The organism is Acidovorax sp. ACV01 (assembly GCF_014851495.1).
Classification (GTDB): domain Bacteria; phylum Pseudomonadota; class Gammaproteobacteria; order Burkholderiales; family Burkholderiaceae_C; genus Acidovorax; species Acidovorax radicis.
On the sequence record NZ_JACUZT010000004.1, the window covers coordinates 282,653 to 338,870 of the forward strand.

A 56,218-nucleotide genomic window follows, 5' to 3' on the forward strand; every position below is an offset into this window, starting at 1 on the left:
GGTGCGCACGCCGCCGCCCACGGTGAGGGGAATGAACACCTGGCTGGCCACCGCCTCGATGATGTGCAGGATCAGGTCGCGGCCATCGCTGGTGGCGGTGATGTCCAGAAATGTGAGTTCGTCGGCGCCCTGGGCGTTGTAGCGCGCAGCGATCTCGACGGGGTCGCCCGCGTCGCGCAGTTCGACAAAATTGACGCCCTTGACCACGCGGCCTCCGGTGACGTCGAGGCAGGGGATGATGCGTTTGGCGAGCATGTCGGTCAGTCAGCGATTCGTTGATGGGGCGCTGCCGAGGCCAGCAGACGCCGTGGAACTGGCTCCGCCAGGCCACTGGCGTCGTCCCCCTGGGGGGAAGCGGCACAGCCGCTCAGGGGGTCACCCGTTCAGTTCGTCAGCCCGCGCTTGCGCAGCTGCAAAGTCCAGGTCGCCACTGTAGATGGCGCGGCCGCAGATCACACCTTCAACGCCCTCGCCTTCCACCGCGCACAGCTGCTCGATGTCGGCCATGTTGGACAGACCGCCCGAGGCGATGACGGGGATGCTCAGCGCCTGCGCCAGCTTCACCGTGGCATCGATGTTGATGCCCGACAGCATGCCGTCGCGGCCGATGTCGGTGTAGATGATGGATTCGACGCCCCAGTCCTCGAACTTCTTGGCGAGGTCCACCACTTCGTGGCCGGTGAGCTTGCTCCAGCCGTCGGTGGCGACCTTGCCATCCTTGGCATCCAGGCCCACGATGATGTGGCCGCCAAAGGCACTGCACGCGTCCTTCAGGAATCCGGGGTTCTTGACCGCGGCCGTGCCGATGATCACGTAGCGCAGGCCGCCGTCGATGTACTTCTCGATGGTGTCCAGGTCACGAATGCCGCCACCGAGCTGCACGGGGATATCGTCGCCCACCTCTTGGAGGATGGACTTGATGGCGCTGTAGTTCTTGGGCACGCCCGCGAACGCGCCGTTCAGGTCCACCAGGTGCAGGCGGCGCGCGCCGGCATCCACCCACTTGCGCGCCATGGCGGCCGGGTCTTCGCCAAAGGTGGTGGATTGGTCCATATCGCCTTGTTTGAGGCGAACGCAGTGGCCGTCCTTGAGGTCGATGGCGGGGATGAGCAGCATGGTGGTGAAGTTCGGGAGGAAAAGGGCGAGGCAGGGCTCGGCCCGAACGGGTGGATGTTAAGAGATCAGGGGTTCCAGTGCAGAAAGTTGCGGTACAGGGCCAGGCCGTGCTCCGCACTTTTCTCCGGGTGAAACTGGGTGGCAAAAATATTATCGCGTGCAATGGCGGCTGCGAACAAACCGCCGTAGTCCGTTTGACCTGCGCAATGGACGGAATTCTGCGGCACAGCATAGAAACTGTGCACAAAGTAGAAGTAACTGTTGTCGGGCACCCCGACCCACACCGGGTGCACGGCACCTGCATAGGGCATCTGCCGCACCTGGTTCCAGCCCATCTGGGGCACCTTGAAGCGGCTGCCGTCGGGCTGGGTGCGGCCTGCCAGGTCGAACTTGCGCACATCGCCGGGGATCAGGCCCAGGCCCGGGGTGTCCCCCTCGGCGCTGTGGTCCAGCAGCATCTGCATGCCCACGCACACGCCGAACATCGGCTTATTGGCCGCGGCTTCCAGCACCGATTCCTGCAGGCCCGATTCGCGCAGCTCGCGCATGCAGTCGGGCATGGCGCCCTGCCCTGGCAGCACGATGCGCTGCGCCGCGCGCACGTCTTCGGGGCGCTGGGTGACGACCACGGTCCAGCCGGTGCCCTCGGCGGCGGCCTGCACAGCCTGCGACACCGAGCGCAGGTTGCCCATGCCGTAGTCCACGACGGCGACGGTTTTTGCTTCCATATTCATAGCTGCTAGCGCTTATCCATCAAGCGCTAGCGCTTGATTTGATTCAAAAAACTCACAAGGAACCCTTGGTGGACGGGATGACGCCTACCGAGCGCGGGTCGCGCTCCAGCGCCGCGCGCAGCGTGCGCCCGAACGCCTTGAAGATGGTTTCGCACTGATGGTGGGCGTTGATGCCCTTGAGGTTGTCGATGTGCAGCGTGACGCCCGCATGGTTCACGAAGCCCTGGAAGAACTCGTACACCAGCTGCGTATCGAGCTGGCCGATGCTGCCGGCCGTGAACTTCACGTCGATGTGCAGCCCCGGGCGGCCCGAGAAATCGACCACCACGCGCGACAGCGCTTCGTCGAGCGGCACGTAGGCGTGGCCGTAGCGGCGGATGCCCTTCTTGTCGCCCACGGCGCGCGCAAAGGCCTGGCCCAGCGTGATGCCCACGTCTTCGACCGTGTGGTGGCCGTCGATGTGCAGGTCGCCTTCGCAGTCGATGTCGAGGTCGATCAGCCCGTGGCGGGCGATCTGGTCGAGCATGTGGTCGAAAAAGCCGATGCCGGTGTGCAGCTTGGCCTGGCCCGTGCCGTCGAGGTTGATGCGCACGCGGATGCGCGTCTCGGCGGTGTTGCGGCTGACTTCGGCGATGCGGTCGGCCATCGGATCGGGCGTGGCGCCGGACGGATTGGAGGTTACGAGTGCGGAGGAAGTCATAGGGAAGCTTGCAGGGCGGCCAGCATCTGCGCATTGTCATCGGCGTTGCCCACCGTGAGACGCAGGCAGTTGGCCAGCATGGGGTGCATTGTAGAAACGTTCTTGACCAGGACCTTGCGGTTTTTCATCCCGTCATAGGCCTTGGCGGAATCCGCCACACGGATGAGGATCATGTTGGCCTCGCTGTCCCAGCATTTTTCGATGCCGGGCATCTGGCGCAGGGCCTCCAGGACCTTCGTGCGCTCGGCGCGGATCTCGGCAGCTTGCGCGGCAAACACCTCGGCGTGTTCCAGGGCGAACAGCGCGGCCTCGCAGTTGAGCACGCTCACGTTGTAGGGCGGGCGCACCTTGTCGATCTCGCTCACAAAGGCCGCAGGCCCGATGAGGTAGCCCAGGCGCACGCCCGCCAGGCCAAACTTACTGAGCGTGCGCATCAGCAGCACGTGGGCGTTGCGCGCGGGCTCGGCCCGCATGCGGTCGATGAAGGTGCGGCTGGCGAACGGCTGGTAGGCCTCGTCCATGACCACGATGCCGCCCTGCGCGCCCGCGGCGTCGATGATGCGCTGCACCGCGCCCTCGTCCCACAGCGTGGCCGTGGGGTTGTTGGGGTAGGCGATGTAGGTGATGGCGGGGTTGTGCTGCGCGATGGCAGCCAGCATGGCGGGCTCGTCCAGCTCGAAATCAGCGGTGAGCGGCACGCCGACAAAGTCCAGGCCCTGCAGCTGCGCCGACAGCGGGTACATCACAAAGCCCGGCATGGGCGCGAGCATGGTGGCGCGCTGGCCCGTGCCGGGTTGCGCGCAGGCCAGGGCCAGCAAGGTGATGAGTTCGTCCGAGCCGTTGCCCAGCACGATGCCGTAGCCCTCGGGCAGGCCGGCGTATTGGGCCAGCGCCGCCTTCAGGTCCAGCAGGCGGTCGCCGGGGTAGCGGTTGAGCGCCACCGCGCCCAGGCGCTGGCCCAGCGCGGCCTGCAGATGCGCGGGCAGGCGGAACGGGTTCTCCATGGCGTCCATCTTGAGCATGCCGGTGGAAGGCTGCACGCCGTACGCGTGCATGGCGCGCACGTCGGGACGGATACGGGCCAGGGCTTGGAGAGGAGACGACGCAGGAGTAGTCATTCGGTAGTGTCCAGTTCGTTGGGGGTGACAAGAAAAGGGTTGATGGGCCGCACCGCGTCCATCGGCTCGCCATGCGGCAGCGCCTCGGTCAACAGGTAGCGGCAGCCTTGCTGGTGGGCGGACGAGAGGATGAGCGCATCCCAGTAGCCCAGGCGGTAGCGGTCCTGCAGGTCCCAGGCACCGTCGACGGTGTACGAGTCGAGGTGCGGCGGCAGCCACACGCGCAGGCGGCGCACCTGGGCGCGCACCTGCTGCAGCACCTGCGGGCCGTCAAAGCGCTGGATCGCCTGGTTGTACAGCTCGTTGAGCACCTGCGAGCTGATGCGGCCGCTGCGCGTCTGCCAGCAAAAGCTCATCCACTCGCGGGCGCGCGCCTGGCGCTCGGCATCGCGGTCATCCACGCTGGCGAGCAGGATCTCGGTGTCGACAAAGATGGGAACGGTGCTCATGGGCTCTCTACCGTTCAGCGCAGAAACAAGGTTTCGCGGGGCACATACGGCCCGGTGGATGCGCCCCAGGATTCAAAGCCCAGCGCCTCGCGCATCGCCTGGGCGTAGGCGTCTTCCTGGCGCATCTTTTCGGCCAGCCATTCACCGAGCAGGCGGGACACGCTGCTGCCGCGCTTGGCGGCCTCCACGCGCACCCATTCGGCAACGGTGTCGTCCATGGTCACGGTGACGTTTTTCATGCCACTGATATTACACGAACTTCGTGTTCCACGAAGTTCGTGTAGTTTATTTTGATTTATACCTGTGACTACGCCGCCTGCCGCTGGCTCTGCAGCATCTGCGTGGCCATGTCGCCCACGGTGCGCAGCGCCTGCAGGTGGGCGGGCGACCAGTCGCCCCCCACCCCGATGCGCAGGCAGTTGCGAAAGCGCCCGCTGGTGCTGAACACCGTGCCCGGCGCGATCAGGATCTGCCGGGCCAGGCAGGCCTCGTGCAACTGCACCGAATCGAGCGCGCGCGGCAGCTCCAGCCACATCAGCAAGCCGCCGGGCGGGTCGCTCACCCGGGTGCCCTGCGGAAAGTGTGATGCGATCACGCGCCGCGCCTCGTCCATGCGCGCCGCGATGCCTGCGCGCAGCTGGCGCATGGCGGCGGCGTGGCCCGCCTGCGTGATGAGGTCGGCCAGCGCCAGCTCCAGCACGGCCGACTGGCCGCCCGCCTGCAGGTCCTTGATGCCGCGCACCTTCTCGCTCCAGCGCCCGGCCTCCAGCCAGCCCAGGCGCAGGCCCGGCGCCAGCGTCTTCGAAAACGAATCGCACAGCATCACGTGGCCCGTGGTGTCGTACGACTTGACGGTGCGGCGCATCTCGTCGACCTCGACCAGGTCGTTGTAGATCGCGTCCTCGATCACCGCCATGTCGTGCCGCGCCGCCATCTGCGCCAGGCGCTTGCGCTCGGCCTGCGGCATGCAGCTGCCCAGCGGGTTGCTGAGCGTGGGGACGATCATCACGGCCTTGACCGGCTGGGTGTCCAGCGCCAGCTGCAGCGCATCGAGCGACAAACCGTGGCGCGGATGCGTGGGGATCTCCAGCGCGCGCAGGTGCAGGCCCTGCAGCACCTCCAGAAACGAAAAATGCGTGGGCGACTCCAGCGCCACCACGTCGCCCGGTTGCGTCACGGCACGCAGGCACAGCGCGATGGAGTCCATGCAGCCGCCGGTGATCACGATGTTCTCGGGGTCGAGGCTGCACCCCATGCCGACGGCATAGCGGGCCAGGGCGCGGCGGGCATCCTCGTGCCCCGCCGACGTGGGGTAGGTGCACAGCAGATTGCGATGGCGCTGCGCGGCGCGCACCACGGCGCGGCGCACGCGGTCGGGGTTGAACAGCTCGAAGCCTGGCGTGCCGCTGCTGAACGAGATCATGTCCTCGGGCTGGTTGCGCCCCAGGATGCGCTGGCCCAGCCAGTCCACCGCCACCTCGCGCGGGCGGCGCATGGGGCGCGGCGTGCTGGGCTCGGGCAGGCTCACCGGCCGCGCCGCCACGAAGAAGCCCGAGCGCGGGCGCGCGGTGATCAGGCGCGCATCTTCGAGCCAGTGGTAGGCCTGTACCACCGTGGTCTGCGCCACGCCGTGCTGGCGGGCCAGCTCGCGCACCGACGGAAGTTTTTCGCCGCGCGCCAGCGTGCCGTTGCGGATCAGCTGCGCGAGCTGCTCGGCGATCTGGAGGTAGAGCGGGGGTGCGTCGTCGGTGGAGGCCATGGCTGCATTCTGTACTGGCAGCCGCAAAAAAAGCCAGTACAGAGCAGGTGCACCCCGCACAGTACAGATGGCCAGTACAGCCCATCTGTACTGGCTCAGGTCGTGCGAGCCTGTCCGTGGCGCCGCGCGCCGCCTGGCCGCACAGTGAAGGCATGAACACGCTGCACACCCCCACCCCGCCGTCGCCCACGCTGCCGAGCCAGCTTGCGGTGCCCCTCACCCTGCAATGGAAACGCCAGCCGCTTCCGCCGCTGCAGGCCGTCCAGGTGCTGGACTTCCGCGCGGGCGACATCGCCCTGCTCGAAGTCGAGCAAGGCCGCGTCTGGGTGACCTGCGACGGCCTGCTGGAAGACTATTTTCTGGAGGCCGGCCAGCGCCTGTCGTTCGCGGGCCCCGTGCGGCTGCGGGTGAGCGCCGAGGGGCACCGCCCTGCGCGGCTGAACTGGGCGCAGCACCGGGCACCCGAAGGCGCCGCGCACCCGCCTGCACCCGTGGCGGCACCACAGCCGATGGCGGTGGTGCCGCGCACCGCCCCATCAGGCGCGGCGCTGCCCCTGAACGCCGTCAGCGCGGCTTGAGCGGGGTCTTCAGGCGCATCTCGGCCGCCTGCGCATGGGCCTGCAGGCCCTCGCCGTAGGCCAGCTCGGCAGCAATCGTGCCCAGCACCTGGGCACCGGCTTCGCTCACTTCGATGATGCTGCTGCGCTTCTGGAAGTCGTACACGCCCAGCGGCGACGAGAAGCGCGCCGTGCCGCTGGTGGGCAGCACGTGGTTGGGGCCTGCGCAGTAGTCGCCCAGGCTTTCGGAGGTGTAGGCCCCCAGGAAGATCGCGCCCGCGTGGCGCAGCAGCGGCTCCCAGCGGTGTGGGTCGGTGCTGCTCACTTCCAGGTGTTCCGGTGCGATGCGGTTGCTGATTGCGCAGGCTTCTTCCATGTCCTTCGTCAGGATCAGTGCGCCCCGGCCGGTGAGGCTCTTGGCGATGATTTCGGCGCGGGGCATGGTGGGCAGCAGGCGGTCGATCTCGCGCTGCACGGCGTCGAGGTAGGCGGCATCGGGGCACAGCAGGATGCTCTGGGCCAGCTCGTCATGCTCGGCCTGGCTGAAGAGGTCCATCGCCACCCAGTCAGGGGGCGTGGTGCCATCGGCCAGCACTAGGATTTCGCTCGGGCCCGCGATCATGTCGATGCCCACGGTGCCGAACACGCGCTTCTTGGCGCTGGCCACGTAGGCGTTGCCGGGGCCGGTGATCTTGTCCACCTTGGGCACGGTGGCCGTGCCGTAGGCCAGCGCGGCCACGGCCTGGGCGCCGCCAATGGTGAAGGCGCGGGTGACGCCCGCCACATAGGCGGCGGCCAGCACCAGCTCATTGCGCTCGCCCTTCGTTGACGTGCCCTCGCCCGTTCCGCCTGTGGCCACGCTGCCGCGCACCGGCGTGGGCACGACCATGATGATTTCCTGCACTCCCGCTACGTGGGCCGGGATGGCGTTCATCAGCAGGCTCGACGGGTAGGCGGCCTTGCCGCCGGGCACGTAGATGCCCACGCGGTCCAGCGGCGTGACCTTCTGGCCCAGCAAGGTGCCGTCCTCGTCGCGGTAGCTCCAGCTTTCGCCGGAGGCCTTTTTCTGCGCTTCGTGGTAGCTGCGCACGCGCTGGGCGGCGGCCTGCAGCGCGTCGCGCTGGGCCTGCGGGATGGCGTCGAACGCGGCCTTGAAGTCGGCCTGCGTCAACTCCAGCGCCGCCATGTTCGGTGCCGAAAGGCCGTCAAAGCGGGCGGTGTACTCCAGCACCGCCGCGTCGCCGCGCTTTTGCACGTCGGCCAGGATGTCGGCCACGCGCTGCTCGATGGCCGCGTCGGTGTCGGCAGACCAATGCAGGCGGGCTGCAAAATCAGCCTCAAAAGTGGCCGCAGCGGTGGACAGACGGGCGGGAGCAGCTACCAAAGTCATAGTGCGTTCTAAAGTTGGGTTCAGTTCTTCGGGGCAGGTATGGCCGAGGCGAACGCATCAATGATGCGGCGCAGCGGCGCCTGCTTGAGCTTGAGCGCGGCCTGGTTCACGACGAGGTAGGAGCTGATGTCCATGATGCGCTCGACCTCGACCAGGTGGTTGGCCTTGAGCGTGTTGCCGGTGGAGACCAGGTCCACGATGGCATCAGCCAAGCCCGTGAGCGGCGCGAGTTCCATGCTGCCGTAGAGTTTGACCATGTCCACGTGCACGCCCTTGGTCGCAAAGAAATCGCGGGCGATGCTGGTGTACTTGGTGGCGACCTTCAGGCGTGCTCCCTGCTTCACGGCGCGCTCGTAGTCGAAGTCGTTGCGCACGGCCACGCTCACACGGCACTTGGCGATCTGCAGGTCCAGCGGCTGGTACAGGCCCTGGCCGCCGTGTTCGATGAGGGTGTCCTTGCCGGTCACGCCGATGTCGGCGCCACCGTACTCCACGTAGGTCGGCACGTCAGTGGCGCGCACCAGCACCACGCGCACGTTGGGCTGGTTGGTGGGCAGGATGAGCTTGCGCGACTTTTCGGGGTCTTCCAGCACCTCGATGCCGGCGGCGGCCAGCAGGGGCAGGGTTTCGTCGAAGATGCGGCCCTTGGAAAGCGCCAAGGTGATCATGTTGCTGCTCATGCTTTTACTCGCTCGATGTCGGCGCCGATGCCGCGCAGTTTGGCTTCCATGCAGTCGTAGCCACGGTCCAGGTGGTAGATGCGGTCCACCACGGTTTCGCCGTCGGCCACCAGGCCGGCAATGACCAGGCTGGCCGAGGCGCGCAGGTCGGTGGCCATCACGGTGGCGCCCGACAGGCGGGGGGCACCCTCGATCACGGCCACCTTGCCATCGGTCTGTATCTTGGCACCCAGGCGCACCAGCTCGTTGACGTGCATGAAGCGGTTTTCAAAAATCGTCTCGGTCACCGTGGCCGTGCCCTGCGCGATGCAGTTGAGTGACATGAACTGCGCCTGCATGTCGGTGGGGAAACCGGGGTACTCCGTGGTGCGAAAGCCCTGGGCCTTGAGCGTGGCGCCGCCGGCGCTTTGAACGCGAATGCCGCCGTCCACCGCATGCACGGTGGCACCGGCCTCGCGCAGCTTTTCAATGACAGCGTCGAGGTGGTCGGCGCGGCCATGGCGCAGCACCACATCACCGCCCGTGGCCGCCACGGCGCACAAAAAGGTACCCGCCTCGATGCGGTCGGCCACCACGCGGTGGGTGCAGCCGTGCAGCTTTTCGACGCCCTGGATGCGGATGCGGCTGGTGCCATGGCCTTCGATCTTCGCGCCCATGGCGATCAGCATCTCGGCCAGATCCGAAATCTCGGGCTCTTGCGCGGCGTTTTCGAGCACCGTCTCGCCCTCGGCCAGTGCGGCGGCCATGAGGAAGTTCTCGGTGCCCGTCACCGTGACCATGTCGGTGGTGATGCGGGTGCCTTTCAGGCGCGTCCACCCTGCGGGCAGCTTGGCGATCATGTAGCCGTGTTCGACCACGATCTCGGCGCCCATGGCCGTCAGGCCCTTGATGTGCTGGTCCACCGGCCGCGAACCGATGGCGCAACCGCCGGGCAGCGAAACCGTGGCCTCGCCAAAGCGCGCCAGCAGCGGGCCCAGCGCCAGCACCGAGGCGCGCATGGTCTTGACCAGCTCGTACGGCGCCTCGGGCGTGTTCAAGCCGCTGGCGTCAATGCACACCGTACCGTCATCGGCGCGCTCGGCCGCCACGCCCATGTTGCGAATGAGCTTGAGCATGGTGCTCACATCCTGCAGCTGGGGCACGTTGAGCAGGGTCACGGGTTCGGCCGTGAGCAGCGCGGCACACAACTCCGGCAAGGCGGCGTTCTTGGCGCCAGACACCAGCACCTCGCCTTGCAAGGTGCGTCCGCCGCGAATGAGGAGTTTGTCCATCTCTAACCACCAGAAATATGAATGAAAATGGCCCCTAGCGCTTATCTATTAAGCGCCAGTAGCTATCAATAAATGAGTAATCAGGCAATCTGCATCACTGCGCCTGCGCCGCCCATTCGGCGGGGGTGAAGGTCTTCATCGACAGCGCGTGAACCTCATCCGTGTGCATTTTCGCGCCCAGCGTGGCGTACACGCGCTGGTGGCGCTGGATGGCGCGCTTGCCTTCGAACTCGGCCGAGACGATGGTGGCGTACCAATGGCGCCCATCGCCCTCCAGCGTGATGTGTTCGCAGGCCAGGCCGGCGGCGATGATGTCTTTGAGTTGGTCAGCAGTCATGTCAATTCCGAATTTTGTAGCCGGTGCGCAGCAGGTGCACGGCGAGAAAGCTCACGGCCAACCAGGCGATGCCCACGATACCGAGGCTGAGCCAGGGCGAGGTATCGCTCTGGCCAAAGAAGCCATAGCGGAACCCGTCAATCATGTAGAAAAACGGGTTGAGGTGGCTCACGGTCTGCCAGAACGGTGGCAGCGACTGGATGGAATAGAACACGCCCGAGAGGAACGTCATGGGCACCACCACGAAGTTCTGGAACGCGGCGAGCTGGTCAAACTTGTCGGCCCACAGCCCTGCAATCAGCCCTAGCGTGGCCAGCAGGCCCGCCCCCAGCACCGCAAACGCCAGGATCCACAGCGGCGCCGCAAACTCTGGCCGCGCAAAGGCCAGCGTGACCACAAACACCCCCAGACCCACCACCAGCCCGCGCACCATGGACGAGCCCACATAGGCCACAAACCACGCCCAGTGCGACAGGGGCGTAAGCAGCACAAACACCAGACTGCCCATGATCTTGCTCTGGATCAGGCTCGACGAGCTGTTGGCAAACGCGTTCTGCAGCACGCTCATCATCACGAGGCCTGGCACCAGGAAGGCGGTGTAGCTGATGCGGTCGTACACCTTCACATGGTCTTCGAGCACATGGCCGAAGATCAGCAGGTACAGCACGGCGGTGAGCACGGGCGCGGCCACGGTCTGGAAACTGACCTTCCAGAAACGGAGCACTTCCTTGTAAAAAAGAGTCTGCCAGCCGGTCATCGTTGTGCCCCCCCGCTCGACACTGCCGTGTCCTCGCTGCCCCCCAAGGGGGCCGCGCCCTGCTTGGGGCGGCCCGGCGCGGCGGCGGACGCCACCTCCGACATGGGAATGTTGGAGGCCGAGGTGCCAGACATCACCTGCAGGAACACGTCCTCCAGGTCAGGCCGGCGAATCTCCATGTCATGCACGTCCACGCCCGCTACACGCAGCGCGGCCAGGTGGCTTTCGATCTCGGCGGCGTCGTGCGCGGGCAGCTGCACGATGCGGCCCGTGACCCGCGCCACGCCGGCCAGTGCGGGCGGCAAGGCAGCATCTGTCTTGAACTGCAGGATGCTGCCTGAGGCCGCCTGCAGCAGCTCGCTCGTGCGGTTCAGGGCCACGATGCGGCCCGACTTGAGCATTGCGATGCGGCCACACAAGGCCTCGGCTTCTTCCAGGTAGTGCGTGGTCAGCAGCACGGTGTGGCCTTCCTTGTTCAGGCGCGCCACAAAGTGCCAGAGCGTCTGGCGCAGCTCCACGTCCACACCGGCCGTGGGTTCGTCGAGCACGATGATGGGTGGCTTGTGCACCAGCGCCTGCGCCACCAGCACGCGGCGCTTCATGCCGCCCGAGAGCTGGCGCATGTTGGCGTTGGCCTTGTCGGTGAGACCCAGGTTCTCCAGCAGCTCGTCGATCCAGGCGTCGTTGTTTTTGACGCCGAAGTAGCCCGACTGGATGCGCAGCGATTCGCGCACGTTGAAGAAGGGGTCGAACACCAGCTCCTGGGGCACCACGCCAAGCTTGCGGCGCGCCTCGGCAAAATCGGCCTGCACGTCACTGCCCTGCACCAGCACACGGCCGCCGCTGGCGCGCGCCAAGCCTGCAAGGATGCTGATGAGGGTGGTTTTGCCGGCACCGTTGGGGCCGAGGAGCCCGAAGAACTCGCCCTCCTCAATGTCCAGGTTGACCTGGTTCAGTGCCTGAAAAGGGCCTTTGGGCGTGGCAAAGGTCTTGGAGATGGCTTGGAAGGAGACTGCGGGCATGAAGCCCCTGATTTTACGGCCTTGCCCCGAACTGCGTTGGGGTGGGGGAGTTGCCCAGGGCGTGTCGCCAATGCGGAGGCCGAAGGGCCGACCCGCCAGGGCACAAAAAAATGCCAACAGCGTCAGGACACGGGCGTGAGCAAGGTGCCCACGCCATACAAACCCGCCATGCCACGCAGCGCCGTGGGCAGGCCCTGCACGGCAAAGGTCTTGCCCACCGACAACGCCTCGCGCCGGCATTCCAGCAGCACTGCCAGCGCCGAACTGTCAAACACCGCCATCGCGCTCGCATCCACCACCACACCACTTTCGCGGTGCACCCGCAGCCCCTGCAAAAGCATCTGCAGGCAGGCCGTGGCCTGGCGGTGGGTAAGTTCAGCGGGAAGTACCAGCATGGACAAGGCTCAGCCCTTGGCGGTATTGGCCTTGTTGCGTGCAGCCAGGGTCTCGATCAGCCCATCGATGCCCTTGGCATTGATCTCCTGGGCAAACTGGCCCCGGTAGGTCTCCACCAGCCAGACACCCAGCACGTTCAGGTTGTAGATCTTCCAGCCCGCGCCATCGCCAGGCGTCTTTTCGAGGCGGTAGTCCAGCTGGATGGGATCGCCCCGGCCCACGATTTCGGTGCGCACGAGCACGTCCTTGTCTTCCGGCGCAGCGCGCAGGGGCTTGACCTGGATGCTTTGATCGTTGACCTGTGCGAGCGCACCCGCATAGGTGCGCACCAGCAGGATCTTGAACTCGTCCTGCAGGCGCTTTTGCTGCTCGGGCGTGGCCTGGCGCCAGCCCGGCCCCACGGCAGCGGCGGTCATGCGGCGGAAGTTGACGTTGGGCATCACGGTCTTGTCCACCAGTGCGATCACCTTGGTCAGATCGCCGCCCTGAATGGCTTTGTCGGACTTCACAGTGTTGAGCACGTCGGTGGACAGGCGCTTGATCATTGCGTCCGGCGCCTCGTCCGCCGCCAGCGCGGACAGCGGCATGCCCAGAGACACCGCAGCGGCAGTGCACAGAGCCAGGTGGCCCAGGGAACGTCGGTTCATCATGTCCTCTATCCTCTACTTTCTCGTTCAGTCATGGGGCGCCATCCGGCATGCCCGTGTTTCATTGTGGCGGTCGCGGCTGCGGTGTATGCGTCGCTGAGATTGCGGATTGCAAGCAAGTGCAACATGAGCGCCCGCGCCCTGCCCGTCATCGGCGGGCAGACGCCCCTGCAAACCTCTCAACGGGGAGGCTCTTGCGGCAACACGCCATCGTTGGCGTTCTTGTCGTCCGCGCCATTGCCGTTCTGCGGCTCGCCCGCCTGGCTGCGCACCTGCAGGAAAACGTCCCGCGTGAAGCTGTACTTGTCCAGCGCGGCGCTGTCCAGCACGGAACCTGCCCGCAGGAGGTTGGCGCGCGTGTCCACCACACGCAGTGCGTACAGCGTGTTGCGGGCCGAGACCGGGTCCACATAGCTCACCACATTGCCCTTCATATCGACAGGCAGTGCAAAGGTGTCGCGCACCGTGGACGGCCCAAGGACCGGCAACACCAGATAGGGCCCCGTGCCCACGCCCCATCGACCCAGCGTGAGGCCGAAGTCCTGCTTGTAGCGGTCTATGCCCAGCTCGCTGGCGATGTCCAGCACCCCCCCGATGCCCATGAAGGTATTGACATTGACGCGCATGAACGTGGAGGCAGCCGCTTCCGCGCGCAGCTGCAGCACGTTGTTCACAAACGACCAGACATCGCCGATGTTGGCAAAAAAGTTGCTCACACCCGTGCGCACGGGTGCGGGGGCGATGTCCTGGTAGGCAATCGCCACGGGCTTGAGCACCATGGCATCGACCTGCTCGTTGAAGTTGGTCATGCCACGGTTGTAGGACTCCAGCGGATCACGCGGATCGGGGTTGGCCACGGTGGCGCAGCCCGAAAGCAGCGCCCCAGCCAGCAGCAGCGCGAGGCCACCCAGCACACGTGGCAAAACCTGCTGCGGCCCGGAGCCCTCCCCGGCCAAGGTTGTTTTTTTAAAGTTCTTCATTTCTTGTCACCTGCCCCTGCGGGCTTACCGCCGTCTTCGGCTTTGCTGTAGAGAAACTGTCCAATGAGGTTTTCAAGCACCACAGCCGACTGGGTCGAGGTGACCATGTCGCCCGCAGCAAGGTTCTTCTCGTCTGCCCCGGCCTCGATACCGATGTACTGCTCACCCAGCAGGCCGCTCGTGAGGATCTTGAGGGAACTGTCCTTGGGGAAAGCGTAGCGGTTTTCCATCGCCAGCGTCACCCGTGCCTGGTAGGTCTTGTCGTCGAACGTGATGGACTCCACGCGCCCCACCACCACGCCGGCACCGCGCACCGCAGCCTGGGGCTTGAGCCCACCGATGTTGTCAAAGCGCGCCGTGATGCGATAGCCGGACTGGAAATTCAGGCTCAGCAGGTTGGCCGATTGGAGTGCCAGAAACACCAGCGCCACGGCCCCCAGCATGACGAACAGCCCTACCCAGAGATCGTTTTTGGAGCGTTGCATTGTTTGATTCCTCTTCACTGCCAGCATCGCCAGCCTCAGATACTGAACATCAGGGCCGTCAGGACGAAGTCCAGCCCCAGCACCGCCAGGCAGGCCATCACCACGGTGCGGGTGGTTGCGCGCGACACCCCCTCGGGGGTGGGCTTGGCGGTGAAGCCCTGCAGCAGCGCCACGAACGTGACCGCAACACCGAACACCACGCTCTTGAGCACACCATTGCCCACGTCTTTCCACACATCAACGCCACCCTGCGTCTGGCTCCAGAAAGCGCCGGGGTCGATGCCGATCATGAGCACGCCCACGCTCCAGCCCCCAATCACCCCCACCGCGCTGAAGACCGCAGCCAGTAGGGGCATGGCGATCACCCCGGCCCAGAAGCGGGGCGCCAAAATGCGCTGGACCGGGTCCACCGCCATCATTTCCATCGCGCTGAGCTGCTCGCCAGCGCGCATCAAACCAATTTCTGCCGTCAGCGACGTGCCCGCCCGCCCCGCAAACAGCAGGGCCGTGACCACGGGGCCGAGCTCTCGCACCAGCGACAACGTGACCAGCAACCCCAGGGCTTCCGAGGAGCCATAGCGCTGCAGGGTGTAGTACCCCTGCAGACCCAGCACCAGCCCTACAAACAGACCGGACACCGCAATGATGGCCAGCGAGTAGTTGCCCAGAAAATGCACCTGATCACTCACCAGCGAAGGCCGCCGGAAGGTAGCCCCCACCAGCCGCACCAGTCGCACAAAAAGCCGCGCACCCATGCCGACGTCGGCCAACTTTTGGCGCACCGCAAAACCGACATCGGAGGGGTTGTACCAGCTCACCGTGCACGCCCTCCCGCAGGCCCGAAGTCCTGCGCCTCGTCCGGGCCGGGATAGTGGAAGGGCACCGGCCCCGTAGGCAAGGCATTCACAAACTGGTGCACCAGAGGGTCGGTGCTGGCACGCACCTCATCCGGCGTGCCCTGAGCGGCCACCACACCCGCCCCCAGAATGATCACGTGGTCCGCCAGCCGGAAGGTTTCTTCCAGGTCGTGCGACACCACGATGCTCGTGAGGCCCATGGCGTCATTGAGCTGGCGGATCAATTGCGCAGCCGTTCCCAAGGAGATGGGGTCCAGCCCTGCAAAAGGCTCGTCATACATGACCAGCTCCGGGTCGAGCGCAATGGCCCGGGCCAGGGCCACGCGCCGCGCCATTCCTCCCGAAATCTCGCTGGGCATGAGATCACGCGCACCCCGCAGGCCCACGGCATGCAGCTTCATGAGGACCACGTCGCGGACCAGCGCTTCGGACAAGTCTGTGTGCTCCCTCAGCGGGAAAGCCACGTTTTCAAAAACGCTCAGGTCGGTGAATAGCGCGCCAAACTGGAACAGCATTCCCATGCGGCGGCGAACGGCGTACAAGCCAGCGGCATCCAGACACCCCACATCCTGCCCATCAAACAGGACTTCACCGCCCTGGGCCCGTTGCTGGCCGCCAATCAGGCGCAGCACCGTGGTCTTGCCGCCGCCCGAGGCGCCCATCAGCGCCGTGACCTTGCCACGGGGCACGGTCAGCGAGACATCGCGCAGGATGCCGCGGTCTCCATAGGAGAACGTGGCATTGCGCAGCTCGGCAAGGATGGAGGTTTCAGGCATGCGGGAAAGGTTCAGGGTTCCGGGTCCGGCAGTCGCCGTGCAGTGGTTCGTCCGGCCAAAAGAAGCCGCGATGGTAGCTGAAGAAGCAAACATACATACATGTATGTTTGCATTTTGAAGCATCTGTATCGCAGGCTGGATGGCCTTTAAGGCGCCAGGCAACCCCGGATTGACAGAACCCTCGATTGTGCCAATAAAGACATGCGGGCGTGAAAGCGAGGCCATCGGCCTGGACTGGCGGGCCTGCCACATCACCAGCCGGCAATACCGTTCGGCGCCCTCTTTGGCCCCCCTGCCACGGGGGGCCGACCCTGCGACTGTGCGCGTCTTGATTACAACCTCATGAAAAAACGGCGCCGCAGCGCCGTTTTGCCCAAAAGATCAGACCCCGCGATCAGCGCGGCAAGTCCGAATAGCCCATGAGGAACTCATCGACCGAACGTGCAGCCTGGCGACCCTCGCGGATCGCCCAGACGACCAGCGACTGACCCCGCCGGATGTCACCTGCAGCGAACACCTTGGGCACATTGGTGGCATAGCCACCATCAAAATCCGTGGTGGCGCGCGCATTGCCACGGGCGTCCTTGTCCACGCCAAAAGCTTCCAGCACGGCAGCCACCGGGCTCACGAAGCCCATGGCCAACAATACGAGGTCCGCCTTCAGGATCTTCTCGGACCCGGCCACCTCGACCATCTTGCCGTCCTTGAACTCCACGCGCACAGTCTTGAGGCCGGTGACCTTGCCTTTTTCACCGATGAATTCCTTGGTGGAGATGGCGAATTCGCGTTCACAACCCTCTTCGTGGCTGGAGCTGGTGCGCAGCTTGATGGGCCAGTAGGGCCAGGTCAACGGGCGGTTTTCCTCTTCGGGCGGCTGAGGCATCAGTTCGAACTGTGTAACGCTCGCAGCGCCGTGGCGATTGCTGGTGCCCACGCAGTCGCTGCCGGTGTCGCCCCCACCGATCACGATGACGTGTTTGCCCTCAGCGCGCAACTGGCCCTTGAGCTTGTCGCCGGCATTGACCTTGTTCTGCTGGGGCAGGAACTCCATGGCAAAGTGAATGCCATCCAGGTCGCGGCCGGGCACAGGGAGGTCGCGCGACTGCTCGGCACCGCCGGTCAGCAGCACGGCATCGAATTCCTTGTGCAGTTGCTCGGGCGTGACGGTTTCCTTGGCCCAGTTGGTGACCTTGGAATCCTTGCCCAGACCGTCTTTGGCGGCGCCCACAAACACACCCGTGCGGAAGACCACGCCTTCGGCCTCCATCTGCTTGACGCGGCGGTCGATGTGCGACTTTTCCATCTTGAAGTCAGGAATGCCGTAGCGCAGCAGCCCACCCACGCGGTCGTTCTTCTCAAACAGCGTGATGCTGTGACCCGCCCGTGCCAGTTGCTGGGCCGCCGCCATGCCTGCAGGGCCAGAGCCCACCACGGCGACCTTCTTGCCGGTTTTGTGCTTGGCCACGCGGGGTTGCACCCACCCCTCGTCCCAGGCGCGGTCGATGATCGCGTGCTCGATCGACTTGATGCCCACGGCGTCGTCGTTCACGTTGAGCACACAGGCTGCCTCGCAGGGTGCGGGGCAGATGCGGCCCGTGAACTCCGGGAAGTTGTTGGTGCTGTGCAGCACCTCGATCGCGCTTTTCCAGTCGGCGTGGTACACCAGATCGTTGAAATCTGGAATGACGTTGTTCACGGGGCAGCCGTTGTTGCAGAACGGCGTGCCGCAGTCCATGCAGCGCGCGCCTTGCACCTTGGCCTGGGTCTCATCGAGGCCGATGACGAATTCCTTGTAGTGTTTGAGGCGCTCGGGCACGGGCTTGTAGCCCTCTTCGATGCGCTCGTATTCCATGAAGCCGGTAGTTTTTCCCATGACGATGTCCTTGTCTATGAATGCTGTGCGGAGGTCTGCGGCGCGGCCTTATTTGGCAGGCACCGCTTCTTTTTTGGTAGCAGCTACCGCTGGCGTAGCGGACTCTTCCAGCACTTTTCGTTCATAAATTTCGGACAACGCACGCTTGTACTCTGTCGGGAAGACCTTGACGAACTTGCTGCGTGATGCCGCCCAGTTGTCCAGCAGTTCGCGTGCACGCTTGCTGCCCGTCCAGCGGTTGTGATCTTCCAGCAGCTTCCTGAGCTGGGCTTCGTCGGTCTGGCCGCTGTGCCAGATCGAGCGTGGCACCGTGGCCTCCTGCTCCGTGGCGGGCAGGATGCGCTCCAGCGTCACCATGGACATGTTGCAGCGGGTGTCGAACTGGCCATCTTCGTCATACACGTAAGCCACGCCACCACTCATGCCTGCAGCAAAGTTGCGGCCCGTCTTGCCCAGCACCACCACGGTACCGCCCGTCATGTACTCGCAACCATGGTCGCCCGTGCCTTCCACCACCGCCGTGGCACCCGACAGGCGCACCGCGAAGCGCTCACCGGCCACGCCGCTGAAGAAGGCCTCACCCGTGGTGGCGCCGTACATCACGGTATTGCCCACGATGGTGTTGCGCACCGCATCGCCCCTGAAGTCGATGCTGGGGCGCACGACCACGCGGCCACCCGACAGGCCCTTGCCCGTGTAGTCGTTGGCATCGCCAATCAGGTACAGCGTGATGCCACGCGTGAGGAACGCACCGAACGACTGTCCGCCCGTCCCTTCCAGCTGGATGCGGATGGTGTCATCCGGCAGGCCTTCAGGATGCACGCGGGTCACCGCGCCGGAGAGCATCGCGCCCACAGAACGGTTCACGTTGCGGGCCACCTCGATGAACTGCACGCGCTCGCCCTTTTCGATGGCAGGCTTGCTGCGCTCGATGAGCTTGCGGTCCAGCGTGTGCTCGATGTTGTGGTCCTGCACATCCACATGGAAACGGGGCACATCGGCAGGCACATTGGGCTGCGCGAACAGGCGGCCAAAATCCAGGCCACGTGCCTTCCAGTGCTCCAGGCCCTGGCGGGTGTCGAGCAGGTCGGTGCGGCCGATGAGGTCGTCGAACTTCTTGATACCCAACTGGGCCATGATCTGGCGCACTTCTTCGGCAATGAAGAAGAAGTAGTTCACCACGTGCTCGGGCTTGCCGGAAAACTTCTTGCGCAGCTCAGGGTCTTGCGTGGCCACGCCCACCGGGCAGGTGTTCAAGTGGCACTTGCGCATCATGATGCAGCCCTCGACCACCAGCGGGGCCGTGGCAAAGCCGAATTCGTCAGCACCCAGCAGCGCGCCGATGGCGACGTCGCGACCCGTCTTCATCTGGCCGTCTGCCTGCACGCGGATGCGGCCGCGCAGGCGGTTGAGCACCAGGGTCTGCTGGGTTTCGGCCAGGCCAATTTCCCAGGGGCCGCCTGCATGCTTGATGGACGACCAGGGCGATGCGCCCGTGCCGCCGTCGTGCCCGGCGATCACCACGTGGTCGCTCTTGCACTTGGCCACGCCTGCCGCGATGGTGCCCACGCCCACCTCAGACACCAGCTTGACACTGATGCCAGCGTGCGGCGCAACGTTCTTCAGGTCGTGGATCAGCTGGGCCAGATCTTCGATCGAATAGATGTCATGGTGCGGTGGTGGCGAAATCAGGCCCACACCCGGCACGCTGTGGCGCAGCTTGCCGATGTAGTTGGACACCTTGCCACCGGGCAGCTGACCGCCTTCGCCGGGCTTGGCGCCCTGCGCCATCTTGATCTGGATCTGGTCGGCCGAAGACAGGTACTCGGCCGTGACGCCGAAGCGGCCCGAGGCCACCTGCTTGATGCGGCTGCGCAGCGAATCCCCGTCCTGCAGGGGCAGGTCCACCTCGACGTTCTCGGCGCCGATCACGCTCTTCAAGGTGTCGCCCTTCTTGATCGGGATGCCCTTGAGTTCGTTGCGATAACGCGCTGCGTCCTCGCCGCCTTCGCCGGTGTTGCTCTTGCCGCCAATGCGGTTCATGGCCACAGCCAGTGTGGCATGTGCTTCGGTGGAGATAGAGCCGAGCGACATGGCGCCGGTGGCAAAACGCTTGACGATTTCCTTGGCGGGCTCCACCTCGTCCACAGGGATCGCCTTGGCAGGGTCTATCTTGAACTCGAACAGGCCGCGCAGCGTCATGTGGCGCTTGCTCTGGTCGTTGATGATCTGGGCGTATTCCTTGTACGTGTTCCAGTTGTTGGCCCGCGTGCTGTGCTGCAACTTGGCAATCGCATCGGGCGTCCACATGTGGTCTTCACCCCGGGTGCGCCAGGCGTATTCGCCACCGGCGTCCAGCATGGTCTCGAGCACAGGGTCATCACCAAAGGCCGCCTTGTGCATGCGGATAGCTTCTTCGGCGATTTCGAACACGCCGATGCCTTCCACGCGGCTGGCGGTGCCGGTGAAGTATTTGCCCACGGTTTCCGTGTTCAGGCCGATGGCCTCGAACAGCTGGGCGCCGCAGTAGCTCATGTAGGTGCTCACGCCCATCTTGGACATGATCTTCGACAGGCCCTTGCCAATGGCCTTGACGTAGTTGTAGATCGCCTTGTCGGCCGACAGGTCGCCGCCCAGGTCCTTGTGCATCTCGGCCAGGGTTTCCATGGCGAGGTAGGGATGCACGGCCTCGGCGCCGTAACCCGCCAGCACAGCGAAGTGGTGCACTTCACGGGCGGTACCGGTTTCGACCACCAAGCCGGCCGTGGTGCGCAGGCCTGCACCCACCAGATGCTGGTGGATGGCAGACAGCGCCAGCAGTGCGGGGATTGCCACTTGCGTGGCGCTTACGGCGCGGTCGCTGACGATCAGGATGTTGGCACCACCCTTGATGGCGTCCACGGCCTGTGCGCACAGCGAGGCGAGCTTGGCTTCCACGCCTTCACGGCCCCAGTCCAGGGGGTAGGTGATGTCGATGGTCGCGCTCTTGAACTTGCCTTGCGTGTATTTTTCGATGTCGCGCAGCTTGGCCATGTCGGCAAAGTCGAGCACGGGCTGGCTCACCTCGAGCCGCATCGGTGGGTTGACCTGGTTGATGTCCAGCAGGTTGGGCTTCGGGCCGATGAAGCTGTTGAGCGACATCACGATGGCCTCGCGGATCGGGTCGATCGGCGGGTTCGTCACCTGGGCGAACAGCTGCTTGAAGTAGTTGTACAGCGGCTTGTTCTTGCCAGAGAGCACGGCCAGCGGGCTGTCGTTGCCCATGGAGCCAATGCCTTCTTCGCCGTTCTTGGCCATGGGCGCCATCAGGAACTTGATGTCTTCCTGGGTGTAGCCGAAGGCTTGCTGGCGGTCGAGCAGCGGCAGATCGGCAGGCTGGGTCACAGCCACTTGCGCGCCAGCATCAATGCTGTCGAGCTTGATGCGCAGGTTCTCGATCCACTGCTTGTAGGGCTTGGTGTTGACGACGTTGGCTTTGAGCTCGTCGTCGTCGATCATGCGGCCTTGTTCCAGATCGATCAGGAACATCTTGCCGGGCTGCAGGCGCCACTTGCGCACGATCTTGTTCTCGGGGATGGGCAGCACGCCGGATTCCGAGCCCATGATGACCAGGTCGTCATCGGTGATGCAGTAGCGCGAGGGGCGCAGGCCGTTGCGGTCCAGCGTGGCGCCGATCTGGCGGCCGTCGGTGAACACGATGGAGGCCGGACCGTCCCAAGGCTCCAGCATGGCGGCGTGGTATTCATAGAAGGCGCGGCGGCGCTCGTCCATGGTGGTGTGCTGCTCCCAGGGCTCTGGGATCATCATCATCACGGCCTGGCTGATGGGGTAGCCGGCCATGGTCAGCAGTTCGAGGCAGTTGTCGAACGTGGCGGTGTCCGACTGGTCGGCGAAGCTGATGGGGTAGAGCTTTTGCAGGTCAGCCGCCAGCACGGGCGAGGCCATCACGCCTTCGCGCGCCTTCATCCAGTTGTAGTTGCCCTTGACGGTGTTGATTTCACCGTTGTGCGCCACATAGCGGTACGGGTGGGCCAGCGGCCACTCGGGAAAGGTGTTGGTGGAGAAACGCTGGTGCACCAGTCCAATGGCCGAAATGCAGCGCTCGTCGGACAGGTCCTTGTAGTACACACCCACCTGGTCGGCCAGCAGCAGGCCCTTGTAGACCACAGTGCGGCTGGACATGCTGGGCACGTAATACTCTTTGCTGTGCTTGAGCTTGAGCGCCTGGATGTTGGCGCTGGCCGTTTTGCGGATCACGTACAGCTTGCGCTCCAGCGCGTCCTGCACGATCACGTCGTTGCCACGGCCGATGAACACCTGGCGCAGGATGGGCTCCTTCTTGCGCACGGTCGGGGACATGGGCATGTCGACATTGACCGGCACATCGCGCCAGCCCAGCAGCACCTGGCCTTCGGCCTTGATGGCGCGCTCCATCTCCTGCTCGCAGGCCAGACGCGAGGCATGCTCCTTGGGCAGGAAGATCATGCCCACGCCGTATTCGCCGGCCGCAGGCAAGGTCACGCCTTGCTTGGCCATTTCTTCACGGTACAGCGCGTCAGGGATCTGGATCAGGATGCCGGCGCCGTCACCCATCAGCGGATCAGCACCCACCGCACCACGGTGGTCGATGTTTTCCAGGATCTTCAAGGCCTGCGTCACGATGTCGTGGCGCTTGATGCCCTTGATGTGGGCCACAAACCCGAGGCCGCAGGCGTCGTGTTCGTTACCCGATGAATACAAACCGTGTTGTTGCAGATGCTGGATCTCGGCAGCCGTGGTCATGGCGCACTCCTCATATTTTTCGCAGGGAGTGGAAGATTAGTGCATTGCAACATCTTTTGGCAAGCAGATTAATTAGGGTCAGATTCTTAATTAATCACAACAGGGTTTTTTCTGGAATTTATAAGGGACACATCAAATTTAATAGCAAAATATTCAAACAATACAAGCGATAGAGCTTTTTTATAAAGATTTTCTGTGGATGGCAGGGCGACCGGCCTGCCCCCTGGTCACACGGCGTGGCGTGTGCTTTTGCAACTCTTGCACAAATACAGAATCGCCCAGCGCCCAGCCGCTCAGGGCGGACGAGGTCAACGCAGCTTGTTCTTGCGATCCGATGCCCGCCTGCACCAAAGCGGCGTACGCCGCCTCGCGCGCGAACGGCGTATTGCCGAGCGCCCAGTACAGGGAATGGGGCGTGAGCAAGCGGTCATGGCGCAGGCCCAGCCAATGGGCGTGGCTCGACCACGCATAGTCGGAAGCCTGCACCACCTGCCCCGCGCGCACCGGGTTCAAATCAAGGTAGACCATGCAGGGCAGCAGATACCGTTCTGGCTGCAGCACCGTGGAGCGATAGCGCCCCTCCCACAAGGTGCCCGTGCGCGCATGGCGCCGGTTGAAATACTGCACATAGCGCCGCCCCACCGCCTGCATCATCTGCGGGAGGCTATCGGCAGCAATGGGTGTGGCCAGCAGATGAAAGTGGTTGTCCATCAGCACATAGGCATGGACCGCCACCCCGTATTTCTGCGCGTTGTCCGCCAGCAGCGAGAGCATGGTCTCGAAGTCCTGGCGATCTACGAAGATACTTTGGCGGTTGTTTCCGCGCTGGATAACGTGGTGCAGATGACCCGGCAGGGTCAGGCGCGGCAGGCGGGCCATAGGCATCGATAGAAGCAAGGGGTGAACGCGATCATAAATCCGTCCCCGATTTTTCCCTGCCCAGGCAGCCGCCTGTGGTGGGCGGTCAGTGCGGCAATAGGTCCACGGCAACCTGCGTATCGCTAGCCTCCGAGCCCAGCCCGAAGCGCGCCCCCAGCACCTTGTCGAGGCCGAACTCTTCCAGAATGGCGCGAAGGCGCTCGGAGGCGCTGCGCTTTTTCTGCCCCGTGTAGCGGGCGATGATCAGCTCATTCTTCATGCTGTGCTCCCACCCCACCAGCTCCGTTACCGTGACCTGGTAGCCACTCGCCTCCAGGTACAGGCAGCGCAGCACATTGGTGACCTGGCTGCCCAGTTCGCGCGTGTGCAGCGGATGGCGCCACAACTCGGCCAGGGGCGTGCGCGCCAGCTGCAGGGCTTTGCCCTGGCGCAAGCAGGCGGCCATCTCGGCCTGACAGCATGGCACCAATACCATGGCCCGGGCATTCTTCTGCAGACCAAAGGCGATGGCATCGTCCGTCGCCGTGTCACAGGCATGCAGGGCAGTGACGATATCGATCCGGGCCGGCAATTCATCCGCACCGGTGGATTCCGCCACCGACACATTCAGGAACGACATGCGCTCAAAGTCCAGCTTCTGTGCCAGCAGACGGGATTTCTCCACCAGCTCGGCGCGCGTTTCCACACCGTAGATGTGGCCGCGTCCCAGGGCTTTGAAATACAAGTCGTACAGGATGAACCCCAGATACGACTTGCCTGCGCCGTGGTCTGCGAGCGTTGGCCCCTTCTCTGTGGTGGACAGCTCGGCAAGCAGTGGTTCGATGAAGTTGAACAGGTGGTACACCTGTTTGAGCTTGCGCCGCGAATCCTGATTGAGACGCCCATCGCGCGTGAGGATGTGCAACTCTTTGAGCAGCTCTATCGACTGACCCGGCCGCAACTCGGACAGCTCCGCAGGTTCGACTTTGGGGGCGGCTGCCTTGGGGCGCGATGCATGGGGCTGCTGCGTGCGGGCTACGGGGGTGTCTTTGGCATTTTTCATCATCGCACTTCCTTGTTCGCAGCCAGTGGCATTGGCTCGCCCGAATGAGGACCGACATCGAGTGCGGCCCACCCCTGCATGCCGAGCGCTTGCAGCACCTCGATGTTCCGCTCGAAGATCATCTCCGCCTCTGGGAACACCTCCACGGCCCGGTCAATGCTCTCCTCCCGCAGCAGGTGCAACGTGGGGTAAGGCGAGCGATTGGTGCAGTTGGTCACATCATCCACGTCGGTGCCCGCAAACTGAAACTGGGGGTGAAAACTCGCGATCTGCAGCGTCCCATCGAGGTCCATTGCCTCCAGCAATGCCTCCGCCTCACCCAGAAAATCGTTGAAATCAAGAAAATCCTGGAGGCAGTGAGGGAGTATCAACAAGGTGGTATCCCGCGTTTCGGCAGAGGCCACCACCAGGGCTGACAGCTCACAGCGCAGGAGATCCAGCACCTCCGTCAAGTCTTCGGTCGGCGCGACCACATAGTGGATCTGCCCCTTGACATGAACGCCCTTGGCAAAAGGGCACAGGTTGAGCCCGATCACGGCGCGCTCCAGCCAATGGACGGTGTTGCGAACGAACAAATCGGCAGACTCCGAAGAGGCCGCCGAGACGGCAAAAGGGGGGGTGGAAGTCATGAAACAGGCGCGCGGGGCGCGAAGAAGTGCGGGTGAATTTTACCGGGCGCCCTGCCTGCCCCATTGCAGCTCAGTCGAAAAGCCGCCGCCCCGTCAGGCGCTCATGCTCCCGCGCAGCAAACCGGTCTGTCATGCCTGCGATGAAATCCGCCACTGCCCTTGCCCGCAGCGGGCCGCAGTCCACAGAGGCCTGCTCGGCAAACGCCGCCTTCATCTCACGCGGCGAAGTCGTGTACGCCGCAAACAGGTCACGCACGACCTCCTGCGCACGGCCCGTGGTCTCCATTACCTGGGGGTGACGGTACAGATTCTTGAAGAGGAACTGCTTGAGTTCCAGAGAGCGCGCACGCATGGCATCGCCAAACATCACGAGCGCTGGTGACTGGCGCACGGCCTGCACATCAGGCGGCGCGTGCCTGGCCAGCGCCGCCTGCGTGGTATCAATCACGTCATAGACCTGCGCGCTGAGCATGCGCCGTATGGCTTCGAACAGCAGCCGCCGCTGCCGCAGCGGCTGTGCAAGATCCGGATACTCGGCCTGGGCCGCAGCGCGGTACGGGTCGAACAAGGGCAAGTCCTGCAACTGGGCCAGCGTGATCAGGCCAGAGCGCACGCCATCGTCGATGTCGTGCGCGTTGTAAGCGATTTCATCGGCCAGGTTGCACAGCTGCGCCTCCAGGCTGGGTTGCTCGCGGCGCAAGAACCTCGCACCGACGCCACCGGGTTCTTCGTTCTCCAACTGTTGTGCGTGCAACCTGGAGCAGTGCTTGAGCACGCCTTCGCGCGTCTCAAAGGTCAAGTTCAGTCCGTCGTACTGCGGATACCGCTCCTCCAGCTTGTCCACTACACGCAAGCTCTGCAGGTTGTGCTCAAAACCTCCGTGCTCCGCCATGCAACCGTGCAACGCATCCTGGCCAGCATGCCCAAAAGGCGTATGCCCCAGGTCGTGGGCCAACGATATGGCCTCTACTAAGTCCTCGTTGATGCGCAGCGAGCGCGCAATGGATCGCCCCAACTGGGCGACCTCCAACGAGTGGGTCAGTCGCGTACGGAACAGGTCGCCCTCGTGGTTGAGAAAAACTTGCGTCTTGTAGACCAGCCGCCGAAACGCCGTGGAGTGCACGATCCGGTCCCGATCACGCTGGTATTCGGTTCGCGTTGGTGCAGGTGTTTCTGGGTAGCGCCGCCCCTTGGTCGCGGCAGGGTGGCAGGCGTACGCCGCCAGATCAGAGATCGGATTCAAATTTGCCGCCAGCGCTTATATATAAAGCGCAAATAGCTATGTAATTTATAGCAAACGATGGTGAAATCCTAGGCACAACAGGCATCGATCACTTCGCGCACCAGGTCGTCCGGTGCTGAGCGCACCACCGCCTTGCCCGGGCCATCGATCAGCACAAACCGAATCTCACCGGCTTCGGACTTTTTGTCGACACGCATTAGCTCCAAGTAACGGCCCGCGTTGTCTGCAGCGTCCAAAACCGCCCCCTTCGTGGGCAGCCCCGCGCGCTGAATCAGCAGATTCAGACGCGCCACAAACCCGTCGTCCACCAATCCGAGCCGGCGAGACAGCTCGGCCGCCATCACCATGCCGGCACCTACACCTTCACCATGCAGCCATACACCATAGCCCATGCCAGCCTCGATAGCGTGCCCGAAAGTATGGCCAAAATTGAGGATGGCACGCAGGCCTGTTTCCTTTTCATCCTGGCCAACAACCCAAGCCTTGATCTCGCAACTGCGCCGCACGGCGTGCGCCAGGGCATCGCGGTCGTGCGCGATCAGGGCGTCCATATTGCGTTCCAGCCAATCAAAGAAGGCCATGTCCGAGATGGGTCCGTACTTGATGACCTCGGCAAGACCAGCACTGAACTCACGCTTGGGCAACGTATCGAGCACCGCAAGATCGCACACCACCAACTGCGGTTGGTAAAACGCACCAATCATGTTCTTGCCCAACGGATGGTTGATGGCCGTTTTGCCACCCACCGAAGAATCCACTTGTGCAAGCAGCGTGGTGGGCACCTGCACAAAGGGTACACCCCGCATGTAGCTGGCGGCGGCAAAACCTGTCATGTCGCCAACGACACCGCCGCCGAGCGCGAAGATGACCGTCTTTCGATCGCAGCCATTGCTTAGCAGTGCATCAAAAATGAGCTGTAGGGTCTCCCAGTTCTTGAACTCCTCGCCATCTGGTAGCTGCAGCTCATGAATCTGCGCATACCGGCCCGCCAGCGCTGCTCGTAAAGCGGATGCATACAAAGGGGCGACCGCGGTGTTACTGACAATGAGCGCAGTGCTGGCGCGGGGCAAAGCATCGTAGGACGTGGCATCAGCCAACGGGCCGTCACCAATGGCAATGCGATAGCTTCGCTCAGGCAGATTAATAAGGACTTCTTGGATAGTCATGGGACACGGTATGTACTTAAGCTTTCAATTAAAGGTGGCGGTGAATTGCCACTCCCTGTCTATTTTGCCTGAGCCTGACCGAAAAACCGACTGATGTGGCATAGCGCTTAGCCATCGCAATGGGTGACTGCCTAATAGGACAAACGAATCAGGCCCCCCCTACGTCACCAAGGAGTTCATCTCAACGTTTCGCAAAACCAATCGCTCTTGTCGCGTGGGACGGCCCCAGCACCCGCGGTAGCAGCCGACTCAAACAAGAGCACTGAGCCTCCGACCCCCTAAATTTTTCATCGAAACGAGTCGACATTACTATTTATGCAATTCCAATACCGAGAAAAAAAAATCCCCGGGGAGGCCGGGGATTCGAATCAGAGACTTTAATTTAGAAAGCGCTTTCAGATGCGCTTCCTGTACTAAATCAACTAAGGACACGTGTACTCGATAGGGTCCCCACCCGGGGGCGTAGCACCTGTCACAACGGTAATGCTAAACGTCCGAGTAATCGAAGCAGAACCCTTCGTTGCTGTCACCAAAAATCGCTGACTACCGCAGTTATTCACCTTGGGTGTGCCATTGAGAACACCCGCAGAGCCCGTTGTCCCACTGGTCAGCCATGCAGGCAAGCTCGTAAACCTCCAAGTCACATCACTTACCGATGCGACAAATGAGTAAGTAAAGCTAGTACCTACGGGAGCAGAACCAAGTGAACATACCGCATTAGAATTGCAATCACCAATAGCAAAATCCTCTGGCAATCCACCCACCACTTTGAGCTTGATAGTACCGGTTGTAGAAAGTTTATTCTTGTCAACCACTGCGACCGTCGCACGATAGTCACGCTCTTCCGCAGTACTACTAACCGTTCCACTGAGCATACCGGTACTGGCATCAACGGACAATCCCGCAGGCAATCCCGTAACAGACCACACAAAGGGCGGCAAACCGCCACTTACTGTTAATAGGGAAGTAAAAGGAACTCCTTTAGTCACAGTGCCCAGATCCACATCAGTAAAATTGATCGGCGTAGTTACCCCTTCAATAACAGAAATTTGCTCAATAATAGAAATAGGATCTTGAATACCATTTGCAACATTGTTATCAAAGCGATCCGTCGTAAATTCCATGAAAATCGGACCGGTTTCTTCACCACTCAAAAGACTAAACAGTGCAACACCTCCAATCGAAGACAACTGAAGAATACTACCCGATTGATTTCCAGACACCAAACGTGCACCCACTGCCGCCTCCGTACCGGCCAGAATACGAATCTGAACTTTGGCGCCCGAGCCATCGGGAGTAGGCTGATTACCATCGTCCAGCACTAAAGCTTGCATGCCGACCTGATTAATAATGCGATTAGGGTTGGATTTTGTCCCCAAATACCCCAGCCGTTCGAACTCAGGCGTCTGAGCGATGACTCGCACACTTGCAGGCTTGCCAGTCGCCGCACCCGCACCCACCGTAATATTTACGCTTGCTCTTTCGACGCGACCAGACCTGGGGTCAGTTACCGAGCAAGTGATCGTAGCTGTTCCCGCTTGATTACCTGCATGAAAATGAAAAGAGTTTCCTCCAGAATTTGCCCCCAGGGTAATACTGCGAAATGCAAGAGGATTGCCATCATCATCTTCATGTGCTGGATCCCCATCCAGATAATACAATGGCCCAGAACCCAGACCATATTCTGTATTGCAGCCAAATATATTTGGACCGCCAGGGATTGGCGCACCACCCTTTGTGGCATTCACATACAAAGTCGTAGTAAACGGCGCATAGACCCCAATGCCCGCGGGATAACTACCCACATTAACAGGCAAAGTAACTTTTTCAGTACGCAAAGTTATAGCGTAATTTTCATCCGTTTGCCCTGGGTTTCCGCCTCCGCCGCCACACGCTGAGAGTGCAGCAGCTACCGCAAGCATCAGGAATTTGACTTTTTTCAACATTGATTTTCCTATTCAAATTTTTTAATTACCGAATCGCAGCACGTTCAGTTAAAACTTTGGGCGTAATAAATATTAGCATTTCCTGCTTGTTCGCCTGCTTGGTCTTCGTTTTAAACAAGTTTCCAACCCCTGGAATATCACCCAAGAATGGGACTTTTGCCTCTGCATCATCTTCGAAAAGCTCGAAAATTCCGCCAATAACAACTGTACCTCCATTCTCGACCAGCACCTGTGTCTTGATGTGTTTGGTGTTAATAGCACGCACATTTTGCAGAATTTCACCGGGGCTATCTTTATTGACATCAAGATCTAAAATAATATTACCCTCTGGAGTTATTTGAGGCAAAACCTCCAACTTCAAGACCGCCTTCTTGAACGCAATAACTGTTCCACCATTCGGCGCTGTCACGGGGTATGGAAACTCAGTTCCCTGCTCAATAGATGCCTTGGTCTGATCTGCAGTCACAACCCTAGGACTAGACACAATCTTACCTTTGCCATCAGCCTCCATGGCAGATATTTCCAGATTCAAGAATCTGTTAGCAGCTGAGTTAAAAATTGAAATAGCAAAACTTGCAGGATCAAATCCACCTTGAGCTTGTGCAGGCAGATTGACAAAATTACCTGATGTATTAACACCTCCACCCGCCCCAGATGAGGCTACCGCGTTGGTATAGCTGGTTCCAAAGGCGACGCTGTTACCCCCGCCAATATTGTATCCGCCCGTACCACCACGATTCGCACGCAAATCGGTTCCGCCTAGACGGATCCCCAACGAGCGCCCAAAAGTATCAGATGCCTCTACAATTCGTGCCTCAATCATTACTTGCCGAACCGCAACATCCAAAGTTAAAAGTAATTGACGTACTTCTTCCAACTTACCTGCTGTATCAGTGACAAACAATTGATTTGTTCGAGGTTCTGCAATCGCGCTTCCTCTTTCAGAAAGAAATCTGTTCGACGTCCCCCCCCCGCCTCCACTACTCGAAGCCGACAACTGCGCGACCATATCGACGGCTTTAGCATAATTCATTTGAAATGCCTGAGTTCGCAGCGGCTCCAATTTTTGAATAGCCAAGGCAGCCTCATAGTCTTTTTTCGTACGATCGTCTATCTCGTCTTTCGGAGCAATCCATAAAACTGTACCTGACTTGCGCATGCCAAGGCCTTTAGCCTCCATAATAATTTGCAGAGCTTGATCCCAAGGTACATCCTTAAGGCGCAACGTAAGTGACCCAGTAACAGTGTCAGAAGTAACAATATTGAAGTTAGTAAAATCAGCGATCACTTGTAAGAGCGAACGAACTTCAATATTCTGAAAATTGAGGGATAACTTTTCTCCACTATATCCAGGGCCTTGGGTGAGTTTGTTGAGATCAACTTTCTTCTGACGAATCTCAATCACAAACTGACTGTCGCTTTGGTATGCGCTGTGCTCCCACTCACCAACGGGATCGATGGTCATCCGAACCCGTTCACCCTGCTGGACTGTAGTGATAGATTGAACCGGCGTACCAAAATCACCCACATCCAAACGACGACGCAATCCTTCAGGCAATGCGGACTTCAGAAAATCCACCACCAAGCCTTTACCCTGTTGGCGAATATCAACCCCAACCTGACTAGATGGAAGCACTACAACGACTCGCCCAGAACCATCTGCACCTCGCCTGAAGTCCACATCTTTCAGCGTCTGCACATCAGAATTTATGGGATCAGCAAACACCGGCGCCTGCGCAGGGACCACAGAACTAGTTGAAGAAGCCGCGCCCAAAGAAATTAACAACGACTTTCCTTGAATGTCCGCTTGATAAGAAGTTGCCTGCTTGAGGTTAAGAACAACGCGGGAACGATCACCAGCCTGAACTACATTCACCGATTTAATATTGCCTTGATTTACATCAAAAGCACTTCTTCCCGTCGCATTAGATGCACCAGGAAAATCCAAAGCAATGCGAGGCGGGGATTGAATGGAGAAACCGGTAGGTACCACCTGCAGAGGCTCAGCAAAGTCAATGCGCACTACATCCATGCCGTTCTGTACGCTTCCTGTCACAGACTGAATTACTACTTGAGCCGACGCATCAAGGGGAATCAATATCGCAAAGAAAATCCCCGCCACCATTTGGAAAATTTTAGTTGCATGAATTTTTGAGTATTTCATTTTTTGCCCTCTTGCAGATCCAGCAAAGCCGTCCGCTCAATCCAATCACCAGTAGCATCTTGCACAATTTCACGCAATTGGATTGAATTTTCGGTAATTTTGATTATTTTCCCGTAATTTTGCCCAATATAGCTACCCACTCGTACTTGATAAATTAATTTATCCACCCTCAACAGTGCCGTCGGCATTCCTTTTTTATCCAAACTCCCTACCATAGCCATCACATCCAATGGATAGGCCTCGAGCGGCTCTTTTCTCCGCGCCATCTCCGGCGCAATTAGTGCAGCATTTGAAGCTGATTGAGTAGATTCTTTTCTGAGTGCCTGTGTCAGCTTTATTGGATTAAAAGGCTCGACACCAGAATCCATCGCATACATCTGCGGCAAAAACTGTTTTGGTTCAGTCAATGGCGTCACATGAGGTTTTGTAGTTGCACGCAAATCAGTCATCCACTGCTGCAACTCCTCATCACCCGACGAACCGCACCCACACAATGCAGCAGAAATGAGAACCAATGAAATCAGTTTATTTGATATCATTTTTTCACTGCTCCTGCGGCTTGTTTCTGCGCTTGAATTTCCTCAGGATCGAGATATCTAAATGTGCGAGCCGTTGCATCCATGGTCAAAGTTCCACCGTCTTTGTCCTTGCCGAATGGAGCTATTGATATATTATTCAGCGTAACAATTCTCGAGAGATGTGCAATATCCGACGCAAATGAACCCATATCGTGATATTTACCAGTCACACGAACTTCAATAGGTAATTCAGCGTAGTACTCTTTCACCACCACCTGTCCAGGTCGAAATAAATCAAACTGCAAACTCCGCCCGAGACCCGCCTGATTTATATCGGAAAGAAGCGCAGCCATTTCAGCCTTGCTAGGCAATTGCTTTTCGAGTTGAATCACGTATTGTTGAACCTGTTCTCTTTGACGCTTTAATGCATCCAAACTCACAGCCTTCGTTAACTTAACCTGATAATCTTGACGAAGAGTTTGCTCCTTTGCAACCTCCGCAGCGAGTTCAACTTCATATTCATTGATTTTTGCAAACCATAGAGCTGCAGCCACAATGACGGCAATGAAAATGCACAATAAAATCTTCGGCGCCACTGGCCACAAAGAAGGATCCTTAGGATCCAAATTTCGGAATTGCCTAGAAATATTTTCCTGCAGGGCAACGAAATCAACATCTTTCTTTGATTTTTTTGCCATATTTATTTCCCAATCGCCGCACTGGCAGTGTCTTTGGCTTTTTGTGCCTCGCCGGTTCGCATGAGTCGGAAGCGCAAATTGAACGTAGACACTCGGCGCTGATCCCTAGACGTCAGTGCAATGTTACTCGCCACAATTTCCACCAATTCCGGCTTGGACAACCATGGAGTGTTATCAGTCAAATTTCGAAGCATTTCAGACACACGCTCGTTGGACTGAGCAACACCCTGCATGGCAATAACCTGCTCAGTTTGCTTAATACTAGTCACGTATGCTCCCTCCGGTATTTGGCGCACAAGTTCATTAAGTAAATGAACAGGGAGGTTGCGATCAGACTGAAGATCTTCTACAGCCTTCTGCCTAGCTCGCAAAGCAGCAATCTCGTCTTCAATGGTTGCAATTTCCTTGATTTGTTCTTCAAGGACTTTAATTTCGCTCTGCAGGAATGTATTGCGCTGTTGCTGAGCGGTGATCATCATCTGGAACCACCAATAGACTGCGCCAGCGATTGCAAGGCCAATCAGAAAGGAAGCGAACATCGTCGCCTGAAAGGCTTCCTTTCGACGCTTGCGCGCGGCTTCCCGGTGAGGAAGTAAATTGATCAAAATCACTGCAGGAACCTCCGCATGGCCAGACCGCACGAGGTCAAATAGGATGGCGCTTCACGCACCATTTTTTTCAAACGAACGGAACTTCCAATTTCCATCCCATCAAACGGATTGACTGCACTGCAAGCAAAGCCCGTTTGCTGGGTAACAGCTTCCGTCAAACCAGGCAGTGGCGCCGAACCGCCAGCCAGCATGATGTGATCCACACGGTTATGGGGCGTACTAGTGAAGAAGAACTGCAGAGCACGACCAATCTCCTGGGCCATGCTGTCTACAAACGGCCGAAGCACGGCAGATTGATAGTCTTCTGGAAGATCGCCATTTCGCTTTTTACTTTCAGCTTCTTCCACCGAGAAACCGTATTGGCGGACGATCAACTGGGTCAACTGGGCTCCACCAAAGGCCTGGTCACGGTCGTACATAACTTCTTCGTTGCGAATGACCTGCATGCTGGTAGTGAGTGCTCCCACCTCAAAAAGCGCGACCATTGCGTCTACGCCTTTCTTGGGCAATGCCTCTATCAAGCGCCCTGCGGCCAATCGAGAAGCGTGGGATTCGATGTCAACCACCACAGGCTTGAGTCCAGCAGCCTCCGCCAGCCCTTGGCGGTCCTGGACTTTTTCACGCCGTGACGCCGCAATGAGAACATCTACGTCGCCGGGCGCATTTTTACTGGGCCCGATCACACAGAAATCCAGACTCACTTCGTCGAGCGAAAAAGGAATGTACTGATTGGCCTCCGACTCGACCTGGACTTCGAGTTCTTGCTCGGTCATGCCGCCCGGCAAGGTGATCTTCTTGGTGATGACCGCCGACGGAGGCAACGCCAAGGCAACGTTTTTGGTCCGCGTGCCACTTTTCTTGACCAGGCGGCGCAATGCATCCGCCACTTCGTCGAATTTTTCGATGTTGCCATCTGTAATCCAGCCACGCTCCAGCGGTTCGATCGCGCAGCGCTCGAGAACCAAGCCGCCCGCTTTATCGCGCCCGAGTTCCACCAGTTTGACACTGGAGGAGCTGATGTCGATTCCCAGCAGTGGCGGAGACTGGCGACTGAACAAAGACCCCATTGAGCTCAAGATTGGTCCCCTGTAACTTGCCAAAATGAGGCAACAAAACTTAACACTTCACATGAATGCTATCAGTAAGATAGTTCTCCAGCAAAGATTTTTCCCCGCGTAACACTTGCGGAGCGTTGCCAAAAGCAGACGATTTTTGGATGGCTTGCAACACCGTTCGGCGACGGTGGGGCGCCTTTTGGCGCCTAGGCACGGACGGCGCATTGCGATTTTTAGAGCCGGGGAGCGGACATTTTTATAATGGGCGCTCTTACCCCTTCGGAGCGATATGCCGCCCTCTTCATCAAAGTCCTCGAACAAGCCGGACTCCTCCTCCGCTCCTGCGCGCACCACGTGGCTCCGCTGGCTTGTACGCGCCGCCCTCTGGATGGCAGGACTTGCAACCGCAGCCGCGTTAGGGGTGGCATTGACCATCGCTGTGGCATTGGCCGTGGCTTATCCGAACCTGCCAGATGTCTCTGATCTCGCGGACTACCGGCCCAAGCTGCCGTTGCGCGTCTACTCTGCCGAAGGCGCTCTGCTGGGCGAATTCGGCGAGGAGCGTCGCAATCTCACCCCCATCGGAGAAATTCCCCAAGTCATGAAAGACGCGGTATTGGCCATTGAGGATGCCCGCTTCTTTCAGCACGGTGGGGTTGACTACAAAGGGGTTATTCGCGCGGGTTTGGCCAACCTCGGCCGTGTAAAGAGCCAGGGCGCCTCCACTATCACAATGCAGGTAGCACGCAATGTTTACCTCTCCTCAGAGAAAACATTTACACGCAAAATTTACGAAATCTTACTGACATTCAAGCTGGAGCATTTACTGACCAAAGATCAGATTCTTGAGATTTACATGAATCAGATTTACTTGGGCAACCGTGCATATGGCTTTGCGGCTGCGTCAGAAGCGTATTTTGGCAAACCCCTGAAATCTGTGTCGGTGGCTGAAGCGGCCATGCTGGCGGGCCTTCCCAAAGCACCCTCCGCATACAACCCTATCAGCAACCCGAAACGGGCGCGGTCCCGGCAGCTCTACATCATTGAGCGCATGGAAGAAAACGGTTTCATCACCGCCGAGCAGGCCACAGGCGCCAAAAAGGAAGAACTCAAAATTCGCTCCGGCCCGGACAACACCCGAATTCACGCAGAGTATGTTGCCGAGATGGCGCGCCAGTTGATCTTCACGCAGTATGGCAACGAAGCCTACACACGCGGACTCAACGTCTACACGACCCTCAATGCGGCAGAGCAAGAGGCTGCGTATGGGGCGCTGCGCCGGGGCATCATGGACTACGAGCGCCGCCAGCAATACCGCGGCCCAGAGAAGTTTGTGGTTTTGCCGACTGCCGCCCAGGAAGTCGAAGACGCCATTGATGACGCGCTGGCCAATCACCCGGACAACGGCGATGTCCTCTCCGCCGTCGTCCTTGAGGCCTCGCCCCGCAAGATCGTGGCAGCCCGCGCCAGTGGCGATACGCTCGAAATCACCGGCGACGGCCTGAAACCCGCGCAATCTGGCCTGAGTGACAAGGCGCCACCCAATATCAAGATCCGCCGTGGCGCCGTGATCCGGGTGGTGAAAACACCCAAGAATGCCTGGGAAATTACGCAGCTTCCCGAAGTAGAAGGTGCCTTGGTGGCATTGGACCCGCGCAGCGGAGCCATCCGGGCCTTGGTGGGCGGCTTTGACTTCGACAAGAACAAGTTCAACCACGCCGCCCAGGCATGGCGCCAGCCCGGGTCGAGCTTCAAGCCTTTCATCTACTCCGCAGCACTGGAGAAGGGGTTCACGCCCGCCACGGTCATCAACGATGCCCCTCTGTTCTTTGATGCAGGTGTGACGGGTGGCCAACCATGGGAACCCAAGAACTACGATGGAAAGTACGACGGCCCGATGAGCATGCGCACAGGTCTCGCCAAGTCCAAGAACATGATCTCGATTCGCATCTTGCAGGCCGTGGGGCCCAAGACCGCACAGGAGTGGGTATCCCGCTTTGGCTTCGATGCGGAGAAGCACCCTGCCTACCTCACGATGGCCCTGGGTGCTGGCTCCGTCACCCCCCTCCAGATGGCCACGGCTTACTCCGTGTTTGCCAACGGCGGGTATCGCGTGAACCCCTGGTTGATCGCCAAGGTCACCGACCACAAGGGCCGCGTCATCTCCGAGACCACTCCGCCAGTCACCTCCGAGCAACCGCGTGCAATTGATGCCCGCAATGCCTTCGTCATGAACAGCCTTTTGCAGGAGGTGACCCGGTCGGGCACCGCCGCGCGGGCTCAAGCCACGCTGAAACGGCCAGATCTCTACGGAAAGACGGGGACCACCAACGACTCTGTGGACGCATGGTTTGCTGGCTATCAGCCCACAATCGCTGCGGTGACCTGGATTGGCTACGACACCCCACGCAACCTGGGAAGCCGCGAAACAGGTGGCGGTCTCAGTCTGCCGGTGTGGATCAGCTTCATGGAGCGCGCGCTCAAGGGCGTGCCCGTCATGGAGCCCACGGTGCCTGCCGGCGTGGTGAATGTGGGCGGGGAATGGTTTTACGAGGAATATGCACGCAACAGTGGTATTCCAAGTGTGGGCCTGGATGACCGCTCGGCATCACCTGCAGTCGCGCCGCACGCGCCACCCCCGACGGAAGAGCGAAACCGCATCCTGGATCTCTTCCGCAACTGACAGGACCGCGCGTTCTGCAAACCGCCCAAGAGCCTATTTACGATCTCGCGGGGGTCGGGTCGCGCAGCGGTCCTGGCGGGATGGGATGCTAGGCGCGGCGCTTGTGGATAGCCCGGCTATCAACAAGCGCCGCAACGCCGCAGATCGCCCACGAAGACCTCTGCCCGAAGGGTTGGAGCGAAATCGGGCGAGATCGTAAACAGGCTCTAAGCTACTTGTGCCACCCGGGCAGAGGTTCAGGCCGAAAACTCCAGCGGCAATCCCGCTTGCCGGGCTGCGTCGCGGCTCAGGCAGTCAAAGAACTCGCCGGCACCTTTCGTGTCCTGCCAAGCCTGTCCATCAAAACGGTAGTGGTATCCACCGGACCGTGCTGCCATCCAGACCTCGTGCAGCGGCTTTTGCAGATTGATAACGATCTGGGACCGGTTGGGAAACGTCAGTGTCACCATGCCCCCAGAGCGCTGGGCGTCCACATCGGCATCCGTCGCATCGTTGATGCGATCACAGCTGCGCTCGACGGCGAGGAGCAGTTTTTCGGCGTGGTCCATGAATTCGAGGTCGGTCATTACAATTTGCGCATGTTGAAAGCTTCCCAAATTCTAGTCAGGACGCTTGTCCTTGCTGCCAGTGCGGCAGCCCTTGCAGGTTGCGGTCAACGGGGCCCTCTGCATTTACCCAGTGGCCCGGCGGCCGCGCAGCGTGCCACGCTGCCCCAGACGCTGACCCCCAACGTCGGAACCTCCGCCCCTGCCGAGCCCCCCGCAAACGCAGCCTCTGCGCCGCGCTAAAACGCGGCAGACGGACCGGGGCGCCCGCTCCGGCGGCCAATACCCAGGACACTTGATTTCTATCAAGGAGGCCTCGCAGGGTCAATCGTACAGTTCGTGCTTTATTGCACCGCAGGATGGCCATGGCCCTCGAACTCTACCGCGACAAGAACCACGCTTGCCTGATGTTCACCGACCTCATCGAGGAAGACGGCCAGGCCGTTCAGGCCAATCAGTTCTTGATCGTGGACGACGATACCGGCGCCATCATCGACCCCGGTGGCAACCTGGCTTTCAACGAGCTGTTCATGGGAATGACCAAACATTTCCCACCACACAAGCTTTCGTACCTCATTGCCTCACACGCCGATCCAGACATCATTGCCTCGCTGGACCGCTGGATGACGAGCACCAAGGCCGACCTGGTGATCTCGCGCGTCTGGGAACGTTTTGCCCCCCATTTCACGAAGGTGGGCAAGACGGAGAACCGCGTCATCGGCGTGCCCGACAGCGGCGGTCACTTGCCGCTGGGCCGCCATGAACTGGTGCTGTTGCCCGCGCATTTCATGCATTCCGAGGGCAACTTCCACTTCTATGACCCGGTGAGCCGCATCCTCTTCACCGGTGACCTGGGCGTGTCAATGATGTCGGGCGCCGAGGCGCGCGTGCCGGTGACCGAGCTCAAGGCCCACATCCCGCGCATGGAGGGGTTTCACCGCCGCTATATGGTCTCCAACAAGATCCTGCGGCTGTGGGTCCGCATGGTGCGGCAACTGGATATTTCCATGCTGGTACCGCAGCATGGCGCACCCATCATGGGCAAGCAGGCGATCAGTGATTTCTTCACCTGGATCGAGAACCTCATGTGTGGCATCGACCTGTTCGACGATCGGGCCTACCAGATTCCCACCGGCTACATCGACCCCGTAACCCGGCAGACGCGCCCGGGACCTGAGCGATAACCGCAGGCACCATAAATTCGAATGAAACTCACCTCTAGCGCTTGTCCATCAAGCGCTATTAGCTATTATTTTTGAAGCAAACCCCACGCAGAGACTACCGTGCGCGCGCGCCCGACACCTTTGCACCTGCTGCGCCCGGCACCGCCTGCCGCTTGCGCATGCGGTGCCATAACCGCCAGCCCAGCAGGGCCGCAAGAACCAGCGCATACACCGCCACCTCGCCAAAGTCATTCTTGCCAGCACGCATCCAAAAGAAGTGCAGGATGGCCAGCCCCGCCACTGCGTACACGCTGCGATGCAATGCCTGCCAGCGCTTCCCGCCCAGTGCTTTGATGGCGCGGTTGAACGATGTAGCGGCAAGCAGCGTGAGCAGCAGCAGCGCCAAAGACCCCACCAGGATGACCGGCCGCTTGACGATGTCGCGCGCGATGTCCGGCACGTCAAAGCCCATGTCGAACCATGCGTAGCTGAGCAGGTGCAGCAGGCCGTAGAAGAACACGAACAAACCCAGCATGCGCCGAAAGCGCGCCAGCTGGGGTGTGGAGGTGATCACGCGCAGTGGCGTGATGGCCAGTACCAGGCACAGGGCACGCAGTGTCCAATCGCCGGTGGCGCGGATCAGCGCTTCGGCCGGGTTGGCGCCCAGTTCGTTGGCCGCCGTGGCGTAGACCAGCCACACCAGCGGGAACAGGCACAGCACAAAGACCACAGGCTTGGCGGCGGGATGGAGCAAAAGTTTGCGCATGGCGATCCGTGCCCGCTTCTGCCACCAGAACAACAGCCCGAGCGGAAGAAAAAAGGGCAAAAAGGGCGTACGGCGATCAGTAGAACTTCTTGAGGTCCATGCCCGCGTAGAGCTGGCCCACCTGGGCTTCGTAGCCGTTGAACATCAGCGTCTTGCGCTTTTTGGCAAACAGGCCGTCTTCGCCGATGCGCCGCTCGGTGGCCTGGCTCCAGCGGGGGTGGTCCACCTCGGGGTTCACGTTCGAGTAGAAACCGTATTCCTGCTTGGCCGCCTTGTTCCAGGCCGTGCCAGGCTCCTTCTCGACAAAGCGGATCTTGACAATGCTCTTGGCACTCTTGAAGCCGTACTTCCACGGCACCACCAAGCGCACAGGTGCACCGTTCTGGTTGGGCAGCACCTCGCCATACATGCCAAAGGCGAGCAGCGTGAGGGGATTCATCGCCTCGTCCATGCGCAGACCCTCCACATAGGGCCAGTCGAGCACACGAGAGCCCACAAAAGGCATCGTCGCCTTGTCCGCCAGCGTCACGAATTCCACATACTTGGCGCTGCCTTGTGGCTCCACACGTTTGATGAGTTCTGCCAGCGAGTAGCCCACCCAGGGGATGACCATGGACCAGCCCTCCACGCAGCGCAGGCGGTAGATGCGCTCTTCCTGTGCGCTGAGCTTGATCAGGTCTTCGATGCCGTACTTGCCCGGTTTCTTGACAAGGCCCTCAACCTCCACCGTCCAGGGGGTGGTCTTGAGGGTATGGGCGTTGCGTGCAGGGTCGGCCTTGTCGGTGCCGAACTCATAGAAGTTGTTGTAGGTGCTCGCGTCCTTGTAGTCGGTGAGCTTCTCCATCGAGACCGCCCCCGCCACGGTGGACTTGGCGCCCGCCAGCGCGGCGAGCTTGTTGGGCCGCACCACCTGCGCCTGCTGGGCCAGTGCCTCGCGGCCCGCCCACGTGGCGAGCGCGGCACCCGCCGCACCGCCTGCCATCAGCCGGAGCATCTGGCGCCGGTCTTCGTAGACCGTGCGGGGCGTGATTTCGGAGGAGTGGGGGTGGTTAAAACCCGAATCGCGCGATGGAATCAGCATGGGAGGCTCCGGTCATGGTCTGGTTGAAACAGCTGCTGCGGTAGAGCAGGACAACTGTTAGTTCGTTCCCTGGACCGCTCAGGTTACACCGAAGACGCAATAGTTGTTGCCCTGCCCTCTATGCCCGGCATCCCCATCACTGCATCACAGCGTACCGTAGCTGTGCAAGCCGCTCAGGAACATGTTCACACCCAGAAACGCGAACGTGGTCACCGCCAGGCCCACCAGCGCCCACCAGGCGGACACGGTGCCACGCAGGCCCTTCATGAGGCGCATGTGCAGCCAGGCGGCGTAGTTGAGCCAGACGATCAGCGCCCAAGTCTCCTTCGGGTCCCAGCTCCAGTAGCCGCCCCACGCCTCGGCCGCCCACAGGGCGCCCAGCACGGTGGCGATGGTGAAGAACGCAAAGCCCACGGCGATGGACTTGTACATCACGTCGTCGAGGATCTCGAACGACGGCAGGCGCGCCGCGATGCGTTTGCGGCCCAGCAAGATGCCCGCGACGATCAGTGCGGAGATGCCGAAGTACACCATCCAGTAGCTGCCGCCGTTCTCGGTGGCACCCTGGCGGAAGACGATGGGCTCGAAGCACAGCACCACGCCCAGCAGCCACAGCGGCGCCAGCTTGTACCAGCGGGTTTCGGTGGCCTGCTGCTTGATCAGGTACGCAAAGGCCACCATGGCGGCCAGCGCAAAGGTGCCGTAGCCGATGAAGTTGGCGGGCACGTGCAGCTTCATCCACCAGCTCTTCAAGGCCGGCACCAGGGGCTGGATCTCATGCGCCTCGCGCACCACGGTGTACCAGAGCAGAAAGCCCACCGCCGCACTGACCACCAGCATCACAAAGCCGCCCAGCGCCCGCGTGTCGTACTGCTGTTCGTAGTACAGGTAGAACGCCGCCGTCATCCAGCAGAACAGCACGAACACTTCATACAGGTTGCTCACCGGGATGTGGCCGATGTCCGGGCCGATGAGATAACTCTCGTACCAGCGCACCAGCGTGCCGATGAGCGCCATGGCCACAGCCACCCACGCAATGCGGGAGCCCAGCATGCTCATGGTCTTGCCCTCTCCGCGCGAGAACATGCCGACCCAGTAGAAGATGGTGCTCATGAAGAACAGCATGCTCATCCACAGGATGGCGGACTGGCTGGACAGGAAGTACTTGAGGCCGAACACCGTGTCGGCTCGCGCCAGGCTGCCCGCACCATCTTGCTGGTAGAGGCCGATGGCCAACAGGGCCACGGCCGCCACGATCAGCATCAACGCGCGCAGCGGGCGCCAGAACCAGCCCAGCCAGATCGTGCATGGAATGGCCCCGAGCAGGATGCCTTTTTCGTACCCATCCATGTAGCTGCCGTAGCGCTGCAGGGCATACAAGCCCCCTACTGCCACGATGGCGGCAAACAGCCAGTCGAACCAGTTGCGGCGGGCAAAAAAGCCCTCGTTCAGGGTGATTGTGGTGGCCGTGGAGGAAGAAGTCGCGGTGTTCATGCGGTGCCTTCGCGGGGCGATGCCCCGATCAGTTTCTGTGCGAGCTGGACAAACTCCTGGTCGCCGTCCATGGTCTTGCGATTGGTGGACAAGGCCATGGTGGCGTGGGTGCGACCACCCTGTGGCGCCACCCAGACCCAGACCCGCCGTTCGCGCACGTAGAGCATGGCAAAAACGCCCAGGATCAGCAAGGCACAACCCAGATAGACAACATTCTTGCCAGGGGCTCGGGCCACCTGGAAGACGCTGGCCTGCACCTGGGTGAAGTCCTTGAGTTCAAACGCCAGCGGCGCGGGGTAGATCTGCGCGTCGGACAGAGAGAGAACGGCCTGCGTCATGAAACCCTGGGTCTGGTCGTCTTGTGGCAGCGGCGGCAGGCCGGCACGCTGGCGCGAAAGCTGCGCCACCTCGAACAGCGTGCCGTTCAGAATGCGCACCAGTACCTCGCCCGCCCGTGCGCGCTCGGCTTCGGGCACATTGGCTTCCATAAAGTCCGACACCGCCTGCAGACCCCCGGTCGGTTTGCCATCCACCATGCCCCGGCCCGCGAACAGCGCCAAGGCCCGCGACGCCGATTGCTGCAGCTGCTCGGCCAGGTCGGTGCGCGAGGCATCGATGGCCTGTGCCACATAGCGGCGCACCGCCTGTTCGCGCGCTTCGGGATCGGCCAACACCGCCTTCATGCGCATGAAACCGTCCATGCTGCCCTTGTCATCGGCCGGCACCCGCAGGTACCGGAACGGCTCCGCAGGGGTTTCGCGCACACCCAGCAGAAACACCGGCACGCCGTCGCCCGTGTCCACGGGCAGCATGTAGTTGTGAAACTCGCGCGCCTGGCCCGCAGCGTCCCGCAGCTTGTAGCTCACGCTGGGGCCCACGTTGCGCAGCTCTTTTTTGGTGACGGTCTTGTTGGCAGCGCCCAGGCGGGACTCCACCGACTCGCGCAGGTCCACCTTGCGCACATCCGCACCGCTGCCGCCAGGGCCTGCGCCCCCGAAGTTCTCGACATTGATGGTGCGCAACGCCGTGAATTCCAGCGTCAGCGTGCCGCTGCCCGGAGCGCCCCCGTTGTTGGTCAGCTGGGTGGAGTTGCCCACCACCCCTTCCACGTCAATAGGCTTGGCTCCGGCCACCATGGGCACGCCACGCAGCTTGAGGTGCGAGCCACCGTCGTCAAAGCTCGACTGGTAGATCTCGATGCCTTTGTAACTGGCCGGGTGGTTCACCTCCACACGCGCCGGAATCTTCTCGCCCGTGGCCTTGTCATGGATGACGATCTCGCTGGCGAACAGCTTGGGCATGCCGGTGGAGTAATGCTCCACGATGAACTTCTTGAGTTCGATGGCAAACGGCAGGTCCTGCAGCAGGACGCCATCGGACTGGTTCAGGATGGCGGTGCTCGACTGCGTGCCTTCAGCCACCAGCAGGTTGCCCCGGAAGGTAGGGTTGCGTTCGGACAGCCGGTGCTCGGGCTTCACGTCGGCAATCAGCCCACCGCCTTGGTAGGGGGTTTTGCCACCCAGCAGCATCTGTGCGCGCACGATGAGGTCGCCGTCCAGCAGGCCGCCCACACACACCAGCACGATGGCGCTGTGCGCGGCGATGTAGCCGAGCTTGTTGGCAGCACCCGCCTTGGCCGCCACCATCCAGCCCGTGCCGGGGCCTGCGGCCGTATCGCGCTGCTGCAGGCGCACCTTCCAGCCACCGCCGGCCATCAGCGTACCGATGCGGCGCGCCTCGGCCTCTGCGGAGCCGCTGAGTTCAGCCTCTGCCTTGTGGTGAAACGCCTTGAGGCTTTGTTCGCGGATGTTCTCCTTGTAGACCTTGAGGTCGATGAGGATCTTGGGGGTGTTGCGGGCGATGCACAGCGAAGTGCTGATCACCAGAAACGCCAGGATCATCAAGAACCACCAGGCGCTGTACACCGCATTGAGCTGGATGGCGCCGAACAACTCGGCCCAGAAGGGGCCAAACTGGTTGACGTAGTTGACCGCAGGCTCGTGCTGCTTGAGCACCGTGCCGATCACCGAGGCAATACAGATCACCGTCAGCAGCGAGATAGCGAACCGCATGGAGGACAGCAGCTCGATCCCGGCGCGCCAGGCCCGGGAGCCAGACTGGATGCGAAGGCCTTGGGTGAGGTCGGACATGGATGGAAGAAGGAGAGGCGAAGACGCGCGAAAGAGGGAAAGGAAAAGGGCGGGACCATCTGTGCGATGGGCCCGCCCTTTTTGGGATTGTTATTGGCGGTAGGTTCCGTGCAGCCCGACCAGAGGGACTACAAGATTGACGAAAATCAAATCAATCAGCGCAGACCGGCAATGTAGTCCGCCACGGCCTTGATTTCCTTGTCGTTCAGCTTGGCGGCCACTTGCGTCATCTGGATGCTGTTGGCACGCGAGCCATCGCGGAAGGTGTTGAGCTGGGCCACCGTGTAGTCGGCGTGCTGGCCCGACAGGCGGGGGTACTGGGCGGGAATGCCCGCACCGTTGGGACTGTGGCAACCAGCGCAGGCAGCGATCTGGCGGTCGGCAATGCCGCCGCGGTAAATGCGCTCGCCCAGGGAGACAAGGTCCTTGTCCTTGGCGAAACCGGGTTTGGCAGACTTGGAAGCCACCCAGTACGCAATGTTCTTCATGTCGTCATCCGACAGCGCGGTGGCAAAACCCTTCATGACGGCGTTGTTGCGCTTGCCGGACTTGAATTCCTGCAGCTGCTTGACCAGGTATTCGGGGTGTTGCTGCGACAGCTTGGGATTGGCCGCAATGGCCGAGTTGCCATCGGCGCCGTGGCAGGCGGCACACACTGCGGTGTAGCTGGCCTCGCCCTTGACGAGATCCGGCTTGGCCGCTTTGGGGGCATCGCCCGCCGCATAGGCCGAAAAAACAGGTGCTGCCAGTGCGGCAGCCGTCAGCAAAGAGGCGAGCAACTTCATATCGAGGGTCTGTGTTTATGTGCGCAAAACCTCGCGATTCTACAATGAGGCTTCCTCGTAGCCCAATTCCCCATGACGACCACCTCTACCGCGCCAGTTGCTGGCTCCCTTCCGCCCGCTCCCGACGCCAAGATCGCCATGGGCTGGATGCACACAGCCAGGTTCCTGACCACGGCCGCGCAGCTGCACCACCTGCCACCCATCCACGTGCCCGAGATTGCTTTTGTGGGCCGTTCCAACGCGGGAAAATCCACCTGCATCAACACGCTCACGCAGCAAAAGCAGCTCGCCTTTGCCTCCAAAAGGCCTGGGCGCACGCAGCACATCAACCTTTTCTCTCTGGGCAAGCACGGCGTGACCGATGCGGTCCTGGCTGATCTGCCGGGCTACGGCTACGCGAAGGTGTCGCGGTCCGACAAGGTGCGCTGGCAGCAGGTGATGGTCAATTACCTGGTCAGCCGCCCCGGGCTCACCGGCATCGTCTTGCTGTGTGACCCCCGGCTCGGGTTGACCGAGCTGGACGAGGCCCTGCTTGAAGTGCTGCGCCCACGGGTCGAAGAAGGCCTGAAATTCCTCATCGTGCTGACCAAGGCGGACAAGCTCACACGCTCGGAGCAAGCCAAGATCCTGTCGATTACGCGACTGAACGCGGCCGGCGGAGAGGTCATGATGTTCTCGGCCCTCAAGAAACAAGGCGTGGACGAGGTGGCACAGCTGCTGTGGCAGTGGGCGCACCCGGCGCAAGGGCCGATCGATGCAGACCCGGCCCCCACGGATGAGCCCCCACCGCTCGATGATTCTGAGGATATTCAGTCAAATTAAGCCCTAGCGCTTACCCATCAAGCGCTATTAGCTATTAAATGCATAGCGCCATGATCCAGACCCTCTCTACCCCCCTGCCCCACGGAACCACCCTCCACTGCCGCGTAAGCGGCGTGGCAGGCCGCCCGGTGCTGCTTTTTTTGCACGGTTTCCCCGAGGGAGCCTTCATCTGGGACGAGTTGCTGCTGCATTTTTCCCGGCCGGAAAACGGCGGCTACCGTTGCGTGGCACCCTATCTGCGCGGTTTTGGCCCCTCCAGCAGCCCGGCCGAGGTGGACGCCTACCGCGCCAAACACCTGGTGCAGGACCTGGTGGCGCTGATTGCCCACGAATGCCCTGGCGGCGCACTGGAATGCCTGGTGGCGCACGACTGGGGCGGCGCCGTGGCCTGGAACCTGGCCAACCAGCAGCCGCAATTGATGAAACGGCTGGCCATCGTCAACTCCCCGCATCCCGGCGCCTTCTTGCGCGAACTGCAGCACAACCCCGCCCAGCAGGCGGGCAGCCAGTACATGCATTTTTTGTGCAGGCCGGATGCCGAGGCACTGCTGGCCGAAGACGATTTCCGCCGCCTGTTCGCTTTTTTCAACGCCCCGGATGGCAGCGCCCCTGCGTGGCTGACCGACAGCGTGCGCGCCCAGTACCGCGCCGTCTGGCAGCAGGGCCTGACCGGCGCCTGCAACTACTACCGCGCCAGCCCCCTGCGCCCGCCGCGACAGACAGAAGATGGGAATGACCCGGGCGCCCGGGCCATCACCCTGCCCGAATCGATGCTGACGGTGACACTGCCCACGCTGGTGCTCTGGGGCATGGACGACCCGGCGCTGCTGCCCGGCCTGCTCGACGGCCTGCCGGGCTGGGTGCCGCAGCTGCAATTGCGCCAGGTGGAGAAGGCCTCGCACTGGATCGTGCACGAGCACCCCGAGCGCGTGGCCATGGAGCTGCAGCGCTTTTTGCAATCAAAACAATAGCTATCAGCGCTTGATGGGCAAGCGCCAGTAGCCCATTTTATTCAAATTTTTAGGCGTAAAAAGACGGCTCGCCCTCGGGCCGTGTCTTGAAGCGCTTGTGCACCCAGTAGTACTGGCCGGGCGACACGTCGATGTAGCTTTGCAGCCGCGTGTTCATCAAGGCGGTATCGGCCTCGGCGTCGTCCGTGGGGTAACCGGCCCAGACGGGCGAGATCTCGGCGCAGTACCCCGTGGGCGTGAGGCGCGTGACCATGGCGATCACCTTGGCCCGCCCCAGGCGTGCAAACCGCGACAGCGACGGCACAGTGGCGGCCTGCACGCCGTAGAACGGCACGAAAAGCGAGTCGTTGCGGCCAAAGTCCATGTCCGGCAACAGGTACAGTAGGCCTCCCTTGCGCAGGTTGGCAATGATGGGTTTGACCCCGTCGTTGCGGTTGAGCATGCGCACATCGCCAAAGCGCTGGCGCCCCTCGCGGAACCACGCGTCCACGGCCGGGTCGGGGTGGGTGGAGAAGATCGAGGTGAACGCGCGCGGCGTGTGCAGCGTGAGCGCCGAGCCCCCTGCATCCATGCCGTAGAAATGGGGCGCGAAGATGATGGTGGGGGTGTCGCCCTCCAGCTCCTGCAACGCGCCGGTGAGCTTGACCCGGTCCAGCACCACATCCCGTGGCGCAAACCACAGCCAGCTGCGGTCCAGCCAGGATTGGCAGAACACGACAAAAGTCTCTTGCGCCCAGGCGCGGCGCTGGGGCTCGGTGGCTTCGGGGTAACACAAGGCCAGATTGCGCAGCGCCACGCGGCGGCGCGGCCCGGCCAGCACGAACAGGACGCGCCCGATCAGCCAGCCCATGCCGCGCAGCACTGGCAGCGGCAGGCGCGCCAGCACCCGCATGAACCACACCCCCAGCCGCCCCATCATGCGGCCACCCCTGCAGGGTTCGCGGCCTCGGCACGGGGCTGCTTGTAGCGGGCGTAGCCCCAAAGGTATTGCTCGGGGCATTGGCGAATGAGGTGTTCCATGGCCTGGTTGATCTGCACAACGGCAACGTCCAACTGGTCCGACAGCGGTTGCGCCAGCGGCTCGAAATGGGTGACAAAACCCCGTCCCCAGGGCAGGCGCTCGCAGCGCACCAGCACCACGGCGGCACCCGTCTGCTGCGCCAGCCGCACGGCCAGGGTCATGGTGTAGGCATCGCGGCCAAAAAACGGCGCCCATTGGCCCTGCCCATCCGGCGGGACCTGGTCCGGCAGCAGGCCGACGGCCTCGCCCCGGCGCAGGGCCTTGATCATCTGCCGCACACCCGCCAGCGTGGTGGGCACGGCCAGCATGCCGGGGCGGTTGCGCGCGGTCTCCATCACCTTGGCCAGCCAGGCCTGACGGGCGGGGCGGTACAGCACGGTGATGGGGCCGCGCTCGGCGCTCCAGCGCCGGGCGGCGGCCTGTGCCGACAACTCGAAACAACCCTGGTGCGGCGTGAGGTACAGAATGCCGCGCCCGGCTGCGTAGGCCTGCTCCACACAGGCCTCGCCTTCGATGCGACAGGGCATCGGTGCGCCCAGCCACAGGCGCGGCAGCTCGGCCACCATGCGGCCGGCATGGGCCACGGCTGCACGGACGGCGCTGAACGAATAACCGGCCAACGTCGAGTTGGCCAGGAACCGGCGCCGGTACGTGGGCGACGCACAAAAAGCCACCCAGCCCATCGCCGCACCCATGATGTGCAGCAACCACAGCGGAAATACGGAAAAGAATCGAAAGACGACTGGCATTAAAATAGCGGGGTCGCTGAGTTAAATGAGCAACTTGCAGGGCGACGTTAAAAAAATCTGCTAAAGCGTTCGCCAAAGCTCCTTCGGGGTGAGGGCAACGCCCCAAATGCCGGAACACAGGAGTTTATTCAAATGGCGAACGACTTTCTCTTTACCTCGGAATCCGTCTCCGAAGGCCACCCCGACAAGGTGGCCGACCAGATCTCGGACGCGATTCTCGATGCCATCTTCAAGCAAGACCCCCGCAGCCGCGTCGCCGCAGAAACGCTGACCAACACCGGCCTCGTGGTGCTGGCCGGCGAGATCACCACCAACGCCCACGTGGACTACATCCAGGTGGCACGCGACACCATCAAGCGCATCGGCTACGACAACACCGACTACGGCATCGACTACAAGGGCTGCGCCGTGCTCGTGGCGTACGACAAGCAGTCCAACGACATCGCCCAGGGCGTGGACCACGCGTCCGACGACCACCTGAACACCGGCGCCGGCGACCAGGGCCTGATGTTCGGCTACGCCTGCGACGAGACGCCCGAGCTGATGCCCGCGCCCATCTATTACGCGCACCGCCTCGTCGAGCGCCAGGCCCAGCTGCGCAAGGACGGCCGCCTGCCCTTCCTGCGCCCTGACGCCAAGTCGCAAGTGACGATGCGCTATGTGGACGGCAAGCCCCACAGCATCGACACCGTGGTGCTGTCGACCCAGCACCACCCCGACCAGAGCGAAACGCAAACCAAGATGAAGGCTTCGTTCACCGAAGCCATCATCGAAGAGATCATCAAGCCCGTGCTGCCCAAGGAATGGCTGCAGAACACGCGCTACCTGATCAACCCCACCGGCCGCTTCGTCATCGGCGGCCCCCAGGGCGACTGTGGCCTCACCGGCCGCAAGATCATCGTGGACACCTACGGCGGCGCCTGCCCCCACGGCGGCGGTGCGTTCAGCGGCAAGGACCCAACGAAGGTGGACCGCTCGGCCGCCTATGCCGCGCGCTACGTGGCCAAGAACATCGTGGCCGCTGGCCTGGCACGCCAGTGCCAGATCCAGGTGGCCTACGCCATCGGCGTGGCCGAGCCGATGAACATCACCGTGTACACCGAAGGCACGGGGGTGATCTCCGACGAGCGCATTGCCGCGCTGGTGAAGGAACAGTTCGACCTGCGCCCCAAGGGCATCATCCAGATGCTCGATCTGCTGCGCCCGATCTACGAAAAGACGGCGGCCTACGGCCACTTCGGCCGCGAAGAGCCCGAGTTCAGCTGGGAACGTACGGACAAGGCTGCTGCACTGCGTGCAGCAGCAGGGCTGTAAGCCCTCCGCGCGGTTCGCGCGGCTTGCCGTACGTGGGCGAAGCTCATATTGCGCAGCAATGTGAGCGGAGACCAAAAGATTAGCTGTGCAGTCACCAGGCCCAAGCCGCAACGCTCCGCGTTGCGGCTTTTCTTTTGGCGCGCCACGCCGGCCCCTGCGGGCGGCCCCCTCCTACACCCGCAGCCCGCCCACACTGACGGCGGCGGCGACGGCCCGCCGGTATCGTTCCTGCACACCCTTTCGCAGCCCCGCGCTGCCTGAACATCCACCGCAAGGAGCGACCACCATGTTGAAGTACGCCATCATTTTTGCCCTGATCTCCCTCGTGGCCGGAGCCCTGGGTTTCAGTGGTGTCGCCGCCGGCGCGGCGGGCATCGCCAAGGTGCTTTTTGTGCTGTTCCTGGTGATTGCCGTGGTGTTTGTCGTGCTGGCAGCCATTGGCGTGGGTGCCGCGCGCAAGGTGCTCAAGTAATCCGCCGCACCTTTGCAAGCGCCTAAAAATCCCCACACACCCCACCATGACCGACACCACCAACATCTTTGAAGCCTTGCGCGAAAGCCACGAGCGCCAGCGCGCGCTGTACACCGCGCTCACCGACACCAGCGGAGATACCCCCGAGCGGCGCGAGCTGTTTGACGAACTCAAGACCGAGCTGGCGGCCCATGCCATGGCCGAGGACCGCCATTTTTATGTGCCACTGATGGCACACGACGCGGGCATTGACCTGTCGCGCCACGCCATTTCAGAGCACCACCAGATCGACGAACTGGTGGAATCACTCGAAGAGACCGAACCATCGAGCCCCGCTTGGTTGCCACTGGCCAAGAAGCTGGCCGAAAAGGTGGCGCACCACCTGAAGGAAGAGGAACACCGCTTCTTCCAGATGGCTGGAAAGCTGCTGACGGAGAAGCAGAAAACCGCGCTGGCGGCGAGCTACCGTGCAGATTACGAGGACGCCAAGGCGACTCCGGCCTGATCCTCACCCCCCGCGCGCAGCGACGCTGGGGATTGCGTCCTTCACACCGCTTCCTTGGCCTGCACCACGCAGTTGCGGCCGCTGGACTTGGCCACGTACAAGGCCGTGTCCGCGCGCTTGATCAGGGCGTGGCTGTCTTCCTTGTGGTCCCAGGTGGCCACGCCAAAACTGGCGCTGACATGGCCCACCGCGTCGAAAGGCACGCCTGCAATGCGCGCGCGCACCGCCTCGGCCATGGCCATGGCGGCGTCCACCGGGGTTTCCTTGAGCAGGATGATGAACTCCTCGCCCCCGAAACGCGCAGCGCAGTCGGACGAGCGCAGCAGCTCGCGCACGCGCAGCGCCGTGCTCTTGAGCACCACATCCCCCGAGTCGTGGCCAAAGGTATCGTTGATGCGTTTGAAAAAGTCGATGTCGAACATCACCACCGACAGACTGCCCTTCTTGATGCGGGTGTCGGCCATCTCGGTCTCCAGCCTCTCAAAGAAGCGGCGGCGGTTGACCAGATCGGTCAGGAAGTCCTTGGTGGCCAGGTCTTCCAGCTTGCGGTTGAGCCGCGCCATGGGCTCGATCACCAGCGACGACAGCGACAGGTTGAGCCCGACGAACAGCAGCACAAAGCTGCCCACCAGCGCCGCCATCACCGTGTTGAAGGTCTGACGCGCCTTCTCCAGCGGGAAGTACATCGGCACCTTCACCACCTGGATGCCCACCGTCTCGTTCATGCCCCAGCCAAAGCCGTTCTTGTCGCCATAGACCTTGAGCATGGTGGGCGGCGCCACGGCCGGTGTGCTGTGGCAGGCCATGCATTGGGCCTGCTTGATGGTGATGGGGCGGGCCACATACATGGCGCGGTGCATGCCCTCGCCCACTTCACCGGTCGCCTCCTTCTTGAGATCGGCCCGGCCTTCGCGGAAGTCGCTGATGATGCGCTCCTCCCACTCGCTGGCGCGGTCGCGCAGGTTGGTGGGGTTGAGCACCGCCTCCTTGTATTCATAGCCCGGAAAGCGGCTTTGCAGGCGGCGCAGCGTCTCGGTCGCAGCGTAGGCGGGCACGGTCTGCGGCAGGAATTTTTCGGCCAGCGTCACGTCCAGGTGCGGCTTGACGAGTTCGGTGGTGTAGTCCCGGATCGCCATGGCCGCGTGCATCATGATCTGCGAGTTGTGCTGCACCTCCTCGATGGCGGACTGCTGCAAAAAGCGGTGCACGTAGATCCCCGCACCCGCCGCTGCCACCAACAGCACCGCCGCCAGCACCAGGTTGAATTTGAGCCGCAAAGACATGGACTTCCCTCAGGCGCCAGCGTCGGGCTGGCTTGTTGTTGGCGGTGCAGCTGCGGCCACCCCGGCCCGCCTGGCGTGCACCCATCATTCGTGGGACACAAAGTTTGCGTTTGTGCCAGATTTCGAGGCAACGGTCCAATAGTTTGTGTGCTGTGCTAGCAGCACTACAGGCCCCGCGCGCTCAACGAAAGATTGCGCCGGTAGGCCGGGCGCACCCGGTACAGCTGCGCGGGCCGGTGGGCGCCGCCGCCTTGCAGCGCTCCCGGCACCGGCTCCAGCATGGCCAACTCGTCCATCTTGCGGCGAAAACTCACCTTGTTGATGGGCTCGCCCAGCACGGCTTCATACACGGACTGCAGCTGTGGCAGGGTGAACGGCTCGGCACACAGGTGCACGGGCATGGACGAATACTGGCTTTTGCTGCGCACGCGGGCCACGGCGGCGTCGACCATGGCGCGGTGGTCGAACGGCAGCGCGGGCAGCTCGGCCACCGGCACCAGCGTGAGGGGCGCCGATGCCAGCAACTCGGGCGGTACAAGGGCGCAGTAGGCCACGGCCAGCGACCACCCACGCGGGTCGCGCACTGGGCCGGAAAACGTGGCCAATTGCTCCAGATAGGGGCTTTGCAAACCGGCTTTCTCGCGCAGCACACGGGCGGCACTGGCCTGAGCATCGGCATCCTCCTGGGCGTGGATATAGCCCCCCGGCAACGCCAGCACCCCCGCAAACGGAGGCCGCTCGCGCCGCTGCAGCGCGACCTGCAGCACGTCCCGCTGCAGGGTGAGCAAGACCACGTCCACGGTACAGATCACGGCGGGGATGCTGGTTTCGGTCATGGGGCTGAGTTTGTCACAAGGATGACCGAACAGGATATCAATCAACAATCTCTTCCAAAGCAGAAACATGCTTTTGCAACTTAGTTAGTTTATTTTTTTTACTAACAAGATTACACTGGCGTCACCAACAAAGGAGAAGACCATGGCCCGCAACGTCCAGCTTCTGGTGATCGACCCCCAAAACGATTTCTGCGACCTGCCTGTAGCCTGGCAACCCACCGATGTGCTGACCGGCCAGCGCACCTCATCACCCGCCCTGCCCGTGGCCGGTGCCCATGCCGATATGCAGCGCCTGGCGCAGTTCATCGGCAGCCAGGGCGACCAGTTGGACACCATCACCGTCACGCTCGATTCGCACCAGCGTTTTGACATTGCCCACCCCGGCTTCTGGCAAACCGGCACGGGCGCCGAAGTCGCACCCTTCACCCCCATCACCGCTGTCCAGGTGCGCGCAGGCGACTTCACGCCGCGCAACCCAGCCACCCTGCCCCGCACCCTGCAGTACCTGGACGCACTCGAAACCCAGGGCCGCTACACGCTGATGGTGTGGCCCGTGCACTGCGAGGTGGGTAGCTGGGGCCATGGCATACACGCCGATGTGCTGGCCGCCTTTGGGGTCTGGCAGCTCCGGCGCCAGCGCGCGGTGCGCAATGTGTTCAAGGGCACCAACCCCTGGACGGAACACTACAGCGCCATCGAGGCCGAGGTGCCCGACGCGGACGACGAAAGCACCGCGCTGAACACCGCCCTGCTGCAGTCGCTGGGCCAAGCCGATGTGCTGCTGATTGCGGGCGAGGCCAGCAGCCACTGCGTGCGCTCGACCACCGAACACATCGTGCAGCACCTGCCCCGCCTGTTGCCGGGCTGGCAAGCCAGCCGCATCGTGCTGCTGACCGATGGAATGAGCCCCGTGGGCGGCTTCGAGGCGCAACACCGGGCGTTTCTGGACGCCATGCGCACAGCCGGTGCACAGCTCGCCAATATGAATGAAATCAGGCTCTAGCGCTTATCCATAAAGCACTATTAGCTACAAATTTTGGAGCAACATCATGAACCCCGTCATCACCAGCCTGCTCGACACCGACCTCTACAAGTTCACGATGTGGCAGGCGCTGCTGCACCGCCACCCACAAACCCAAAGCGAATATCGCTTTGTGTGCCGCAACACCCCGGCCTACCCGCTGGCCGAGCTGCTGCCCGAGGTGAACGCCGCGCTGGACCACCTGTGTACCCTGCGCTTCACGCAGGGCGAGCTGGCCTACGTGGGCGGACTGCGCTACATCAAGAGCGACTTCGTGGACTTTCTGCGCATCTTCCAGTTCCAGCGCAGCTTCATCAGCGCCTGGGCCGAGGGTGAGCAACTGCACATCGTGGCGCAAGGCCCGCAGGTGCATGTGATGGGGTTTGAGATCTTCGTGCTGGCCATCGTGAACGAGCTGTACTTTCGCCGTTTCGACGCATCCCAGGCCCTCGCCAGCGGCCGCGCACGGCTGGCCGCCAAGGTGTTGCAGCTGCAGGCACTGGCGCAACAGGCCACGCTGCGCCACCCGTTCGAGCTGTTCGACTTTGGCCTGCGCCGCCGCTACAGCGGGGCCTGGCAGCGCGAGGTGGTGCAGACCTTTGCCACACAAACACCGCAGTGGTTCAAGGGCACCAGCAACGTTCTGCTGGCGCGCGACCTGGGCCTGGTGCCCATCGGCACCATGGCGCACGAATACCTGCAGACCTACCAGGCCCTGGGCGTGCGGCTGCGCGACTTCCAAAAGGCCGCGCTCGAAGACTGGGTGCAGGAGTACCGGGGCGACCTGGGCATTGCGCTGACCGACACCGTGGGCATGGACGCCTTTCTGGCCGACTTCGACCTGTACTTCGCCAAGCTGTTCGACGGCCTGCGGCACGACTCAGGCGACCCGGTGGCCTGGGGCGAAAAGGCCCTCGCGCACTACACCCGCCTGCGCATCGACGCGCACACCAAGCGGCTGGTGTTCTCCGATGGCCTCGACCTGGAACGCGCCCTGATGCTGTACCGCCACTTTGGGGACCGCACGCAGCTCGGGTTTGGCATCGGCACGAACCTCACCAACGACATGGGCGCGGACCACAAGCCGCTGAACATCGTGATGAAACTGGTGCGCGCCAACGGGCAACCGGTGGCCAAGCTGTCGGACACGCCCGGCAAGACGCTGTGCGACGATGAAACCTACCTGGCCTACCTGCGTCAGGTGTTCAACGTGAAGGACTGACACCATGCTCCGCATCACCCTTGCCCAACTCAACTTCACCGTCGGTGACATCGAAGGCAACGTAGCCCGCATGGTGGCCGCCGCGCAGCAGGCGGCGCACGAACAGGCCAACCTCGTCGTGTTCAGCGAGCTGTCGCTGTGCGGCTACTACCCCGGCGACCTGCTGGAGGAAACCGGCTTTCAGCAACGCATCGAGGCCGGCATCTCCGCGTTGCAACAGGCATCCGCCGAGCTGCCGCAACTGCACTGGGTGGTGGGCGCGCCCACACCCGCGCGCGGCCCCGGCAAGCGCCTGCACAACAGCCTGCTGGTGCTGCAAGGCGGGGCTGTGCGCCTGCAATACACCAAGCAGCTGCTGCCCACGTACAACATCTTTGACGAGCGCCGCCACTTCGAGCCCGGCCCGGACGTGGCCAAGGTGCTGCGTGTGGGCAACGCGCAGGTGGGCCTGCTGATCTGCGAAGACGGCTGGAACGACCACGGCGCCGACTACGCCACCAACCCCTTCGAGCGCATGCGCGATGCCGCGCCCGACCTGGTGGTGAGCATCAACGCCAGCCCCAGCCACACGGGCAAACGCGAGCAGCGCCACCAGATCTTTGGCGACGCCGCACGCCGCCACGGCCTGCCCATCCTGTATGTGAACCAGATTGGCGGGCACGACCAGGTGGTGTACGACGGGGCATCGTTCGCGGCCG

The 56,218-nt window shown here is 61.9% G+C and carries 55 protein-coding genes (2 of these 55 cut by a window edge); 12 read left to right on the forward strand and 43 right to left on the reverse strand.

Going from position 1 to position 56,218, the window contains the following annotated elements:
• From hisF to IB243_RS13955, 8 genes are all read right to left on the reverse strand, one after another.
• A protein-coding gene (gene hisF / locus IB243_RS13920; protein ID WP_057228899.1) for an imidazole glycerol phosphate synthase subunit HisF crosses the window boundary here: on the reverse strand, nt 1-255 show its 5' end (the start). 546 nt of this gene lie to the left of the window's left edge; only the first 255 of its 801 coding nucleotides appear in the window; it begins with the start codon at nt 253-255; its stop codon lies off the left edge, out of view.
• Between the two features lie 120 nt (nt 256-375).
• Nucleotides 376-1,116 carry a 1-(5-phosphoribosyl)-5-[(5-phosphoribosylamino)methylideneamino]imidazole-4-carboxamide isomerase gene (gene hisA, locus IB243_RS13925; protein ID WP_010462075.1) on the reverse strand — a complete coding sequence of 247 codons (741 nt, stop codon included), beginning with the start codon at nt 1,114-1,116 and terminating at the stop codon, nt 376-378.
• A 65-nt stretch (nt 1,117-1,181) separates the two neighbouring features.
• Nucleotides 1,182-1,850 carry an imidazole glycerol phosphate synthase subunit HisH gene (gene hisH / locus IB243_RS13930; RefSeq protein ID WP_192427766.1) on the reverse strand — a complete coding sequence of 223 codons (669 nt, stop codon included), beginning with the start codon at nt 1,848-1,850 and terminating at the stop codon, nt 1,182-1,184.
• Between the two features lie 52 nt (nt 1,851-1,902).
• Nucleotides 1,903-2,550 (reverse strand): imidazoleglycerol-phosphate dehydratase HisB, encoded by a 648-nt coding sequence (hisB, locus tag IB243_RS13935; RefSeq protein ID WP_057272270.1) that lies wholly within the window; start codon nt 2,548-2,550, stop codon nt 1,903-1,905.
• Nucleotides 2,547-3,668: a histidinol-phosphate transaminase gene (hisC, locus tag IB243_RS13940; RefSeq protein WP_192427768.1), complete on the reverse strand. Its 1,122-nt coding sequence runs from the start codon at nt 3,666-3,668 to the stop codon at nt 2,547-2,549. The genes hisB and hisC overlap by 4 nt, the downstream gene beginning before the upstream one ends.
• Nucleotides 3,665-4,117 carry a PIN domain-containing protein gene (locus IB243_RS13945; protein ID WP_010462083.1) on the reverse strand — a complete coding sequence of 151 codons (453 nt, stop codon included), beginning with the start codon at nt 4,115-4,117 and terminating at the stop codon, nt 3,665-3,667. Before IB243_RS13945 ends, hisC begins: the two co-directional genes overlap by 4 nt.
• Nucleotides 4,118-4,131: 14 nt before the next feature.
• On the reverse strand, nt 4,132-4,356 hold the full coding sequence (locus IB243_RS13950; protein ID WP_010462084.1) for a hypothetical protein: 225 nt from the start codon (nt 4,354-4,356) through the stop codon (nt 4,132-4,134).
• A gap of 68 nt (nt 4,357-4,424) precedes the next feature.
• A complete protein-coding gene (locus IB243_RS13955; protein ID WP_192427770.1) occupies nt 4,425-5,876 on the reverse strand; it encodes a PLP-dependent aminotransferase family protein in 1,452 nt (483 codons plus the stop codon).
• A 152-nt stretch (nt 5,877-6,028) separates the two neighbouring features.
• On the opposite strand from IB243_RS13955, the gene IB243_RS13960 reads away from it, so the two are divergent.
• On the forward strand, nt 6,029-6,454 hold the full coding sequence (locus IB243_RS13960; RefSeq protein WP_057272333.1) for a DUF2917 domain-containing protein: 426 nt from the start codon (nt 6,029-6,031) through the stop codon (nt 6,452-6,454).
• Here IB243_RS13960 and hisD read toward each other — a convergent pair.
• The 25 genes from hisD to IB243_RS14085 form a co-directional block, all read right to left on the reverse strand.
• On the reverse strand, nt 6,441-7,823 hold the full coding sequence (gene hisD / locus IB243_RS13965; RefSeq protein WP_192427772.1) for a histidinol dehydrogenase: 1,383 nt from the start codon (nt 7,821-7,823) through the stop codon (nt 6,441-6,443). The genes IB243_RS13960 and hisD overlap by 14 nt on opposite strands.
• Nucleotides 7,824-7,843: 20 nt before the next feature.
• Nucleotides 7,844-8,503, reverse strand: a complete 660-nt coding sequence (gene hisG / locus IB243_RS13970; RefSeq protein WP_225584952.1) for an ATP phosphoribosyltransferase — start codon at nt 8,501-8,503, stop codon at nt 7,844-7,846.
• Nucleotides 8,500-9,774, reverse strand: a complete 1,275-nt coding sequence (gene murA, locus IB243_RS13975) for a UDP-N-acetylglucosamine 1-carboxyvinyltransferase (RefSeq protein ID WP_192427775.1) — start codon at nt 9,772-9,774, stop codon at nt 8,500-8,502. The genes hisG and murA overlap by 4 nt, the downstream gene beginning before the upstream one ends.
• A 94-nt stretch (nt 9,775-9,868) precedes the next feature.
• The gene (locus tag IB243_RS13980) at nt 9,869-10,111 is read right to left on the reverse strand and encodes a BolA family protein (protein ID WP_010462096.1); all 243 of its coding nucleotides are present in this window, start codon (nt 10,109-10,111) and stop codon (nt 9,869-9,871) included.
• A 1-nt stretch (nt 10,112) separates the two neighbouring features.
• Nucleotides 10,113-10,868 (reverse strand): ABC transporter permease, encoded by a 756-nt coding sequence (locus tag IB243_RS13985; RefSeq protein WP_057272275.1) that lies wholly within the window; start codon nt 10,866-10,868, stop codon nt 10,113-10,115.
• Nucleotides 10,865-11,890, reverse strand: coding sequence for an ABC transporter ATP-binding protein (locus tag IB243_RS13990; RefSeq protein ID WP_192427777.1), 1,026 nt, complete (start codon nt 11,888-11,890; stop codon nt 10,865-10,867). The genes IB243_RS13985 and IB243_RS13990 overlap by 4 nt, the downstream gene beginning before the upstream one ends.
• 122 nt (nt 11,891-12,012) lie before the next feature.
• Nucleotides 12,013-12,285 carry an STAS domain-containing protein gene (locus IB243_RS13995; protein ID WP_192427779.1) on the reverse strand — a complete coding sequence of 91 codons (273 nt, stop codon included), beginning with the start codon at nt 12,283-12,285 and terminating at the stop codon, nt 12,013-12,015.
• A 9-nt stretch (nt 12,286-12,294) separates the two neighbouring features.
• Nucleotides 12,295-12,936, reverse strand: a complete 642-nt coding sequence (locus tag IB243_RS14000) for a phospholipid-binding protein MlaC (protein WP_192427781.1) — start codon at nt 12,934-12,936, stop codon at nt 12,295-12,297.
• Between the two features lie 176 nt (nt 12,937-13,112).
• Entirely contained in the window at nt 13,113-13,913 is an 801-nt protein-coding gene (locus IB243_RS14005) for a VacJ family lipoprotein (RefSeq protein WP_192427783.1), read from the reverse strand.
• Nucleotides 13,910-14,398 (reverse strand): outer membrane lipid asymmetry maintenance protein MlaD, encoded by a 489-nt coding sequence (mlaD, locus tag IB243_RS14010; RefSeq protein WP_057228925.1) that lies wholly within the window; start codon nt 14,396-14,398, stop codon nt 13,910-13,912. The genes IB243_RS14005 and mlaD overlap by 4 nt, the downstream gene beginning before the upstream one ends.
• A 35-nt stretch (nt 14,399-14,433) precedes the next feature.
• Nucleotides 14,434-15,216, reverse strand: a complete 783-nt coding sequence (gene mlaE / locus IB243_RS14015) for a lipid asymmetry maintenance ABC transporter permease subunit MlaE (RefSeq protein WP_192427785.1) — start codon at nt 15,214-15,216, stop codon at nt 14,434-14,436.
• On the reverse strand, nt 15,213-16,031 hold the full coding sequence (locus IB243_RS14020; protein ID WP_192427787.1) for an ABC transporter ATP-binding protein: 819 nt from the start codon (nt 16,029-16,031) through the stop codon (nt 15,213-15,215). Before IB243_RS14020 ends, mlaE begins: the two co-directional genes overlap by 4 nt.
• A gap of 394 nt (nt 16,032-16,425) precedes the next feature.
• Nucleotides 16,426-17,904, reverse strand: a complete 1,479-nt coding sequence (locus IB243_RS14025; protein WP_192427789.1) for a glutamate synthase subunit beta — start codon at nt 17,902-17,904, stop codon at nt 16,426-16,428.
• A gap of 48 nt (nt 17,905-17,952) precedes the next feature.
• A complete protein-coding gene (locus tag IB243_RS14030) occupies nt 17,953-22,686 on the reverse strand; it encodes a glutamate synthase-related protein (RefSeq protein WP_192427791.1) in 4,734 nt (1,577 codons plus the stop codon).
• Between the two features lie 180 nt (nt 22,687-22,866).
• Nucleotides 22,867-23,565: a transposase gene (locus tag IB243_RS14035; RefSeq protein WP_192428044.1), complete on the reverse strand. Its 699-nt coding sequence runs from the start codon at nt 23,563-23,565 to the stop codon at nt 22,867-22,869.
• 85 nt (nt 23,566-23,650) lie between these two features.
• Complete coding sequence (locus IB243_RS14040; protein ID WP_192427793.1) at nt 23,651-24,607, reverse strand: SAM-dependent methyltransferase; 957 nt, start codon at nt 24,605-24,607, stop codon at nt 23,651-23,653.
• Complete coding sequence (locus IB243_RS14045) at nt 24,607-25,236, reverse strand: DUF1415 domain-containing protein (protein ID WP_192427795.1); 630 nt, start codon at nt 25,234-25,236, stop codon at nt 24,607-24,609. The genes IB243_RS14040 and IB243_RS14045 overlap by 1 nt, the downstream gene beginning before the upstream one ends.
• 70 nt (nt 25,237-25,306) lie before the next feature.
• Nucleotides 25,307-26,479 carry a deoxyguanosinetriphosphate triphosphohydrolase gene (locus IB243_RS14050; protein WP_192427797.1) on the reverse strand — a complete coding sequence of 391 codons (1,173 nt, stop codon included), beginning with the start codon at nt 26,477-26,479 and terminating at the stop codon, nt 25,307-25,309.
• A gap of 68 nt (nt 26,480-26,547) precedes the next feature.
• Nucleotides 26,548-27,645 (reverse strand): 3-dehydroquinate synthase, encoded by a 1,098-nt coding sequence (gene aroB / locus IB243_RS14055; protein WP_192427798.1) that lies wholly within the window; start codon nt 27,643-27,645, stop codon nt 26,548-26,550.
• Between the two features lie 422 nt (nt 27,646-28,067).
• The gene (locus tag IB243_RS14060; protein WP_192427799.1) at nt 28,068-29,591 is read right to left on the reverse strand and encodes a putative Ig domain-containing protein; all 1,524 of its coding nucleotides are present in this window, start codon (nt 29,589-29,591) and stop codon (nt 28,068-28,070) included.
• Between the two features lie 25 nt (nt 29,592-29,616).
• Nucleotides 29,617-31,755: a type IV pilus secretin family protein gene (pilQ, locus tag IB243_RS14065; protein WP_192427801.1), complete on the reverse strand. Its 2,139-nt coding sequence runs from the start codon at nt 31,753-31,755 to the stop codon at nt 29,617-29,619.
• Nucleotides 31,752-32,294 carry a pilus assembly protein PilP gene (locus tag IB243_RS14070; RefSeq protein ID WP_082606971.1) on the reverse strand — a complete coding sequence of 181 codons (543 nt, stop codon included), beginning with the start codon at nt 32,292-32,294 and terminating at the stop codon, nt 31,752-31,754. The genes pilQ and IB243_RS14070 overlap by 4 nt, the downstream gene beginning before the upstream one ends.
• The gene (locus IB243_RS14075) at nt 32,291-32,971 is read right to left on the reverse strand and encodes a type 4a pilus biogenesis protein PilO (protein ID WP_082606972.1); all 681 of its coding nucleotides are present in this window, start codon (nt 32,969-32,971) and stop codon (nt 32,291-32,293) included. Before IB243_RS14075 ends, IB243_RS14070 begins: the two co-directional genes overlap by 4 nt.
• Nucleotides 32,972-32,973: 2 nt before the next feature.
• The gene (locus IB243_RS14080) at nt 32,974-33,582 is read right to left on the reverse strand and encodes a PilN domain-containing protein (protein WP_057228943.1); all 609 of its coding nucleotides are present in this window, start codon (nt 33,580-33,582) and stop codon (nt 32,974-32,976) included.
• Nucleotides 33,579-34,658: a pilus assembly protein PilM gene (locus tag IB243_RS14085; protein WP_010462139.1), complete on the reverse strand. Its 1,080-nt coding sequence runs from the start codon at nt 34,656-34,658 to the stop codon at nt 33,579-33,581. Before IB243_RS14085 ends, IB243_RS14080 begins: the two co-directional genes overlap by 4 nt.
• 268 nt (nt 34,659-34,926) lie before the next feature.
• Here IB243_RS14085 and IB243_RS14090 point away from each other — a divergent pair, with 268 nt between their 5' ends.
• Nucleotides 34,927-37,320, forward strand: coding sequence for a penicillin-binding protein 1A (locus IB243_RS14090; protein WP_192427803.1), 2,394 nt, complete (start codon nt 34,927-34,929; stop codon nt 37,318-37,320).
• A 236-nt stretch (nt 37,321-37,556) separates the two neighbouring features.
• Here IB243_RS14090 and cyaY read toward each other — a convergent pair whose 3' ends face one another.
• The gene (gene cyaY, locus IB243_RS14095) at nt 37,557-37,886 is read right to left on the reverse strand and encodes an iron donor protein CyaY (RefSeq protein WP_010462142.1); all 330 of its coding nucleotides are present in this window, start codon (nt 37,884-37,886) and stop codon (nt 37,557-37,559) included.
• A gap of 12 nt (nt 37,887-37,898) precedes the next feature.
• On the opposite strand from cyaY, the gene IB243_RS14100 reads away from it, so the two are divergent.
• Together IB243_RS14100 and IB243_RS14105 are read left to right on the forward strand one after the other, a co-directional pair.
• A complete protein-coding gene (locus tag IB243_RS14100) occupies nt 37,899-38,108 on the forward strand; it encodes a lipoprotein (RefSeq protein WP_192427805.1) in 210 nt (69 codons plus the stop codon).
• Nucleotides 38,109-38,230: 122 nt separating this feature from the next.
• Nucleotides 38,231-39,049 carry an MBL fold metallo-hydrolase gene (locus IB243_RS14105; RefSeq protein ID WP_057229645.1) on the forward strand — a complete coding sequence of 273 codons (819 nt, stop codon included), beginning with the start codon at nt 38,231-38,233 and terminating at the stop codon, nt 39,047-39,049.
• Between the two features lie 94 nt (nt 39,050-39,143).
• Here the strand turns inward: IB243_RS14105 and IB243_RS14110 are convergent, their stop codons facing one another.
• The 5 genes from IB243_RS14110 to IB243_RS14130 form a co-directional block, all read right to left on the reverse strand.
• Nucleotides 39,144-39,794 carry a sulfite oxidase heme-binding subunit YedZ gene (locus IB243_RS14110; RefSeq protein ID WP_192427807.1) on the reverse strand — a complete coding sequence of 217 codons (651 nt, stop codon included), beginning with the start codon at nt 39,792-39,794 and terminating at the stop codon, nt 39,144-39,146.
• Nucleotides 39,795-39,870: 76 nt separating this feature from the next.
• Nucleotides 39,871-40,875 (reverse strand): protein-methionine-sulfoxide reductase catalytic subunit MsrP, encoded by a 1,005-nt coding sequence (gene msrP, locus IB243_RS14115; RefSeq protein WP_057228948.1) that lies wholly within the window; start codon nt 40,873-40,875, stop codon nt 39,871-39,873.
• A gap of 144 nt (nt 40,876-41,019) precedes the next feature.
• Nucleotides 41,020-42,369: a c-type cytochrome biogenesis protein CcsB gene (ccsB, locus tag IB243_RS14120; protein ID WP_192427809.1), complete on the reverse strand. Its 1,350-nt coding sequence runs from the start codon at nt 42,367-42,369 to the stop codon at nt 41,020-41,022.
• Nucleotides 42,366-44,519, reverse strand: a complete 2,154-nt coding sequence (locus IB243_RS14125) for a cytochrome c biogenesis protein ResB (RefSeq protein WP_192427811.1) — start codon at nt 44,517-44,519, stop codon at nt 42,366-42,368. The genes ccsB and IB243_RS14125 overlap by 4 nt, the downstream gene beginning before the upstream one ends.
• Before the next feature lie 155 nt (nt 44,520-44,674).
• Nucleotides 44,675-45,304, reverse strand: coding sequence for a cytochrome c (locus IB243_RS14130; RefSeq protein WP_010462150.1), 630 nt, complete (start codon nt 45,302-45,304; stop codon nt 44,675-44,677).
• 72 nt (nt 45,305-45,376) lie between these two features.
• Between IB243_RS14130 and yihA the strand changes: the two genes are divergently transcribed.
• Nucleotides 45,377-46,126, forward strand: coding sequence for a ribosome biogenesis GTP-binding protein YihA/YsxC (yihA, locus tag IB243_RS14135; protein ID WP_082606973.1), 750 nt, complete (start codon nt 45,377-45,379; stop codon nt 46,124-46,126).
• Nucleotides 46,127-46,176: 50 nt separating this feature from the next.
• The gene (locus tag IB243_RS14140; protein ID WP_192427813.1) at nt 46,177-47,097 is read left to right on the forward strand and encodes an alpha/beta fold hydrolase; all 921 of its coding nucleotides are present in this window, start codon (nt 46,177-46,179) and stop codon (nt 47,095-47,097) included.
• Nucleotides 47,098-47,146: 49 nt separating this feature from the next.
• Here the strand turns inward: IB243_RS14140 and IB243_RS14145 are convergent, their stop codons facing one another.
• A complete protein-coding gene (locus tag IB243_RS14145) occupies nt 47,147-48,016 on the reverse strand; it encodes a lysophospholipid acyltransferase family protein (RefSeq protein WP_010462157.1) in 870 nt (289 codons plus the stop codon).
• On the reverse strand, nt 48,013-48,867 hold the full coding sequence (locus IB243_RS14150; RefSeq protein ID WP_057228961.1) for a lysophospholipid acyltransferase family protein: 855 nt from the start codon (nt 48,865-48,867) through the stop codon (nt 48,013-48,015). Before IB243_RS14150 ends, IB243_RS14145 begins: the two co-directional genes overlap by 4 nt.
• 132 nt (nt 48,868-48,999) lie before the next feature.
• Here IB243_RS14150 and metK point away from each other — a divergent pair, with 132 nt between their 5' ends.
• The 3 genes from metK to IB243_RS14165 all read left to right on the forward strand — a co-directional run bounded on the left by metK (nt 49,000) and on the right by IB243_RS14165 (nt 51,158).
• Nucleotides 49,000-50,181, forward strand: a complete 1,182-nt coding sequence (metK, locus tag IB243_RS14155; protein ID WP_192427815.1) for a methionine adenosyltransferase — start codon at nt 49,000-49,002, stop codon at nt 50,179-50,181.
• Nucleotides 50,182-50,467: 286 nt separating this feature from the next.
• Complete coding sequence (locus tag IB243_RS14160) at nt 50,468-50,653, forward strand: DUF1328 domain-containing protein (protein WP_010462162.1); 186 nt, start codon at nt 50,468-50,470, stop codon at nt 50,651-50,653.
• Nucleotides 50,654-50,699: 46 nt separating this feature from the next.
• Nucleotides 50,700-51,158, forward strand: coding sequence for a hemerythrin domain-containing protein (locus tag IB243_RS14165; protein WP_192427817.1), 459 nt, complete (start codon nt 50,700-50,702; stop codon nt 51,156-51,158).
• A gap of 41 nt (nt 51,159-51,199) precedes the next feature.
• Here the strand turns inward: IB243_RS14165 and IB243_RS14170 are convergent, their stop codons facing one another.
• A complete protein-coding gene (locus IB243_RS14170; RefSeq protein WP_010462166.1) occupies nt 51,200-52,441 on the reverse strand; it encodes a diguanylate cyclase in 1,242 nt (413 codons plus the stop codon).
• Nucleotides 52,442-52,605: 164 nt separating this feature from the next.
• Nucleotides 52,606-53,277, reverse strand: coding sequence for an NUDIX domain-containing protein (locus IB243_RS14175; protein ID WP_192427819.1), 672 nt, complete (start codon nt 53,275-53,277; stop codon nt 52,606-52,608).
• 142 nt (nt 53,278-53,419) lie between these two features.
• Between IB243_RS14175 and IB243_RS14180 the strand changes: the two genes are divergently transcribed.
• The 3 genes in view from IB243_RS14180 to IB243_RS14190 are tightly spaced (at most 46 nt apart) and all read left to right on the forward strand, a layout consistent with a single transcriptional unit that may run on beyond the window.
• Nucleotides 53,420-54,280: a cysteine hydrolase gene (locus tag IB243_RS14180; protein WP_192427821.1), complete on the forward strand. Its 861-nt coding sequence runs from the start codon at nt 53,420-53,422 to the stop codon at nt 54,278-54,280.
• A gap of 46 nt (nt 54,281-54,326) precedes the next feature.
• Nucleotides 54,327-55,520: a nicotinate phosphoribosyltransferase gene (gene pncB / locus IB243_RS14185; RefSeq protein WP_192427823.1), complete on the forward strand. Its 1,194-nt coding sequence runs from the start codon at nt 54,327-54,329 to the stop codon at nt 55,518-55,520.
• A 4-nt stretch (nt 55,521-55,524) separates the two neighbouring features.
• Nucleotides 55,525-56,218 carry the start of an NAD+ synthase gene (locus tag IB243_RS14190; protein ID WP_192427825.1) on the forward strand. It continues 1,007 nt past the right edge of the window, so 694 of the gene's 1,701 nt are visible here — the first part of the coding sequence; the start codon lies at nt 55,525-55,527; the stop codon falls past the right edge of the window.

Excerpts from the sequence above, each read along its gene's own strand:
- aroB (WP_192427798.1), bottom strand. The coding sequence starts at position 27,645 with ATGACTATCCAAGAAGTCCTTATTAATCTGCCTGAGCGAAGCTATCGC.
- murA (WP_192427775.1), bottom strand. The coding sequence starts at position 9,774 with ATGGACAAACTCCTCATTCGCGGCGGACGCACCTTGCAAGGCGAGGTG.
- IB243_RS14170 (WP_010462166.1), bottom strand. The coding sequence starts at position 52,441 with ATGTCTTTGCGGCTCAAATTCAACCTGGTGCTGGCGGCGGTGCTGTTG.
- hisH (WP_192427766.1), bottom strand. The coding sequence starts at position 1,850 with ATGAATATGGAAGCAAAAACCGTCGCCGTCGTGGACTACGGCATGGGC.
- IB243_RS14060 (WP_192427799.1), bottom strand. The coding sequence starts at position 29,591 with ATGTTGAAAAAAGTCAAATTCCTGATGCTTGCGGTAGCTGCTGCACTC.
- IB243_RS14040 (WP_192427793.1), bottom strand. The coding sequence starts at position 24,607 with ATGAAAAATGCCAAAGACACCCCCGTAGCCCGCACGCAGCAGCCCCAT.
- IB243_RS14030 (WP_192427791.1), bottom strand. The coding sequence starts at position 22,686 with ATGACCACGGCTGCCGAGATCCAGCATCTGCAACAACACGGTTTGTAT.
- cyaY (WP_010462142.1), bottom strand. The coding sequence starts at position 37,886 with ATGACCGACCTCGAATTCATGGACCACGCCGAAAAACTGCTCCTCGCC.
- IB243_RS14090 (WP_192427803.1), top strand. The coding sequence starts at position 34,927 with ATGCCGCCCTCTTCATCAAAGTCCTCGAACAAGCCGGACTCCTCCTCC.
- IB243_RS14165 (WP_192427817.1), top strand. The coding sequence starts at position 50,700 with ATGACCGACACCACCAACATCTTTGAAGCCTTGCGCGAAAGCCACGAG.
- IB243_RS14125 (WP_192427811.1), bottom strand. The coding sequence starts at position 44,519 with ATGTCCGACCTCACCCAAGGCCTTCGCATCCAGTCTGGCTCCCGGGCC.
- IB243_RS14045 (WP_192427795.1), bottom strand. The coding sequence starts at position 25,236 with ATGACTTCCACCCCCCCTTTTGCCGTCTCGGCGGCCTCTTCGGAGTCT.
- mlaD (WP_057228925.1), bottom strand. The coding sequence starts at position 14,398 with ATGCAACGCTCCAAAAACGATCTCTGGGTAGGGCTGTTCGTCATGCTG.
- IB243_RS14070 (WP_082606971.1), bottom strand. The coding sequence starts at position 32,294 with ATGATATCAAATAAACTGATTTCATTGGTTCTCATTTCTGCTGCATTG.
- IB243_RS14005 (WP_192427783.1), bottom strand. The coding sequence starts at position 13,913 with ATGAAGAACTTTAAAAAAACAACCTTGGCCGGGGAGGGCTCCGGGCCG.
- IB243_RS14160 (WP_010462162.1), top strand. The coding sequence starts at position 50,468 with ATGTTGAAGTACGCCATCATTTTTGCCCTGATCTCCCTCGTGGCCGGA.
- IB243_RS14105 (WP_057229645.1), top strand. The coding sequence starts at position 38,231 with ATGGCCCTCGAACTCTACCGCGACAAGAACCACGCTTGCCTGATGTTC.
- IB243_RS14100 (WP_192427805.1), top strand. The coding sequence starts at position 37,899 with ATGTTGAAAGCTTCCCAAATTCTAGTCAGGACGCTTGTCCTTGCTGCC.
- IB243_RS13960 (WP_057272333.1), top strand. The coding sequence starts at position 6,029 with ATGAACACGCTGCACACCCCCACCCCGCCGTCGCCCACGCTGCCGAGC.
- IB243_RS14175 (WP_192427819.1), bottom strand. The coding sequence starts at position 53,277 with ATGACCGAAACCAGCATCCCCGCCGTGATCTGTACCGTGGACGTGGTC.
- IB243_RS13945 (WP_010462083.1), bottom strand. The coding sequence starts at position 4,117 with ATGAGCACCGTTCCCATCTTTGTCGACACCGAGATCCTGCTCGCCAGC.
- hisA (WP_010462075.1), bottom strand. The coding sequence starts at position 1,116 with ATGCTGCTCATCCCCGCCATCGACCTCAAGGACGGCCACTGCGTTCGC.
- IB243_RS14180 (WP_192427821.1), top strand. The coding sequence starts at position 53,420 with ATGGCCCGCAACGTCCAGCTTCTGGTGATCGACCCCCAAAACGATTTC.
- ccsB (WP_192427809.1), bottom strand. The coding sequence starts at position 42,369 with ATGAACACCGCGACTTCTTCCTCCACGGCCACCACAATCACCCTGAAC.
- IB243_RS13955 (WP_192427770.1), bottom strand. The coding sequence starts at position 5,876 with ATGGCCTCCACCGACGACGCACCCCCGCTCTACCTCCAGATCGCCGAG.
- IB243_RS13990 (WP_192427777.1), bottom strand. The coding sequence starts at position 11,890 with ATGCCCGCAGTCTCCTTCCAAGCCATCTCCAAGACCTTTGCCACGCCC.
- IB243_RS14145 (WP_010462157.1), bottom strand. The coding sequence starts at position 48,016 with ATGATGGGGCGGCTGGGGGTGTGGTTCATGCGGGTGCTGGCGCGCCTG.
- IB243_RS14075 (WP_082606972.1), bottom strand. The coding sequence starts at position 32,971 with ATGGCAAAAAAATCAAAGAAAGATGTTGATTTCGTTGCCCTGCAGGAA.
- IB243_RS13950 (WP_010462084.1), bottom strand. The coding sequence starts at position 4,356 with ATGAAAAACGTCACCGTGACCATGGACGACACCGTTGCCGAATGGGTG.
- hisG (WP_225584952.1), bottom strand. The coding sequence starts at position 8,503 with ATGAGCAGCAACATGATCACCTTGGCGCTTTCCAAGGGCCGCATCTTC.
- hisD (WP_192427772.1), bottom strand. The coding sequence starts at position 7,823 with ATGACTTTGGTAGCTGCTCCCGCCCGTCTGTCCACCGCTGCGGCCACT.
- IB243_RS14150 (WP_057228961.1), bottom strand. The coding sequence starts at position 48,867 with ATGCCAGTCGTCTTTCGATTCTTTTCCGTATTTCCGCTGTGGTTGCTG.
- hisC (WP_192427768.1), bottom strand. The coding sequence starts at position 3,668 with ATGACTACTCCTGCGTCGTCTCCTCTCCAAGCCCTGGCCCGTATCCGT.
- metK (WP_192427815.1), top strand. The coding sequence starts at position 49,000 with ATGGCGAACGACTTTCTCTTTACCTCGGAATCCGTCTCCGAAGGCCAC.
- IB243_RS14140 (WP_192427813.1), top strand. The coding sequence starts at position 46,177 with ATGATCCAGACCCTCTCTACCCCCCTGCCCCACGGAACCACCCTCCAC.
- IB243_RS13985 (WP_057272275.1), bottom strand. The coding sequence starts at position 10,868 with ATGACCGGCTGGCAGACTCTTTTTTACAAGGAAGTGCTCCGTTTCTGG.
- IB243_RS14130 (WP_010462150.1), bottom strand. The coding sequence starts at position 45,304 with ATGAAGTTGCTCGCCTCTTTGCTGACGGCTGCCGCACTGGCAGCACCT.
- IB243_RS14035 (WP_192428044.1), bottom strand. The coding sequence starts at position 23,565 with ATGGCCCGCCTGCCGCGCCTGACCCTGCCGGGTCATCTGCACCACGTT.
- IB243_RS14110 (WP_192427807.1), bottom strand. The coding sequence starts at position 39,794 with ATGCGCAAACTTTTGCTCCATCCCGCCGCCAAGCCTGTGGTCTTTGTG.
- msrP (WP_057228948.1), bottom strand. The coding sequence starts at position 40,875 with ATGCTGATTCCATCGCGCGATTCGGGTTTTAACCACCCCCACTCCTCC.
- IB243_RS13995 (WP_192427779.1), bottom strand. The coding sequence starts at position 12,285 with ATGCTGGTACTTCCCGCTGAACTTACCCACCGCCAGGCCACGGCCTGC.
- IB243_RS14025 (WP_192427789.1), bottom strand. The coding sequence starts at position 17,904 with ATGGGAAAAACTACCGGCTTCATGGAATACGAGCGCATCGAAGAGGGC.
- IB243_RS14020 (WP_192427787.1), bottom strand. The coding sequence starts at position 16,031 with ATGCCTGAAACCTCCATCCTTGCCGAGCTGCGCAATGCCACGTTCTCC.
- yihA (WP_082606973.1), top strand. The coding sequence starts at position 45,377 with ATGACGACCACCTCTACCGCGCCAGTTGCTGGCTCCCTTCCGCCCGCT.
- pilQ (WP_192427801.1), bottom strand. The coding sequence starts at position 31,755 with ATGAAATACTCAAAAATTCATGCAACTAAAATTTTCCAAATGGTGGCG.
- hisB (WP_057272270.1), bottom strand. The coding sequence starts at position 2,550 with ATGACTTCCTCCGCACTCGTAACCTCCAATCCGTCCGGCGCCACGCCC.
- pncB (WP_192427823.1), top strand. The coding sequence starts at position 54,327 with ATGAACCCCGTCATCACCAGCCTGCTCGACACCGACCTCTACAAGTTC.
- IB243_RS14000 (WP_192427781.1), bottom strand. The coding sequence starts at position 12,936 with ATGATGAACCGACGTTCCCTGGGCCACCTGGCTCTGTGCACTGCCGCT.
- IB243_RS13980 (WP_010462096.1), bottom strand. The coding sequence starts at position 10,111 with ATGACTGCTGACCAACTCAAAGACATCATCGCCGCCGGCCTGGCCTGC.